52 protein-coding genes and 4 tRNA genes (2 of these 56 only partly in view) are annotated in these 56,561 nt (G+C 66.1%); 29 read left to right on the top strand and 27 right to left on the bottom strand.

All coding sequences use genetic code 11. From position 1 onward, the window contains the following. The 6 genes from I4484_RS10320 to I4484_RS10345 form a co-directional block, all read right to left on the bottom strand. Positions 1-193 carry the 5' portion of a histidinol-phosphate transaminase gene (locus tag I4484_RS10320; RefSeq protein WP_197450848.1) on the bottom strand. Its footprint begins 923 nt before the window's first position, so 193 of the gene's 1,116 nt are visible here — the first part of the coding sequence; its start codon is at positions 191-193; the stop codon falls past the left edge of the window. A 109-nt stretch (positions 194-302) separates the two neighbouring features. Next, on the bottom strand, positions 303-1,694 hold the full coding sequence (locus I4484_RS10325; protein ID WP_197450849.1) for an FAD-binding oxidoreductase: 1,392 nt from the start codon (positions 1,692-1,694) through the stop codon (positions 303-305). Between the two features lie 66 nt (positions 1,695-1,760). Further along, complete coding sequence (locus I4484_RS10330) at positions 1,761-3,383, bottom strand: ABC transporter ATP-binding protein (protein WP_197450850.1); 1,623 nt, start codon at positions 3,381-3,383, stop codon at positions 1,761-1,763. 10 nt (positions 3,384-3,393) lie between these two features. Next, positions 3,394-4,230: an ABC transporter permease gene (locus tag I4484_RS10335; RefSeq protein WP_197450851.1), complete on the bottom strand. Its 837-nt coding sequence runs from the start codon at positions 4,228-4,230 to the stop codon at positions 3,394-3,396. Continuing rightward, on the bottom strand, positions 4,227-5,204 hold the full coding sequence (locus I4484_RS10340; protein WP_197450852.1) for an ABC transporter permease: 978 nt from the start codon (positions 5,202-5,204) through the stop codon (positions 4,227-4,229). The genes I4484_RS10335 and I4484_RS10340 overlap by 4 nt, the downstream gene beginning before the upstream one ends. Before the next feature lie 140 nt (positions 5,205-5,344). Further along, a complete protein-coding gene (locus I4484_RS10345; RefSeq protein ID WP_197450853.1) occupies positions 5,345-6,901 on the bottom strand; it encodes an ABC transporter substrate-binding protein in 1,557 nt (518 codons plus the stop codon). Positions 6,902-7,053: 152 nt separating this feature from the next. Between I4484_RS10345 and I4484_RS10350 the strand changes: the two genes are divergently transcribed. From I4484_RS10350 to I4484_RS10360, 3 genes are all read left to right on the top strand, one after another. Then, a complete protein-coding gene (locus I4484_RS10350) occupies positions 7,054-7,734 on the top strand; it encodes a GntR family transcriptional regulator (protein ID WP_197450854.1) in 681 nt (226 codons plus the stop codon). 92 nt (positions 7,735-7,826) lie between these two features. Further along, positions 7,827-8,282 (top strand): TerB family tellurite resistance protein, encoded by a 456-nt coding sequence (locus tag I4484_RS10355; protein WP_197450855.1) that lies wholly within the window; start codon positions 7,827-7,829, stop codon positions 8,280-8,282. A gap of 120 nt (positions 8,283-8,402) precedes the next feature. Beyond that, the gene (locus I4484_RS10360) at positions 8,403-9,647 is read left to right on the top strand and encodes an FAD-binding oxidoreductase (protein ID WP_197450856.1); all 1,245 of its coding nucleotides are present in this window, start codon (positions 8,403-8,405) and stop codon (positions 9,645-9,647) included. Positions 9,648-9,671: 24 nt separating this feature from the next. On the opposite strand, the gene I4484_RS10365 is transcribed toward I4484_RS10360, so the two are convergent. Further along, positions 9,672-10,100 carry a hypothetical protein gene (locus I4484_RS10365; RefSeq protein WP_197450857.1) on the bottom strand — a complete coding sequence of 143 codons (429 nt, stop codon included), beginning with the start codon at positions 10,098-10,100 and terminating at the stop codon, positions 9,672-9,674. A gap of 147 nt (positions 10,101-10,247) precedes the next feature. Between I4484_RS10365 and pyrC the strand changes: the two genes are divergently transcribed. Then, on the top strand, positions 10,248-11,288 hold the full coding sequence (pyrC, locus tag I4484_RS10370) for a dihydroorotase (RefSeq protein ID WP_197450858.1): 1,041 nt from the start codon (positions 10,248-10,250) through the stop codon (positions 11,286-11,288). 247 nt (positions 11,289-11,535) lie between these two features. After that, on the top strand, positions 11,536-12,369 hold the full coding sequence (locus tag I4484_RS10375; RefSeq protein ID WP_197450859.1) for a polysaccharide pyruvyl transferase family protein: 834 nt from the start codon (positions 11,536-11,538) through the stop codon (positions 12,367-12,369). Positions 12,370-12,414: 45 nt separating this feature from the next. Here I4484_RS10375 and mtnN read toward each other — a convergent pair whose 3' ends face one another. The 3 genes from mtnN to folD all read right to left on the bottom strand — a co-directional run bounded on the left by mtnN (position 12,415) and on the right by folD (position 14,629). Continuing rightward, the gene (gene mtnN, locus I4484_RS10380) at positions 12,415-13,146 is read right to left on the bottom strand and encodes a 5'-methylthioadenosine/S-adenosylhomocysteine nucleosidase (RefSeq protein WP_197450860.1); all 732 of its coding nucleotides are present in this window, start codon (positions 13,144-13,146) and stop codon (positions 12,415-12,417) included. A gap of 56 nt (positions 13,147-13,202) precedes the next feature. Then, positions 13,203-13,676, bottom strand: coding sequence for an S-ribosylhomocysteine lyase (locus I4484_RS10385; protein ID WP_197450861.1), 474 nt, complete (start codon positions 13,674-13,676; stop codon positions 13,203-13,205). Positions 13,677-13,750: 74 nt separating this feature from the next. Next, positions 13,751-14,629 carry a bifunctional methylenetetrahydrofolate dehydrogenase/methenyltetrahydrofolate cyclohydrolase FolD gene (gene folD, locus I4484_RS10390; RefSeq protein WP_197450862.1) on the bottom strand — a complete coding sequence of 293 codons (879 nt, stop codon included), beginning with the start codon at positions 14,627-14,629 and terminating at the stop codon, positions 13,751-13,753. Between the two features lie 209 nt (positions 14,630-14,838). On the opposite strand from folD, the gene I4484_RS10395 reads away from it, so the two are divergent. The 11 genes from I4484_RS10395 (at position 14,839) to I4484_RS10445 (ending at position 25,260) form a co-directional block, all read left to right on the top strand. Continuing rightward, positions 14,839-14,915: transfer RNA gene (locus I4484_RS10395), tRNA-Pro, on the top strand. 67 nt (positions 14,916-14,982) lie between these two features. After that, positions 14,983-15,059 (top strand) — tRNA-Arg (locus I4484_RS10400). Between the two features lie 89 nt (positions 15,060-15,148). Then, positions 15,149-15,223, top strand: a tRNA-His gene (locus I4484_RS10405). Positions 15,224-15,253: 30 nt separating this feature from the next. Continuing rightward, positions 15,254-15,328 (top strand) — tRNA-His (locus I4484_RS10410). Positions 15,329-15,602: 274 nt separating this feature from the next. Then, complete coding sequence (gene tig / locus I4484_RS10415; RefSeq protein ID WP_197450863.1) at positions 15,603-16,955, top strand: trigger factor; 1,353 nt, start codon at positions 15,603-15,605, stop codon at positions 16,953-16,955. Between the two features lie 93 nt (positions 16,956-17,048). Then, positions 17,049-17,669 carry an ATP-dependent Clp endopeptidase proteolytic subunit ClpP gene (gene clpP / locus I4484_RS10420; protein ID WP_197450864.1) on the top strand — a complete coding sequence of 207 codons (621 nt, stop codon included), beginning with the start codon at positions 17,049-17,051 and terminating at the stop codon, positions 17,667-17,669. A 77-nt stretch (positions 17,670-17,746) separates the two neighbouring features. After that, positions 17,747-19,024: an ATP-dependent Clp protease ATP-binding subunit ClpX gene (gene clpX / locus I4484_RS10425; protein ID WP_197450865.1), complete on the top strand. Its 1,278-nt coding sequence runs from the start codon at positions 17,747-17,749 to the stop codon at positions 19,022-19,024. A gap of 151 nt (positions 19,025-19,175) precedes the next feature. Further along, on the top strand, positions 19,176-21,578 hold the full coding sequence (gene lon, locus I4484_RS10430; protein ID WP_197450866.1) for an endopeptidase La: 2,403 nt from the start codon (positions 19,176-19,178) through the stop codon (positions 21,576-21,578). 177 nt (positions 21,579-21,755) lie between these two features. Then, complete coding sequence (locus I4484_RS10435; RefSeq protein WP_197447248.1) at positions 21,756-22,028, top strand: HU family DNA-binding protein; 273 nt, start codon at positions 21,756-21,758, stop codon at positions 22,026-22,028. Between the two features lie 213 nt (positions 22,029-22,241). Next, entirely contained in the window at positions 22,242-24,059 is a 1,818-nt protein-coding gene (locus I4484_RS10440; protein WP_197447249.1) for a SurA N-terminal domain-containing protein, read from the top strand. 145 nt (positions 24,060-24,204) lie between these two features. Then, positions 24,205-25,260 (top strand): GTP-binding protein, encoded by a 1,056-nt coding sequence (locus tag I4484_RS10445; RefSeq protein ID WP_197447250.1) that lies wholly within the window; start codon positions 24,205-24,207, stop codon positions 25,258-25,260. Positions 25,261-25,269: 9 nt separating this feature from the next. Here I4484_RS10445 and I4484_RS10450 read toward each other — a convergent pair whose 3' ends face one another. Both I4484_RS10450 and I4484_RS10455 read right to left on the bottom strand, forming a co-directional pair. Next, positions 25,270-26,031: a UDP-2,3-diacylglucosamine diphosphatase gene (locus I4484_RS10450; protein WP_197447251.1), complete on the bottom strand. Its 762-nt coding sequence runs from the start codon at positions 26,029-26,031 to the stop codon at positions 25,270-25,272. A gap of 78 nt (positions 26,032-26,109) precedes the next feature. Next, a complete protein-coding gene (locus I4484_RS10455; protein WP_197447252.1) occupies positions 26,110-26,619 on the bottom strand; it encodes a peptidylprolyl isomerase in 510 nt (169 codons plus the stop codon). A 154-nt stretch (positions 26,620-26,773) separates the two neighbouring features. Here I4484_RS10455 and I4484_RS10460 point away from each other — a divergent pair, with 154 nt between their 5' ends. Beyond that, the gene (locus I4484_RS10460; RefSeq protein WP_197447253.1) at positions 26,774-28,453 is read left to right on the top strand and encodes a glutamine--tRNA ligase/YqeY domain fusion protein; all 1,680 of its coding nucleotides are present in this window, start codon (positions 26,774-26,776) and stop codon (positions 28,451-28,453) included. Position 28,454: 1 nt separating this feature from the next. Then, positions 28,455-29,861 carry a cysteine--tRNA ligase gene (cysS, locus tag I4484_RS10465; RefSeq protein ID WP_197447254.1) on the top strand — a complete coding sequence of 469 codons (1,407 nt, stop codon included), beginning with the start codon at positions 28,455-28,457 and terminating at the stop codon, positions 29,859-29,861. A 53-nt stretch (positions 29,862-29,914) separates the two neighbouring features. On the opposite strand, the gene I4484_RS10470 is transcribed toward cysS, so the two are convergent. Then, a complete protein-coding gene (locus tag I4484_RS10470) occupies positions 29,915-30,901 on the bottom strand; it encodes a DUF1853 family protein (protein WP_197447255.1) in 987 nt (328 codons plus the stop codon). Between the two features lie 93 nt (positions 30,902-30,994). Here I4484_RS10470 and I4484_RS10475 point away from each other — a divergent pair, with 93 nt between their 5' ends. Genes I4484_RS10475 through I4484_RS10490 form a run of 4 tightly spaced genes read left to right on the top strand, consistent with a single transcriptional unit; the run spans position 30,995 to position 34,771 of the window. Further along, positions 30,995-31,906 (top strand): ABC transporter substrate-binding protein, encoded by a 912-nt coding sequence (locus I4484_RS10475; protein ID WP_197447256.1) that lies wholly within the window; start codon positions 30,995-30,997, stop codon positions 31,904-31,906. Positions 31,907-31,908: 2 nt separating this feature from the next. Beyond that, on the top strand, positions 31,909-33,075 hold the full coding sequence (locus I4484_RS10480; RefSeq protein WP_234283493.1) for an ABC transporter permease: 1,167 nt from the start codon (positions 31,909-31,911) through the stop codon (positions 33,073-33,075). Then, complete coding sequence (locus tag I4484_RS10485) at positions 33,072-34,013, top strand: ABC transporter ATP-binding protein (RefSeq protein ID WP_197447257.1); 942 nt, start codon at positions 33,072-33,074, stop codon at positions 34,011-34,013. The genes I4484_RS10480 and I4484_RS10485 overlap by 4 nt, the downstream gene beginning before the upstream one ends. Then, positions 34,010-34,771, top strand: coding sequence for an ABC transporter permease (locus I4484_RS10490; protein WP_197447258.1), 762 nt, complete (start codon positions 34,010-34,012; stop codon positions 34,769-34,771). Before I4484_RS10485 ends, I4484_RS10490 begins: the two co-directional genes overlap by 4 nt. A gap of 33 nt (positions 34,772-34,804) precedes the next feature. On the opposite strand, the gene I4484_RS10495 is transcribed toward I4484_RS10490, so the two are convergent. Next, a complete protein-coding gene (locus tag I4484_RS10495) occupies positions 34,805-36,658 on the bottom strand; it encodes a hypothetical protein (protein WP_197447259.1) in 1,854 nt (617 codons plus the stop codon). 482 nt (positions 36,659-37,140) lie between these two features. Here I4484_RS10495 and I4484_RS10500 point away from each other — a divergent pair, with 482 nt between their 5' ends. The 4 genes from I4484_RS10500 (at position 37,141) to I4484_RS10515 (ending at position 42,965) form a co-directional block, all read left to right on the top strand. After that, the gene (locus tag I4484_RS10500) at positions 37,141-38,367 is read left to right on the top strand and encodes a thiamine pyrophosphate-dependent dehydrogenase E1 component subunit alpha (RefSeq protein WP_197447260.1); all 1,227 of its coding nucleotides are present in this window, start codon (positions 37,141-37,143) and stop codon (positions 38,365-38,367) included. A gap of 1 nt (position 38,368) precedes the next feature. Beyond that, positions 38,369-39,346, top strand: a complete 978-nt coding sequence (locus I4484_RS10505) for an alpha-ketoacid dehydrogenase subunit beta (RefSeq protein ID WP_197447261.1) — start codon at positions 38,369-38,371, stop codon at positions 39,344-39,346. Positions 39,347-39,373: 27 nt separating this feature from the next. Further along, positions 39,374-41,062, top strand: a complete 1,689-nt coding sequence (locus tag I4484_RS10510) for a dihydrolipoyllysine-residue acetyltransferase (protein WP_197447262.1) — start codon at positions 39,374-39,376, stop codon at positions 41,060-41,062. Between the two features lie 61 nt (positions 41,063-41,123). Then, complete coding sequence (locus tag I4484_RS10515) at positions 41,124-42,965, top strand: protein kinase (RefSeq protein WP_197447263.1); 1,842 nt, start codon at positions 41,124-41,126, stop codon at positions 42,963-42,965. 4 nt (positions 42,966-42,969) lie between these two features. On the opposite strand, the gene I4484_RS10520 is transcribed toward I4484_RS10515, so the two are convergent. The 5 genes from I4484_RS10520 to I4484_RS10540 form a co-directional block, all read right to left on the bottom strand. Next, positions 42,970-44,274, bottom strand: a complete 1,305-nt coding sequence (locus I4484_RS10520) for a TRAP transporter large permease (protein WP_197447264.1) — start codon at positions 44,272-44,274, stop codon at positions 42,970-42,972. A 31-nt stretch (positions 44,275-44,305) separates the two neighbouring features. Then, positions 44,306-44,869, bottom strand: a complete 564-nt coding sequence (locus I4484_RS10525; RefSeq protein ID WP_197447265.1) for a TRAP transporter small permease — start codon at positions 44,867-44,869, stop codon at positions 44,306-44,308. A gap of 70 nt (positions 44,870-44,939) precedes the next feature. Continuing rightward, positions 44,940-45,923: a TRAP transporter substrate-binding protein gene (locus I4484_RS10530; RefSeq protein WP_197447266.1), complete on the bottom strand. Its 984-nt coding sequence runs from the start codon at positions 45,921-45,923 to the stop codon at positions 44,940-44,942. Between the two features lie 33 nt (positions 45,924-45,956). Continuing rightward, entirely contained in the window at positions 45,957-46,934 is a 978-nt protein-coding gene (locus I4484_RS10535) for a LysR family transcriptional regulator (protein WP_197447267.1), read from the bottom strand. Between the two features lie 11 nt (positions 46,935-46,945). Then, positions 46,946-47,383 carry a VOC family protein gene (locus I4484_RS10540; protein ID WP_197447268.1) on the bottom strand — a complete coding sequence of 146 codons (438 nt, stop codon included), beginning with the start codon at positions 47,381-47,383 and terminating at the stop codon, positions 46,946-46,948. A 206-nt stretch (positions 47,384-47,589) separates the two neighbouring features. Between I4484_RS10540 and I4484_RS10545 the strand changes: the two genes are divergently transcribed. From I4484_RS10545 to I4484_RS10555, 3 genes are read left to right on the top strand one after another with little or no spacing between them, the layout of a single operon-like run. Then, complete coding sequence (locus I4484_RS10545; RefSeq protein WP_197447269.1) at positions 47,590-48,342, top strand: 5-oxoprolinase subunit PxpA; 753 nt, start codon at positions 47,590-47,592, stop codon at positions 48,340-48,342. A gap of 2 nt (positions 48,343-48,344) precedes the next feature. After that, positions 48,345-49,049, top strand: a complete 705-nt coding sequence (gene pxpB / locus I4484_RS10550; RefSeq protein WP_197451000.1) for a 5-oxoprolinase subunit PxpB — start codon at positions 48,345-48,347, stop codon at positions 49,047-49,049. Further along, positions 49,046-49,984: a biotin-dependent carboxyltransferase family protein gene (locus I4484_RS10555; protein ID WP_197447270.1), complete on the top strand. Its 939-nt coding sequence runs from the start codon at positions 49,046-49,048 to the stop codon at positions 49,982-49,984. The genes pxpB and I4484_RS10555 overlap by 4 nt, the downstream gene beginning before the upstream one ends. Before the next feature lie 24 nt (positions 49,985-50,008). Here the strand turns inward: I4484_RS10555 and I4484_RS10560 are convergent, their stop codons facing one another. From I4484_RS10560 to I4484_RS10595, 8 genes are all read right to left on the bottom strand, one after another. Then, positions 50,009-50,230 (bottom strand): hypothetical protein, encoded by a 222-nt coding sequence (locus I4484_RS10560; protein WP_197447271.1) that lies wholly within the window; start codon positions 50,228-50,230, stop codon positions 50,009-50,011. Positions 50,231-50,377: 147 nt separating this feature from the next. Then, positions 50,378-51,067: a DNA-binding transcriptional regulator CsiR gene (gene csiR, locus I4484_RS10565; protein WP_197451001.1), complete on the bottom strand. Its 690-nt coding sequence runs from the start codon at positions 51,065-51,067 to the stop codon at positions 50,378-50,380. A 111-nt stretch (positions 51,068-51,178) separates the two neighbouring features. Then, positions 51,179-51,790, bottom strand: coding sequence for an ABC-type transport auxiliary lipoprotein family protein (locus tag I4484_RS10570; protein ID WP_197447272.1), 612 nt, complete (start codon positions 51,788-51,790; stop codon positions 51,179-51,181). Then, positions 51,787-52,725 carry an MlaD family protein gene (locus I4484_RS10575; RefSeq protein ID WP_197447273.1) on the bottom strand — a complete coding sequence of 313 codons (939 nt, stop codon included), beginning with the start codon at positions 52,723-52,725 and terminating at the stop codon, positions 51,787-51,789. The genes I4484_RS10570 and I4484_RS10575 overlap by 4 nt, the downstream gene beginning before the upstream one ends. Further along, on the bottom strand, positions 52,725-53,531 hold the full coding sequence (locus I4484_RS10580; protein WP_234283492.1) for an ABC transporter ATP-binding protein: 807 nt from the start codon (positions 53,529-53,531) through the stop codon (positions 52,725-52,727). Before I4484_RS10580 ends, I4484_RS10575 begins: the two co-directional genes overlap by 1 nt. Then, on the bottom strand, positions 53,528-54,649 hold the full coding sequence (locus I4484_RS10585) for an ABC transporter permease (protein ID WP_197447274.1): 1,122 nt from the start codon (positions 54,647-54,649) through the stop codon (positions 53,528-53,530). Before I4484_RS10585 ends, I4484_RS10580 begins: the two co-directional genes overlap by 4 nt. Before the next feature lie 228 nt (positions 54,650-54,877). Then, positions 54,878-55,693, bottom strand: coding sequence for an IclR family transcriptional regulator (locus tag I4484_RS10590; RefSeq protein WP_197447275.1), 816 nt, complete (start codon positions 55,691-55,693; stop codon positions 54,878-54,880). Between the two features lie 93 nt (positions 55,694-55,786). Then, positions 55,787-56,561, bottom strand: partial view of a 3-oxoadipyl-CoA thiolase gene (locus tag I4484_RS10595; RefSeq protein WP_197447276.1) — the 3' portion only. 434 nt of this gene lie beyond the right edge of the window; the window shows 775 of its 1,209 coding nt (coding positions 435-1,209); the start codon falls outside the window, past its right edge; the stop codon is at positions 55,787-55,789.

The raw sequence follows: 56,561 nt of genomic DNA on the forward strand, positions 1-56,561 counted from the left end.
CGCCGTAGCAGTAGACGTGCTCCACCATGGCGTCGCCGAAGCGTTCCCGCAGCGCCCGGTGGGGCATGTCGAGCCCCTCGTTGGAGCCCAGACGATGAGGGATCTCCCGGCCGATACGCCGCTCCAGCACCTTGATGCCGGGAAAGGGGTTGCTGGGACCGGGGCCGGTCAAGTGGTCGGGAAAACGGGGCATGGAAGACTCCAGTACTCGAGAAGCAGTGTAAGGGATCGTCGCAGGAGGCGGTCGCTGGCTCAAGTCGACGCCCGGCAGGGCGTCAGCGGCCTGGGCCGAACCGCACGATTCACTCCTCGGCAGCCAGGACCTTGTCGCGGTTGAGCAGCTTCAGCGGATCCAGCGCACGCTTGAGGGTATGCATCAGGGCGATCTCCTCGGGCGTGCGCGACAGCGCCAGGTAGTCGCGCTTCTCCAGGCCGATGCCATGCTCGGCGGAAACCGAGCCGCCCAGTTCGGCCAGGGGGGCATAGACGATCTGCTCCACGGCACGGCGGGTTGCCGGTTCGCCATCGCCGACGCTGACCGTGACGTGCAGGTTGCCATCGCCCAGGTGACCGAAGACCACGATGCGCCCCTGCGGCCAGCGCTGCTGCACGGCGCGCTCGAGCTCCGCGGCATAGCCTGGCATGTCGGGGATGGGCAGGCTGACGTCGAAGGTGAACAGGGGGGCCAGATGCTGGATCAGCCCCTCGATGTCCTCCCGTATATTCCAGATGCCCTGGCGCTGGGCATCGGACTGAGCCAGCACGGCATCCTCGATCAGGCCGGCCTCGAGAGCCGACTCCAGGGCGGCGCTGAGCTGTGCCGTATTTGCCGAGTTGTCGCTGCCCAGCGACTCCACGATGGCGTAGTAGGGCCAGCGGGGCGGCAAGGGAGGCGTATTGCGGCCGCTCTCCTCGGTGAGCAGGGCATAGTGGTTGCGCCACATCACCTCGAAGGTGCCGAGGCTGCCGCCGAGTTCACGCCCCAGATGGGCCAGCAGCCCGGCTACCCCATCGAAGTCGGGACAGGCCACTAGGGCAGTGCGCTCGCTGGCCATCCTGGGGTGCAGGCGGAGCACGGCACGAGTGACGATACCCAGCGTGCCTTCGCTGCCGATGAACAGCTGCTTGAGATCGTAGCCGGCATTGTTCTTGAGCATGCGATTCATCGAGCTGACCACGGTGCCGTCGGCGAGTACCGCCTCGAGACCGAGGACCTGCTGGCGCATCATGCCGTAGCGAATCACCCTCACGCCGCCGGCGTTGGTGGCGATGTTACCGCCGATGGTACAGGAGCCCCGCGCGCCGAGATCGAGCGCGAACTGCAGGCCATGCTCGGCGGCGGCTTCCTGCACCCGCTGCAGCGGCGTGCCGGCCAGCACGGTCAGGGTGCCGCCGACCGGGTCGATCGACTCGATGGCGTTCATTCGCTCGAGCGAAATCACCAGCTCGTCGGGTGCCGCCTCGCCACCATGGACCAGGCCGGTGAGCCCGCCGTGGGTCACTACGGGTTGACGGGCGGCATGGCACAGGCGCATCACCGCGGCGAGCTCGGCAGTGGTGCCGGGGCGTATGATGGCGCCGGCGCGACAGCTCGCGCCGCTCATCCAGTCGACCTGGCGCTGGGTCACGTCGTTACCGGTGAGTACGTTGCCTGGACCGACGACGGCAGCGATATCCTTCAGCAGTGCTTGCATTCGGTATCCTTTGCTTTCCTTGTTCTTCGAGCTTGTTCTGCGAGCTTGGGCCTTCGAGCCTGGACTTCAGGCCATGGCCGCTTCGTGCGCACGACCGGGAATGGCGTCGAGAAGCTGCTTCGTATAGGCCTCTTGCGGGCTGAGGAAGACCTCCTGGGCGGTGCCCCGCTCGACGATGCGACCCTGCTGCATGACGATGATGGTGTCGCAGATCTGGGCCGCGACGCGCAGGTCGTGGGTAATGAACAGCAGCGAGAGCGACAGTTTCTGCTTGAGCTCTTCGAGCAGTTCGAGCACCTGGGCCTGGATCGAGACGTCGAGTGCCGACACCGCCTCGTCGGCGACGATCAGTTCCGGATTCAGCGCCAGGGCGCGGGCGATGCCGATGCGCTGGCGCTGGCCGCCGGAGAATTCGTGCGGAAAGCGATCCACGGCCACGGCGCCAAGCCCCACCAGCTCCAGCAGTTCCTCCGCCTGGCGCATGGCCTTGGCGCGTGGCTCGCCGTTGGCCATGGGGCCCTGGGCAATGGCATAGCCGACCCGGTGGCGCGGATTGAGCGAGGCGTAGGGGTCCTGGAAGATCATCTGCACGCGATGTCGCTCGCGGCGCAGCGCGTCGCCGCGGAGAGCGGAGAAATCGGTGCCGGCCAGCGCGAGCGTGCCGCTGTCGGGCCGCTCGAGGCGCACCACGCAGCGCCCGAGTGTCGACTTGCCCGAGCCGGATTCGCCGACGATACCTACCGTCTCGCCGGGGGCCAGGGTGAAGGAGACGTCGTCCAGTGCGCGTACCTCGCGCGCTGGCCTGAACAGGCCGCCACGGGAGCGGAAGGTCTTGTTCAGGTTGCACACCTCCAGCAGCGGCGCGGGGCGTTCGCCGCCTCTCGCTTCGGGGATCACGTTACTGGGGATCGCCTCGAGCAGGGCCCGGGTATATTCGTGGCGCGGGTTGTCGAGCACTTCGTCGGCCATGCCGAGTTCGACGATCCGGCCATAGCGCATGACGCACACACGGGTGGCGACTTCGGCCACCACGCCGAAGTCGTGGGTGATGAACATCACCGCCATGCCGCGCCGCTTCTGCAGGTTGCGGATCAGCTCGAGGATCTGCGCCTGAGTGGTGACGTCGAGTGCCGTGGTGGGCTCGTCGGCGATCAGCAGCTCCGGCTCCAGGGCCAGCGCCATGGCGATCATCACCCGCTGGCGCTGGCCGCCGGAGAGCTGGAAGGGATAGGCCCGAATGGCCCGCTCGGGCTGCGGAATACCGACCTCCTCCAGCAGCGCCAGGGCCTTCTCCTGGCGTTCGCGACCGTTGTACTTGCCGTGGGCCTCGAAGACTTCGGCAATCTGGGCGCCGACCCGCATCAGCGGATTGAGCGCGGTCATCGGCTCCTGAAAGATCATGCCGATGCGCAGGCCGCGCAGCTGGCGGTGCTGCTTCTCGCTCAGCGTGAGCAGGTCCTGGCCGTCGAACAGCACTTCACCGGCGGTGGGGCGTACGCCCTTGGGCAGCAGGCCCATCACGGCATTGGCCGCCATCGACTTGCCGGAGCCGGATTCGCCCACCACGCAAAGGATCTCGCCGCGCGCCACGTCGTAGCTGACGTCCTCCACCGCGTAATCGCGGTCGGCTCCCTGGGGCAGGGCCAGGGTCAAGCCGCGGATGCTCAGTACCGGGGTATTGTCGTTCATGCTCCCTCTCCTATGTGCGTTCGCGAGCGAGCTTGGGGTTCAGGGCATCGTCGAGCCCCTCGCCGACCAGGTTGAGCGCCAGTACCGTGAGCAGGATCGCCACCCCCGGAAAGAAGCTCAGCCACCAGGCCTGGCGGATCACCGTGCGTGCGGCGCCGATCATGTAGCCCCACGACATCACGTTGGGATCGCCCAGGCCCAGGAAGGAGAGCGCCGACTCCAGCAGGATCGCCGTCGCCACCATCAGCGAGGCGAGCACGATGATGGGCGACAGCGTATTGGGCAGGATCTGCTTGAGGATGATGGTGCCGTTGGTCTGGCCGACCAGTCGTGCTGCCTCCACGTACTCGCGATGGCGCAGCGACATGAATTCGGCGCGCACCAGACGAGCGACCGGCGGCCAGCTGACGATGGCGATCGCCAGCACGATGGAGGTCACGCTCGGCTGCATGATCGCCACCAGCACGATGGCCAGGGCGAAGTTGGGGATGGTCTGGAAGAACTCGGTGAAGCGCATCAGGGCGTCGTCGATCAGGCCGCCGTAGTAGCCGGCCACGGCGCCCAGCGGCACGCCGATGAGCAGCGCCACCGTGGTCGAGATCAGGCCGATCAACAGCGAGACCCAGGCGCCGTGCATCAATCCGGCGGTCACGTCGCGACCCATGGTATCGGTGCCCAGCGGAAAGCCCTCCATCTCGAGCGGCGGAAGGAAGGGGCGCTGCATCATGCGCCAGGGCGACTCGGGGTAGAGCAGCGGCGCGAGAATCGCCATCAGCACGATGGCAAGCAGAATGACGAGGCCGACCAGGGCGCCGCGGTTCTGGGCGAAGCGGGCGAAAAAGCTCATGACGCCTCCTTGATGCGCGGGTCCGCCAGGCGATAGACCAGGTCGGTGATGATGTTGAACACGATCACCAGCGCCGCGGAGAAGAAGAAGATCCCGAGCAGCAGGTTGTAGTCGCGCTGTTGCAGCGCCTCGAACATCAGCCGGCCGATGCCGGGCCAGGCAAAGACCGTCTCGGTGAGGATGGCACCACCCACCATCTGGCCCGCCTGCAGGCCGGCCAGGGTGATGATCGGCAGCAGGGCATTCCTGAGAATGTGGCGGCGCTGGATCACGCGGGGGCTGAGCCCCTTGGCGCGAGCGGTCTTGACGTAGTCCTGCTGGCTCGCCTCGAGCATCGAGGCGCGGGTCATGCGGGTATAGATGGCCATGAAGAACAGCGCCAGGGTGGTGGCGGGCAGGACGAGGTGCTTGGCGACATCGAGCACCAGGGCGAAGCCGGTATGCCCGGCACCCACCGTATACATGCCGTAGGCTGGCAGCCAGCCGAGATAGACCGAGAACAACACCACGGCCATCAACGCGACCCAGAACAGCGGGGTGGCGTAGAAGATCAGCGCCAGCGCCATGATCAGCGAACCCGAAGGCTTCTTGACCCGGGCCGCGGCCATGGAGCCGAGCACGATACCCAGTGCCAGCGACAGTACGAAGGCGGTGCCGGTCAGCAGCAGGGTGGCCGGCAGGCGTGCCAGGATCAGGTCGAGCACCGGCATGCCCTGGCGATAGGACCAGCCGAAGTCGAGCGTGGCGATGCCCGACAGATAGTGCCATAGCTGTACGTAGAGCGGCTGGTCGAGGCCGAAGCGCTCGCGTAGCTGGCGCAGGAACTCCTCGTCGGTGGCGCCGGCTTCGCCGGCCAGGATGGCGGCGGGATCTCCCGGCGCCAGCTGGATCAGGACGAAATTGAAGATGACGATCAGGAACAGTACGACGACGGCCTTGAGCAGCCGCATCGCGATCAAGCGGGCATAGAGCATGCAGCAAGCCTCTGGTACGTGGGTACGCAACCGCCTGGGCGAGCGAATCGCCGCGTTGCGCGGGGCTCGATCTCGCTCGGCGGCTGGTTGCCGTTCAAGACGGGGCGGCCCGCGGGGCCACTCCCGTCACTTGCATGCGATCAGCGATCGAGCCAGGCGTTCCGGAAGCCATCGTTCACTCCGACGCCGGAGGTGACCAGATCCTTGACGTCGCAGCGGTAGATGGTCGGGAAACCGAGCTCCAGCAGCCAGCCTACCGGCACGTCCTCATGGAGGATCTCCTGGGCCTCGCGATAAAGTGCCTCGCGCTCTTCCTCGGGATAGGCGGTGGCCGCCTGGTCGAACAGCTCGTCGATGCGCTCGTTCTCGTAGCCCTCGACGTTGTTCCACGGCGAGCCCTTCTCGATGTTGTCCGAACGGTAGGAACGGGTGATGCCCAGCGCCGGGTCACCGTACTGGTAGAGGTAGGTGAAGGCCATGTCGTAGTCCCAGTCGCCCAGGCGCTGGTTCCAGCCGCCCACGTCGGTGGACTGGGTGCGCACGTTGATGCCCACCTCACGCAGATTCTGCTGTACGGCCTCGGCCCAGCGTGTCCAGGTCTCGCCGTAGGGCAGCGGCAGCAGGCGTACCTCCTCGCCGTCGTAGCCCATCTCGTCGAGCAGTTCGCGGGCCCGGTCCGGGTCGTGGTCGTAGGGCTCCAGGCCGTCGTGGCGGAACTTGGCATTGGAACCGAAGGCGGAGAGCGGGACCTGGCCGAGCCCGTTCCACAGCACGTCACGGGCAAACTCACGATCCATGGCGTACATCACCGCCTGGCGGAAGCGCTTGTCGGCGGTGGGGCCTTCGCGGTTGTTCATCCACAGCATGGCGAAGGGGCTGAAATACTCATGCCCCTCCTCCGTGACGCAGGTGTTGTCCATTTCCGTGAGGCGCGGGATATCGAAATTCTCCACGGTACCGTTGGGCAGCACGTCGACGGTACCGTTCTCGTAGGCCACGGCGCGAGAGGCACCGTCGGGGATCACATGCCAGTTGACGCCGTCGAGGTAGGGCAGGCCCTCCTCGTAGTAGTCGTCGTTGCGCACCAGCTGGATCACGGTGCCGCGCTCCCAGTCGTCGAACTTGAACGGGCCGGTACCGATGGGATGGTTGTTGGCCTCGTTGTCGCGGAACTCGGTGCCTTCGTAAATATGCTTGGGCACCATGGTGAAGGTGCCGGCCTCGAACGAGAGCAGGAACGGGCCGAATGGCTCGGCCAGGGTGAAGACGACGGTGTGGTCGTCGGTGGCCTCGATGCTCTCGACGTGCTGCAGCACGGCGCGGGCGCTGGGATTGAGCTCGCGATGGAAGATATCGGCCGAGAACACCACGTCCTCGGCGGTGAAGGCCTCACCGTCGTGCCATCGCACGTCGTCCCGCAGATGGAAGGTGTAGACCAGGCCATCGTCGCTGACGTCCCACGACTCGGCGAGCTGTGGCCGCGGTTCCAGGTCGGTGGAGTAGCTCAGCAGGCCCTCGTAGATGTTGCCGGCGACCTTGCGGGTGGGGTCGTTCTGGACCATGCCCAGCACCAGGCCGGGCGGTTCGGGCTGGATGATGGTGTCGATGACTCCGCCGCGCTTGGGCTCGTCGGCGGTGGCAAGAGCGGAAGTGAAGGCCAGTGTGGCGACGGCCAAGGCCAAGGGCGTCTTTCGCATTATCGGATTCCTTGTTGTTGTCACGTCTGTTCTGACAGCCCTTTTGACCATAGCAGCGCCTTCCAAAACTGTCGACAGTCGCCAATCGACGGTCGACATGGACGTTGGCTGCGTCATACTCTAGCGAAGTCAACCCGCAAGAGCCCCAGTGAATGACAGCTTCCAATGCGTTCGGTAGCGGCATGGTCATCCAGCAGCGCAATCTGGTGGAGCAGGTCGCCGACTTCCTCACCCAGGCCATCATCAGCCAGCACTACGCCCCCGGCGAGCGCCTGTCGGAAGTGCAGCTGGCTCGCGACCTGGGCATCAGCCGTGCGCCGGTACGCGAGGCGGCCCGGCTGCTCGAGAGCCGTGGCCTGCTGGTGTCCCAGCCCCGGCGTGGTTTCTTCGTGCGCGCGCTGGATGCCAGCGAACTCAACGACGTGTTCGACCTGCGCCTGTGCCTGGAGCGCCATGCGCTGTCACGGCTGGTCGAGACCTATGACGCCGACAAGGAGCAGGCGCTGCGCCGTCAGGTCGAGTTGATGTGCGAGGTGGCACTCAACGACAGCGACAGCCGCAAGATCGAGGAGGATCTCGTCTTCCATCGGATGCTGATTGCTTTCACCGGCAATCGACGCCTGCTCAAGGCATTCGACGACATCACCCATGAACTGCGTCTTTGCATCGCGTTGATCGGCAAGACCCATGCCGATCCCGACAGCATCGCGCCCAGCCACTGGCTGCTGCTCGATGCGCTGGCCAGCGGCGACGCCGAGCGCTGTCGCGAGGCGATCGACTACCACATCGGCGTGGCGCAGCACTACGTGGTGAAGGGGATCGGCGAAGCCTGAGCGCCGCGGCACGCCTTGTCTGCGGCGCCATGTCGCCATGGAACGCCCGCGGTCCGGGCGGGTCAGATGCGTTAAACGGCCAAGGGGTGACCATGCTTGCAACCATTCAGCGCTTTTTTCAGCAGGCCCTGACGGAACCCGCGGGCGAGGGAAGCAGTGGCCCGACGCTCGAGCGCGCCACCGCCGCCCTGTTGTGCGAGGTGGTGCGCGCCGACTATCACACCGACGAAGCGGAACTCTCGTCGCTGCGCCGGATGCTCAAGCGGCATTTCGGCCTCGGCGATGGCGAAGTCGAGGAGCTGATGGAGCTGGCGCGCGAGGAGATCGAGACCTCGGTCGATCACTACCAGTTCGTCAGCCTCATCAAGCAGCATTACGGCTATGCGCAGCGCTGCGAGCTGGTGCGCATGATGTGGTCGCTGGCCTATGCCGATGGCGAGTCCCATCATCTGGAGGAGCATCGTATCCGGCGCCTGGCCGAGCTGCTGCACGTCAGCCACTCCGATTTCATCCGTGCCAAGCTGCAGGCGCAGGCCGACGCCGAGTAGATCGCCTTGATCCGTGGCATGAAATGCGGGATCAAGGCGGCCGCGGGCGTATCGCGCTGCTAGACTGGGCGCTCGTTCCGGCACTTGCGCCGGAGGCGACTGGCCAACTGGAGGAGTGGCATGTCTCGTCAAACCGTCGTTCTGGGTGCCGGCATGGTCGGCGTCTCCATCGCCTGGCACCTGGCCCGTCGCGGCCGTTCGGTGCTACTGGTGGATCGTCGTCCGCCAGGGCGGGAGACCTCATACGGCAACGGCGGTCTGATCCAGCGTGAGGCGGTGCGCCCGTATACGTTTCCGCGCGAGGTCGGCAAGCTGCTCAGCGCACTGCCCAATCGCCGGGTGGACATTCGCTACCGGGTGAGCGGCATGCTGACCTATGCCGGGCCGCTGTTCGACTATTGGCGCTACTCGTCGCCACGCCATTATGAGCGCATCGCCGACGAGTACGCTTCGCTGATCGCGCTCTCCACCGAGGAGCACGCCCCCATGATCGAGGCGGCGGGGGCGGCCGACCTGATCGGCAAGGAGGGGTGGTTGGAAGTGCACCGCAGCCAGGCCGAGCTCGAGCGCCGCCGGCGTGAGGCAGAAGATGCCGCCAGGCGTTTCGGGGTGACCCACGTTTTTCTCGATGCCGAGGGGCTGGCCGGCCGCGAGCCTGGGCTGAGTGCCGATCTGGCCGGGGCGATTCACTGGACCAACTCGTGGAGCGTGGCCGACCCCGGTGCTCTGGTGACGGCCTATGCCGCCAGTTTCCAGCAGCAGGGAGGCGAGTTCCTGCAGGCGACCCTCGAGCGCGTCAGCCCGGCCGGCCAGGGCTGGCATGTCGAGACGGATAGCGGCAGCCACGAGGCCGACGAGGTGGTAGTGGCGCTGGGTCCCTGGGCCGGTGAGTGGCTCAGGAGGCTGGGCTACCGGCTGCCGATCTTCGTCAAGCGCGGCTACCACATGCACTATGGCGCCGCGGAGGGGCGGCGGCTGCGTCACTGGATCGCCGATGCCGACATCGGCTACATCCTGGCGCCGATGCGGGCGGGCATCCGCCTGACGACCGGGGCCGAGCTGGCCCGCATCGATGCGCCTCCCTCCCGGGGCCAGTTGGATGCCGCGGAGCGCAAGGCGCGCGAGCTTTATCCCGCTTTGGGTGGGCGCCTGGAAGCGGAGCCCTGGAAGGGGGCCCGTCCCTGCCTGCCGGACATGAAGCCGGTGATCGGGCCGGCGCCACGCCACAAGGGGTTGTGGTTCGCCTTCGGTCACGGTCATCAGGGCTTCACCATGGGGCCGGTGACGGGACGATTGATGGCGGAAATGATGGAGGGGGAACCTGCTACCGTGGACATGTCGCCGTTTCGGGCGGATCGCTTCTGACTGTTACTGTGCCGGCAGGCGTCATCACGCGCGGCGCCGGCGTCGACGTCGGCGCCACTGGTGATGTGCGAACTTGATCACCAGCGTCATCACGTAGACCACCCAGCCGGCGCTGGCGAGCACGTTGAACAGCAGCATCTTCTGCTGGCCGCTCATCGGGGCGAACAGGGTCTCGATGAGCACCCCGAACAGCAGGGCGAGCGCCATCGGGAGGGCGAGGATGTGCATCCACATCTCGGTGCGCCGCTTGCGCACATGGTAGCGGCTCAGGTGGATGCGAAAGGGGCGATGCATGAAGCTGACCAGAATCATTGCGCCGAGGGCGAGCATGGCAGCCAGGGTGGGTTCTACGCTGTCCAACCGGGCCGAGATGCTGATCGACCAGAAGAAGACGATCCACATCAGTCCGGCCAGAATGGCGACGATATCGGCGTAGTGGCGAACCCGGGGCATTGGCAGCGTCTCTCACGGCAAAATCGGCGTCGATGATACGGTAAATCGGCGTTCGTTGCTGCCATCGGGGCAACTTTCTCGACGCTCGGTCGGCTCTCCCCGGTATAATCGGAGTCTCGACATTCATGCTGACCGACAGGAAATGCCGTGACCGCTATTACCCTGACTCGTCCCGACGACTGGCATCTTCATCTGCGTGACGGAGAGGTGCTCCAGGCCGTGGTGCCCGCGACTGCCCGGCAGATGGGCCGCGCGATCATCATGCCGAACCTCAAGCCGCCGGTCACCACCACCGAGCAGGCCTTGCGCTACCGCGAGCGGATCCTGGCGGCACGGCCCGAAGGGTCGGCCTTCGAGCCGTTGATGACGCTCTACCTCACTGACAATACCCCGGCCGAGGAGATCGAGCGTGCCGTCGCCAGTGGCCGGGTCCATGCGGTGAAGCTCTATCCGGCCGGGGCGACCACCAATTCCGATTCGGGGGTCACCGACCTGGCCCACTGCGACGCCGCGATCGCCGCCATGGCAAGGCTGGGGCTGCCGCTGCTGGTCCACGGCGAAGTCACCGATGCCGAGATCGACATCTTCGATCGCGAAGCCGTCTTCATCGAGCGCGTGATGAAGCCGCTGCTCGAGCGTCATCCCTCCCTCAAGGTGGTGTTCGAACACATCACGACCGGCGATGCGGCCGAGTTCGTCGCGCGGGCTCCGGCCAACGTGGCGGCGACGATTACCGCCCATCACCTTTTGTTCAACCGCAACCACATGCTGGTCGGCGGCATCCGCCCGCACTACTACTGCTTGCCGATCCTCAAGCGGGAGCGGCATCGCGAGGCGCTGCTGGCGGCCGCCACCTCGGGCAGCGGCAAGTTCTTCCTCGGCACCGACAGCGCTCCCCATGCCCAGGGCGACAAGGAGTCGGCCTGCGGTTGCGCCGGCGCCTATACCGCCCCGGCGGCGATCGAACTCTATGCCACGGCGTTCGAGCAAGCCGGGGCGCTGGACCGTCTCGAGGGCTTTGCCAGCCACTTCGGGCCGGACTTCTACGGCCTGCCGCGCAACACCGACGCCATTACCCTGGTACGCGAGGAGTGGACGTTGCCGGCATCGCTGCCCTATGCCGACGGCCAGCGCATCGTGCCGCTGAAGGCAGGGGAGACGCTGACCTGGAGGCTGCGCGACTCGTGACGCTGGCTCCCCTCCGGTGTGGCTGCCCCATCCGTTGAAATTTCCGGTCAAGCATTGCCGGGTGAGCTATGGTTAATGAGCGCAGGATGCGCTCGATCTTCGTATACCAAGGTTGCCATTGAGGTGCCTGGCGGTTCCGCTGCCGGGTATCGGTGGTCAGTCTTGCGCAGAGAACCGACACAGGATGAAAAAATGGACTCCCAGGCGGGCGCGTAGGGTCTCTCGGAGCTTTGTCGAACTGGCGCTCTTGCTGACCGTCGCCAAGGGAAAGATCCCGGTCGTGTATTTCGACAAGTTGCTCAATGTCGGGGACGCGATCACGCCTTTTCTGGTCCGGCAGCTCACCGGCAAGGATGTTTACCGAGTCCACTCGAACTCGGTCGTTCACCTGCTGGGAGTCGGGAGCATCATCCACCAGGCTAGAAGTCGCAGCCTGGTGTGGGGCAGTGGGCTCATCGATCCGGAGTGGCTGCCAAGGCGCGACGCCCTGAAGCATGCCAGGTTCGTGGCCCTGAGAGGCCGGCTCACCCAGCAGCTGCTGGCCGCCAAGGGTGCGGACGTGTCAGCGTCGGTGCTCGGGGATCCGGCGCTCATCGTACCTCTGCTCTACCAGCCTTCTCGCAGCGGTCGAAAATTCCGCATCGGATTGGTGCCCCACTACGTGGATCAGGACAGTCCGGTGGTCCGCTACATGGCGAAACTCCCCGGCGTCCGACTGATCGACGTGAGGCAGCAGCCCGAGCCGTTCATCGATGCGCTCAACCAATGCGATTCGATCATCTCGTCGTCGTTGCACGGGCTCATCCTTGCGGATTGCTACCGAATCCCCAACCTTTGGGTGCGATTCTCCGATGGCATCACCGGGGGGCAGTTCAAGTTCCAAGACTACTACAGCACCACGGACGCACCGCACACCCGCGTCATGCCGGTCGCGGATCGGGCAGCGGCCGATGCTTGCATGTCGGCCTTGCCAGAGCAGGCCGGTGTTGCCCAGTACCTGGGCGATCCGTTACAGCTGGCTGCCGCTTTTCCCTTCTCCGAATTCGGATGGCGACATGGCGATGCGTGGGGCCAATCGTGAAGGCTGTCGTCTGACATGCCCCCTTGACCGACCCATTGCCAGGGTTCAGCCAATGGCGGGCTCGGGTTCCACCTGCGGAGCGAGTCGCGCGATCATTGCCTCGACCATGCGCGCCGAATGGACGGCGGCCTTTTCCAGGAACTGTTCGAACGATAGATGGTTGTCACTGCCGCCGGCGATGTCGGAGAGCGAGCGGACGACCACGAAGGGACAGCCGTAGAGGTGGCAGGTCTGGGCGATGGCCGCGGCCTCCATTTCGGCCGCGAGCATGGTCGGGAAGCGCGAGCGGGTCTTGCTGACCAGTTCCGGACAGGCCATGAAGACATCACCGGTGGCGATCAACCCCTCGACTACCCTGACTTCGCCCAGCGCCTCGACGCACTCGCGGGCAAGCTTGACCAGGCGCTCATCGGGCCGATAGGCGGCGGGCATCTGTGGCACCTGGCCGTGCTCGTAGCCGAACACCACGGCGTCCACGTCGTGATGGCGCACCTCGCTGGAAACCACCACATCGCCGATCTCGAGCCCTTCACCGAAGCCGCCCGCCGAGCCGGTATTGATGATGGCCTCGGGCCGGTAGACGTCGAGCAGCAGGGTGGTGCCGATGGCGGCGTTCACCTTGCCGATGCCCGATTGCAGGATCACCACGTCGACCCCGTGCAGCCTGCCGTGGTGGAAGGTGCAGCCGACGTGGGTGCGGGTGCGGCGCTCTTCCAACAGCGAGGCGAGATGCTCCACCTCCTGGGCCATGGCGCCGATGATGCCGATGCGTTTCATCGTGTCTTGCATTCTCCGGTGAGCGGCGCAGGGCGCCGTCGGGCTGTGGCCCGGGCTCAGGCCTCGTCGGCGAAGACCTGGGTCCACTCTTGGCGCTTGGCCAGGAAGCCGCGGGCGATCTGCTTGGCGCCCTCCAGGCTGTGGCTGGCCGCCCAGCCGCACTGGACTTCGTTGCAGGCCGGGACCTCGCTGGCTACCAGCACGTCCTCCAGCGTCTTCTGCAGCAGGTTCAGCACGTCGTCGTAGTCGTCGTGGTTGATCAGAGCGACATAGAAGCCGGTCTGGCAGCCCATCGGGCTGATATCAACGATGCGGTCCGAATGGTTGCGCGACAGTTCGGCCATCAGGTGCTCGAGGGAGTGCAGCGCCGGCATCTCCATGTGCTCGCGATTGGGTTGGCAGATGCGCATGTCGTACTTGTGGATACGGTCGCCATTGAGCCCGGTCTTGATATCGGCCAGGCGCACGTAGGGGGCTTGCACCTTGGTGTGATCAAGGTTGAAGCTTTCGACGTTCATCTTGTCGCTCATGGGCGGCCTCGCGGCAGGTAGGAAACAGGGAGCGCGCATTCTAGCCGAGCGGCGCGCCCGTGTCAGGCCGTGTTTCAGAGTGTCGGGAGTTCCTGCTCCATGGCGTCATGCCGCTCGGCGGCATAGAGCGTGTTCTCCAGTAGCGAGGCGACGGTCATCGGCCCCACGCCGCCCGGCACCGGCGTGATCCAGGCGGCTCGCTCCGCGGCCGGGCCGAACTCGACGTCGCCGACCAGGCGGCCATCCTCCTCGCGGTTGATCCCCACGTCGATGACGATCGCGCCTTCGCGTACCCACTCGCCCTTGACCAGTCCCGGCTTGCCCACCGCCACCACCAGCAGTTCGGCGCGGCGCACGTGCGACTCCAGGTCCCGGGTGAAGCGATGGCAGACGGTGGTGGTGCAGCCTGCCAGCATCAGCTCCAGCGCCATGGGACGGCCGACGATGTTGGAGGCGCCGACCACGGTGGCATCCAGGCCTCGCACCTTCAGGCCCTGGGCCTGGAGCAGCGTCATGACACCCTTGGGCGTGCAGGGGCGCAGTACCGGCAGGCGCTGGGCCAGGCGACCCAGGTTGTAGGGGTGGAAGCCGTCCACATCCTTGTGCGGCAGGATGCGCTCGAGGAGGGGGCGAGAATCGAGGTGGGCCGGCAAGGGCAGCTGCAGCAGGATCCCGTCGATGCGGGGGTCGGCATTGAGCTCGTCGATCAGGCGCTCGAGCGCCTGCTGGCTGGTATCGCTGGGCAGCGTATGCCGGAAGGAGAGGATGCCCGCCTGCTCGCAGGCGCGGTGTTTATTGCTGACGTAGACGTGGGAAGCCGGGTCCTCGCCCACCAGGACGACGGCGAGGCCAGGGATGCGCTTGCCCTCGGTGCGACGCGTCTCGACCTGGCGTGCAACCTGTTCGCGGACCTGCGCGGCAATGGCCTTGCCATCGATGAGTTGGGCGGTCATCGGTTCTCCCCCGTGATGTGTGCTGTTGAGCGGCGCTGGCGAGGCCGTCTGCGGAATGCGAAGGGTGCCGATTTTCGCATGCCGTGCCCGCGAGGCAAAGCGCAAAAGCCTCGTTGCGTCAGGAAGCTATTGACCACGGTTGATTCTCGCGTAGAATACGCAGCGCTCGGCGAGGCCCGTCTGGGCCTCGTGGGCCGTGCGAAGGCCGGCGGGGTGTAGCGCAGTCTGGTAGCGCGCCTGCTTTGGGAGCAGGATGTCGGGGGTTCGAATCCCTCCACCCCGACCACAACCTTCTGTTTATGCTAAAGAAATGGCGAAGCGGGGTTGCGGTCGGAGGCCATGGAACGTAGAATGCGCCCATAGCTCAACCGGATAGAGCAACGGCCTTCTAAGCCGTAGGTTGCAGGTTCGAGTCCTGCTGGGCGTGCCAGTTTGGCGTGGTCCTGGCGGATGAGTCGAGCATCGGTTTGGGCGTGGCGTTTTGCAAGAGCGCGGCTTTTTGCCGCTCGTGTCGATATGGTGGATGTAGCTCAGTGGTAGAGCCCCGGATTGTGGCTCCGGTGGTCGTGGGTTCGATCCCCATCATCCACCCCAATCGACGCCTCGTGGTTCATTTCTGCAATGGTGGATGTAGCTCAGTGGTAGAGCCCCGGATTGTGGCTCCGGTGGTCGTGGGTTCGATCCCCATCATCCACCCCATTGCACCCTCGGTATCTCCTAGTCCTTTCTTTACCTTTTCTTTTTTCCTGTTGCCGGGCGAGCCAGCTCGTTCGGGTAGTGGTGCCGTCGTCACGGCCTTGGCTCGAAATGGCGGGTGGCGGCGCGTCACGTTAGCCGTGCAGAGCCCTTGTAAAATGCCAGATCGCCCCCATCCTGAGGGCGTAACGCTTGCCAGCGTAGGGCGGGATTCTTAGAATCTCTCTTTTACATTCCGCACTTTTCAAGAACGCCCCCAGTCGGTAGAGGACCATTCATGCAAGTTTCCGTCGAAACGACCTCCCAGATCGAGCGCCGTGTCACGTTCCAGGTGCCGGCCGCTGAGGTCGACGAGGCCGTCGAAGCCCGCCTCAAGGACACGGCGAAGAACATTCGCCTCAACGGTTTCCGCAAGGGTCGGGTACCCATGTCCGTGGTGCGCCAGCGTTACGGCCGCGGCGTGCGTGACGAGGTCGTGGGCGAGCTGATGCGTGAGCGTTATGTGCGTGCCATCACCGAGCAGAACCTCAATCCGGCCGGCTTCCCGAGCATCGAGCCCAAGGTCGACCAGGCCGGCAAGGACCTGGAGTTCGTGGCCTCTCTCGAGGTTTACCCCGAGATCGAGCTCGCTTCGGTCGAGGGTACCGAGGTCGAGCGCCCCGTGGTGCAAGTGAGCGACGCCGATCTCGAAGAGATGATCGAGACCCTGCGCAAGCAGAACGCGTCCTGGGAAGAGGTCGACCGCGCCGCCGAAGAGGGCGATCAGGTCAAGATCGACTTCCAGGGCTTCCTCGGCGACGAACCCTTCGAAGGCGGCAGTGCCGAGGGACATGAGCTGGTGCTGGGCTCCGGCAACTTCATTCCTGGCTTCGAGGACCAGCTCGCCGGTGCCAAGGCGGGTGAGGAGAAGGTGATCAAGGTCACTTTCCCCGAGGACTACCAGGCCGAGCATCTGGCCGGCCAGGAAGCCACCTTCAAGGTCAAGGTGCACGCGGTGAAGGGGCGTGCCCTGCCGGACGTCGACGAGGCGTTCATCAAGCGCTTCGGCGTCGAGGACGGCGATCTCGAGAAATTCCGCGCCGAAGTGAAGAAGAACATGACGCGCGAGGCCAAGCAGGCCGTCGACAACCGCGTCAAGCAGCAGGTCCTCGAGGCGCTGAAGAAGGCCAACGACATCCCGGTGCCGCAGGCGCTGGTGCAGCAGGAGACCGACGCGCTCAAGCGCCAGGCGGCGCAGCAGTTCGGCCTGGGCGAGGATTTCGACGTGTCCCAGCTGCCCAATGAGCTGTTCACCGAGCAGGCCAAGGGTCGCGTTCAGGTCGGCCTGCTGCTGGCCGAGGTGATCAAGGCCCACGAGCTCGACGCCAGCGACGACGAGATCCGCGCCAAGGTCGAGGAGCTTGCCGAGCAGTACCAGGAGCCGCAGCAGGTCATTGACTACTATATGGGCAACGATCAGCTCAAGACTCAGGTCAAGTCGGCTATCCTCGAAGAGAAGGCCGTCGACAAGCTGCTGGAGCAGGCCACCGTCAAGGACGTGGAGATGAGCTACCAGCAGGCGCTGGCCGCCGCTCAGCAGGGCGAGCAGGACGAAGAGGCCGAGGAAGGCGAGCAGGCAGCCAACGGCTGATTCGGCGGCGTGAGCCAACACCTGCCGGTCGCAGAGGTGGCGATCGGCAGGTGGGAAACGCTTCCATTCATCGGATGCAAGGACATCACACTGATGAGCAACGAGTTCGAGACCCGGAACGCCGGCGGCCTGGTGCCGATGGTGGTAGAGCAGAGCGCGCGCGGCGAGCGGGCCTATGACATCTACTCCCGGCTGCTGAAGGAGCGGGTAATCTTTCTGGTGGGGCCGGTGGAAGACCACATGGCCAACCTGATCGTGGCGCAGCTGCTCTTCCTTGAATCCGAGAATCCGGACAAGGACATTCACCTCTACATCAATTCTCCGGGCGGTGCCGTTACCGCCGGGATGTCGATCTACGACACCATGCAGTTCGTCAAGCCCGACGTCTCCACCGTCTGCATTGGCCAAGCGGCCAGCATGGGGGCGCTGTTGCTGGCTGGCGGTGCTGCGGGCAAGCGCTACTCGCTGCCCCACTCGCGCATGATGATCCACCAGCCGCTGGGGGGTTACCAGGGGCAGGCATCGGACATCGAGATCCATACGCGCGAGATCCTGGGTATCCGGGACAAGCTCAACCGTATCCTCGCCCACCATACCGGGCAGGATATCGAGACCATCGCTCGAGACACCGACCGCGACAATTTCATGAGCGGTTCCCAGGCGGTGGAGTACGGCCTGATCGATGCCGTACTGGATAAGCGGCCCACATCCTGATAGCGTGAAATCAGGCACGCTTCAACTACGTGATTAGCGGCGGCCGACCAGGCCGCCGAAGTGACAGAGGTACGCGAATGGCCGACGGCAAAGGCAAGGACGAAGGCGGCAAGCTGCTCTACTGCTCGTTCTGCGGGAAGAACCAGAATGAAGTGCGCAAGCTGATTGCAGGCCCGTCCGTTTATATCTGCGACGAGTGTGTCGACCTGTGCAACGACATCATTCGCGAGGAAGTTCTCGATGCCGATGCCGAGAGCGATGAGGAGCGTCTGCCCGTTCCCCGCGAGATTCGTCGCACCCTGGACGAATACGTGATTGGCCAGGACCGCGCCAAGACGGTGCTGTCCGTGGCGGTCTACAACCACTACAAGCGTCTTCGCGCCGGGATCAAGGGCGATGACGTGGAGCTCGGCAAGTCCAATATCCTGCTCATCGGTCCTACCGGCAGCGGCAAGACCCTGCTGGCCGAGACCATGGCGCGCCTGCTCAACGTGCCGTTCACCATCGCCGATGCCACCACCCTGACAGAAGCGGGCTACGTCGGCGAGGACGTCGAGAACATCATCCAGAAGCTGCTGCAGAAGTGCGACTACGATGTGGAGAAGGCCCAGCGCGGCATCGTCTACATCGACGAGATCGACAAGATCTCGCGCAAGTCGGACAACCCTTCGATCACCCGCGACGTGTCGGGCGAGGGCGTGCAGCAGGCCCTGCTCAAGCTGATCGAAGGCACCACGGCTTCCGTGCCGCCGCAGGGCGGGCGGAAGCACCCGCAGCAGGAGTTCCTGCAGGTCGATACCGGCAACATCCTGTTCATCGTCGGCGGCGCCTTCGCCGGGCTGGACAAGGTGATCCGCGATCGTGCCGAGAAGGGGGGCATCGGCTTCAGCGCAGTGGTGAAGAGCAAGGACGAGACCAAGGGCGTGGGTGACCTGCTCGCCGACGTCGAACCCGAGGATCTGGTCAAGTTCGGCCTGATTCCTGAGTTCGTCGGCCGCCTGCCGGTCATCGCCACGCTGACCGAGCTCAACGAGGATGCGCTGATCCAGATCCTCACCGAGCCCAAGAATTCTCTGGTCAAGCAGTACGCCCGCCTGTTCGACATGGAGGGGGTCGAGCTGGAGTTTCGGGAGGACGCCCTGCGGGCCGTGGCGGCCAAGGCCATGGCGCGCAAGACCGGTGCCCGTGGGCTGCGCTCCATTCTCGAATCGGTGCTGCTCGACACCATGTACGAAATTCCTTCCATGGAGGGGGTCTCCAAGGTGGTCATCGATGCCTCGGTCATCGCCGGCGAAAGCGAGCCGCTGCTGATCTATTCGCAGCAGGAGCAGCGAGTCGACGGTACTGACGGCTGAGGCCCGGCGGCCTCTGCTGCCATGCCCAGACGGAAGGGGGTCGCTCGGGCGGCCCCTTTTCACGTTCGCCGACGCATCTTCCCTTGCAATGGCAGCGGCGTGCCCCCATCCCCCCCTGTATACACCGATTTCTGTTTGAGGAACGTCTGCGATGCAGCAGAACGCCGTTCAGACCTTGAGTCTGCCCCTACTCCCTCTGCGCGACGTGGTCGTCTATCCGCAGATGGTGATCCCGCTGTTCGTCGGCCGCGAGAAGTCGATCCAGGCGCTCGACGCCGCGATGGCCGCCGACAAGCGCGTGCTGCTTGTCGCCCAGCGCGAGGCCGGCCAGGACGACCCCGGCACCGACGACCTCTTCACCATTGGCACCGTTGCCGAGATCATGCAGCTGCTCAAGCTGCCCGACGGCACCGTCAAGGTGTTGATCGAAGGGGTCTCGCGCGCCGACCTGCGTGAAGTCCACCATACTGACGGCCACAGCGTGGCCGAGGCAGTGCTGCGCGACAGCGAGCCGCTGAACGAGCGCGAGCAGGAGGCGCTGGTGCGGGTCCTGCTCAATCAGTTCGAGCAGTACGTCAAGCTCTCCAAGAAGGTTCCCAACGAGGTTCTCAACTCGCTGTCGGGCATCGAAGACCCCAGCCGTCTGGTCGATACCATTTGCGCTCACCTCTCGCTCAAGATCCAGGACAAGCAGCAGCTGCTCGAGATGGATCGCGTGCGTGAGCGCATCGAACACCTGATGGCGCTGATCGAGTCGGAGATCGACCTGCTGCAGGTGGAGAAGCGCATCCGCTCCCGGGTCAAGGACCAGATGGAGAAGTCGCAGCGCGAGTACTACCTCAACGAGCAGATGAAGGCCATCCAGAAGGAGATGGGCGAGCTCGAGAACGTGCCCAACGAAGCCGAGAAGTACGAGAAGGCGATCGAAGAGTCGGGCATGCCGAAGGAGGCGCGCGACAAGGCGGTGCAGGAACTGGGCAAGCTCAAGATGATGTCGCCGAGTTCCGCCGAGGCCACGGTGGTACGCTCCTACCTCGATTGGCTGGTGTCGGTGCCGTGGAAGAAGCGCACCCGGGTACGGCACGACCTGGTGCATGCCCACAGGGTGCTGGACGAGGACCACTATGGCCTCGAGGAAGTGAAAGAGCGCATTCTCGAGTACCTCGCCGTGCAGAAGCGGGTCAAGAAGCTCAAGGGGCCGGTGCTGTGCCTGGTGGGGCCCCCGGGGGTGGGCAAGACTTCGCTCGGTCAGTCGATCGCCCGTGCCACCAACCGCAAGTACGTACGCCTGGCGCTGGGCGGCGTGCGTGACGAATCGGAGATCCGGGGGCACCGCCGCACCTATATCGGCTCGCTGCCTGGCAAGCTGATCCAGCGCATGAGCAAGGCCGAGGTCAAGAACCCGCTGTTCCTGCTCGACGAGGTCGACAAGATCGGCATGGACCATCGTGGCGACCCCGCCTCGGCGCTGCTGGAGGTGCTCGACCCGGAGCAGAACGACAAGTTCAACGACCACTACCTCGAGCTGGACTACGACCTCTCCGAGGTGATGTTCATCTGTACCGCCAACTCGATGAACATCCCGGGGCCGTTGCTGGACCGCATGGAGGTCATCCGCCTGCCCGGCTACACCGAGGACGAGAAGCTGGCCATCGCCCGCCGCTACCTGGTGCCCAAGCAGCTCAAGGCCAACGGCTTCAAGGATGACGAACTCTCCTTCTCCGACGAGTCGCTGCTCGAGCTGATCCGCTACTACACCCGCGAGGCGGGGGTTCGCGAGCTCGAAAGGCAGATCGCCAAGGTGTGCCGCAAGGTCCTGCGCGAGCGGCTCGAGTACGAGGGCAAGGGCGCTCAGGCGCCGGCGCTGCTCTCGGCGGCGGACATCGAGAGCTACGCCGGCGTGCGTCGCTACAGCTACGGCCTGGCGGACAAGGAGGACCAGGTGGGGCGCGTCACGGGCCTGGCCTGGACCTCCGTGGGTGGCGAGCTGCTCAACATCGAGTCGGTGGTCACGCCGGGCAAGGGGCGTATCAACAAGACGGGGTCGCTGGGCGACGTGATGAAGGAATCCGTCAGTGCGGCGCATACCGTCGTGCGCGCCCGCGCCGCGACGCTGGGCATCGACCCCGAGCGCTTCGAGAAGGAGGACCTGCACATCCACGTGCCCGAGGGCGCCACGCCCAAGGATGGCCCCAGCGCGGGTATCGCCATGGTCACCGCCATGGTGTCGGCCTATACCGGGCGGCCCATCCGCTGCGACCTGGCCATGACCGGAGAAGTGAACCTGCGTGGCGAGGTGATGCCGATCGGTGGGCTAAAGGAGAAATTGCTGGCGGCCCGGCGCGGTGGTATAAAGACCGTGCTCATTCCGGAAGAGAACCGCCGGGACCTCAAGGAGGTACCGGATAATATCAAGGACGCGCTGGATGTCCGGCCCGTTCGTTGGATCGACGAAGTGCTGGAGTCGGCCCTGGCTGAAAGGGCCGCCAATGGTGGGGAAGAATCACGAACGGAAGATTCGGCTTCTTCTTCCAGCATGATCAGTACACATTAACGATAAATACTGCGTCATACTTGGGAGAAGAATCCTTGTATGACGCGGTTTGGCGCCGCAGTTGCTTGACACCTCTTTTGCAGCATTGCTATAAACTGGCAGCCATGCTGTGATCGAGTTGCCAGGCGAAAGGCACGCCGATTAGAGCCATTTTCCGAAACAGTCAAGGGGTGAAGTGTGAACAAATCCGAGCTGATCGAAGCCATCGCCGCGTCTGCCGATATTCCCAAGGCCGCTGCGTCTCGCGCACTGGATGCCATGGTCGACACCGTCTCCGAAAGCCTCAAGAAAGGTGACACCGTGTCTCTCGTCGGATTTGGTACTTTCTCGGTGAAGGAGCGTGCCGCCCGCACCGGCCGCAACCCGCAGACAGGCCAGCCGATCCAGATCAGTGCAGCCAAGGTACCGACGTTCAAGGCTGGCAAGGCGCTCAAGGACTCCGTGAACTGAGTCAAGGGGTCATTTGCGCCGAAGGCCCGAGCGCGAGCGAAGCAACTCGGCAGCAAACGATCAGGCGCATCGCTTCGGCGGTGCGCCTTCTTTTTTTCGCCTTGGTGGCGCCGCCATCGTCGAGGAGGGCCGGGCCGGCGTGATGGCCCGCGACGGCCCGGCCCCGTATAATACGGCGCCACAGCCAGCCAATAACCAGCAATCGAGGCCTGCATGCTGCAAAGTATTCGTGACCGCTCCAGAAGCTGGGGCGCCAAGATCATCGTGGCTGCCGTGGTAGTCACCATGGCACTGTTCGGTATCGAGTCCCTGGTCGGGCTGTTCGGCGGTGGGGGCGATGAAGTCGCCAAGGTCAATGGCCAGACCATCACCCGCCAGGAGCTGGAAATGGAAGTGCAGCGTGCGATCCGCTCCGGCCAGGTTCCGCCGGAGCAGGAGCGGGCCCTGCGTGGCCAGGTGCTCGACGAGATGATCGGTGAGCGGCTGCTGCTGACGTTTGCCGAAGACGGGGGGCTCTATCTTTCCGACGAGCAGCTCGACCAGGTGATCGTGACCCTGCCCGAGTTTCAGGATCAGCGCGGCCGCTTCGATACCGAGCTGTTCCGCAATCGCCTGGCGAGTGCCGGCTTCACGCCGAACTCGTTCCGCGCGGCGCTGCGTGTCGACCTCAAGCGTCAGCAGCTGCAGCAGGGCCTCGCGGTCAGCGACTTCGTTCTCGACAGTGAGCGCGAGGCGCTGGCATCGCTGCAGCGGCAGGTTCGCAGCTTCCGCTACTACGTGCTGGGAGCCGAGGAGCTCGACGAGCCCGTGAAGGTCAGCGACGCGGATCTCGAGGCCTATTACCAAGAGAACCGCGAGCGCTATCAGCGCCCCGAGCAGGTTCGCCTCGAGTACGTCATCGTCGACCGTCAGCAGATGGCCGAACAGGTCGATGTCGACGAGGAGGCGATTCGCCAGGCTTGGGAGGAGCGTGGTCGCGACGCCGATCGTCGCGTGTCGCATATCATGGTGACGTTCGATGGCGAGCGCAGCCGCGACGAGGCAGTAGCACGCCTCGAGGAGGTGCGCGAGCGTCTTGCCGATGGCGAGTCATTCGAAGATCTCGCGCTTCAGTACTCCGACGATCCTTCGACGGCCGAGCAGGGGGGTGACCTGGGCATGATCAGCCGCGGCTTCTTCGGCGATGCGTTCGATGAAGCGGCCTTCGCGCTTTCGCCGGGCCAGGTGTCCGGCATCGTGGAGACCGACAACGGCCTGCATCTGGTCAAAGTCACCGAGCTGGACCAGGCCCCACTCGAGGAGGTGCGCGACGACCTGGCGCGCGGGCTGGCGCTCGAGCAGGTGAACGACGAATACAATCGCCGGGTCCAGGCCCTCATCGACGAGAGCTTTGCGGCCGACGACCTTGCCAGCGTAGCCGATAGCCTGTCGCTCGAGCTGCACGAGAGCGACTGGGTGTCGCGTGACGGGGGCGATGGCGTGCTTTCCGAGCCGGGCGTCATGAGCGAGGCCTTCAGCGAAGACGTGCTGGTGGAAGGCTTCAATAGTGAGGTGATAGAGCTCGACGAGGATCGCCGCATGGTGCTGCGTGTGGCCGGGCATCGCGAGGCGACGGTATTGCCGCTCGATGAAGTGCGGGAGCGTGTGGCGGCCGCCGTGGAGCAACGCAAGCAGCGCGAGGCGCTGCTCGATGTGGCCAGGCAACGGGTCGAGCGCCTGCGCGACGGTGAAGAGCTCGACCTCGACTGGCAGCAGGTCGAGCAGGCGACCCGGCAGCAGGACAATGTGCCGCGGTCCGTCCTGCAGACTGCCTTCCGGCTCCCTCATCCGCAGGGGGACGAGGCCGTCTATGGCCATACCAGCGACAGTGAGCGGGTCACGCTGATCGCGCTGGACAGCGTAGGGGCCGGAGAGACCGACGAGCAGACCGAGGCGTTCGTCGCACGCATGGCACAGCAGCTGCGTGCCCAGGCGGCCATCCAGGGGCTGCGCAATCACTTGCGTGAGACCGCCGAGATCGAGCGTTACTGACCCGTTGGGTAAGGAAAAAGGGAGGGCATTAGCCCTCCCTTTTTTCGATGCCGCCTTTATACCGTTATCTTGTGATACGCACCATTGTGCCCCTGCGATGTCGAATATGTTACTCTGTAACGATTTCGAGTCAGCAGGTTCTCCCATGAGTGCACCCCCTCTCGCAGCGATTCCCGTCCATTTGTTCACCGGCTTCCTTGGTAGCGGCAAGACCACCCTGATCCGCCGCTTGATCGAACAGAAGCCGGAGGAGGAGCGCTGGGCGATTCTGATCAACGAGTTTGGCCAGGTCGGCATCGACCAGGCCATGTTCGAGGCGCGTGACGACGTCATCGTCAAGGGGCTTCCCGGTGGCTGCCTGTGCTGCCAGCTGGCCTTCGTGCTGCAGGCGACCCTGATCAACCTGCTGCATCGACACCGTCCCGATCGCGTCGTCATCGAACCGTCCGGGCTCGGGCATCCGGCCGGGCTGCTCGACGTGCTGCGCGGCGAAAGCTTTGCCGACGTGCTCGACCTGCGCGATATCGTGGTACTGCTTGATCCGGCGCGGCTCGACGACCCGCGTGCACGTGAGCACGAGACCTTCAATGACCAGTTGGCCCTGGCCGATGCGGTGGCCTTGACCATGGGCGATCGGGCGACACCCGAGCAGCAGGAGGCCGCCCGGCGGCACGTCGAGACGTTGTGGCCGCCGAAGAAGTGGGTGGCCCAGGCCGACCATGGCGAGCTGCCGCTGGCGCTGCTGCTGGCAAGCGGGCGGCACCGGAAGGAGGCGGCGCGCCGGGGAAGCGGTGGCCATGACGCGCTTCGCGACGCGGCGCGCCAGGTGGTGTTTCTGGATGGCTTCGCCGAGGCCAAGCCACAGCCAGGAGAGCCGCGCCAGGAGCGAGGCACGGCGCTTGGCTACGACACCTTGAGCTGGCGCTGGTCTCCGCAGGATGTCTTCGATCTCGACCGCTTGACCCGAGTGCTGGACCGGCTGCCCTCCAGGATGAGGGTGAAAGGGGTGCTGCATACCGACGCGGGTTGGAAACTCTACAACCGGGGGGAGGGGGCGGCAAGCCTGGCTACCTGCGCCTGGCGCCAGGACTCGCGTCTGGAACTGATCGCCGAGACGGGGCTCATGCCGCCGGCCGAGGAGACCCTCGCGGCCCTGCAGGCGTGCCGCCTGCAGGGCCGGGGGAGCGATGAGCAGCGCTGAGAGCGTTGGTTAGAGTGTGACCTGACGCAGCACCGGGTCGCCGTCAGGTCCGATCTCGACTTCCCAGCCGTGGTCGGGCTGCCAGTCGCCGAGCACGATGCGCCGGGCGGGCTGCTCGTCGATCTCGAGTGCATGGACCGCGGGGCGGTGCGTGTGGCCGTGGATCAGCGTGGTGACGCCATGGTCGCGCATGGTGCGTACCACCTCCGCCGGGGTGACATCCATGATGTCCTCGGCCTTGTTGGAATTCGCTTCGCCCGATTGCTGGCGCAACTGGGCGGCCAGTTGGATGCGGTCGGCCAGCGGCATGGCGAGGATCTGTTCCTGCCAGGCCGGACTGCGCGCCTGGCGGCGAAAGGCCATGTAGGCTTCGTCGCGGGTGCACAGGCTGTCGCCGTGCATGAGCAGGACCGGTTCGTCGGCGAAGCGCAGCACGGCCGGATCGGTGACCAGCTTGGCGCCGGCTGCGCTGGCGAAGCGGTGGCCAAGCAGAAAGTCGCGATTGCCGTGCATCAGGTAGATGGCAGTGCCTTCATCGGCGAGCCTGCGTAGCGCGCCGGCCACGCGGATGGCCAGTGCGGCGTTGCCAGTGGGATCCTGGTCGACATGATCGAGCAGATCGTCGCCGATCCAGGCCTCGAAGAAGTCACCCAGGATGTAGAGCGCATCCGCGCCGCTGGCCCGTCGCGCGAGCCAGTCGAGAAAGCCTTCGGTGACCTCGGGGGCGTCGGGGTGAAGGTGCAGGTCGGAGATCAGCAGGGTGGTGGACATGACCGTGTCTCGCTGGCTCGGGCGAACGGAAGGGAAACGAAAGGCACGCCCTGCGGTGGGCGTGCCGGAAGAGGGCGATCAGCTGTCGCTGGCCTCGTCCTTGACGTAGGCGCGCTTGATGATCACGTCCTCGGCGGGGACGTCGGCATGCATGCCGCGGCGCGTGGTGTCCACGGCGGTGATGCGTCCCACCACGTCCATGCCTTCGACGACTTCGCCGAATACGCAGTAGCCCCACCCCTGGATCGACTTGCCGCTATGGTTGAGGAAGTCGTTGTCGGCCACGTTGATGAAGAACTGCGCGGTGGCGGAGTGCGGATCCTGGGTGCGGGCCATGGCCAGGGTGCCGGTCAGGTTCTTCAGGCCGTTGTCGGCCTCGTTCTCGATTGGGTCATGGGTGGGCTTCTGGTTGAAGTCCTGGTCGAAGCCGCCGCCCTGGATCATGAATCCGGGAATCACGCGGTGGAAGAGGGTACCGTCGTAGTGCCCTTCGCGAACGTACTGTTCGAAGTTGGCCGCGGTCTTGGGCGCCTGGTCGTGATTCAGGGCGACGGTGATGTCGCCGAAGCTGGTCTCGAGAATGATCATCGAAGTTTTCCTGTCAGAGGGAGCGCGCCTTGGCGCCGTGCATGGGCGTGGCGTTATAATAGCGGTTTTGCATCGATGCGCGAAGCGCACCGGGCCCATCGATACCGAGGCCCCTTCCCGATTCGCGACCCAACCAGAGGTTTGCCGCAACGACATGAGCAGCGAAAACGCCAGTGCGCCGAATTTCATCCGCAACCAGATCCGCGACGAGATCCAGGCCGGCCGTGCCGACAAGGTCGTGACCCGTTTCCCGCCGGAACCCAACGGTTTCCTGCACGTGGGACACGCCAAGTCGATCTGTCTGAATTTCGGGCTGGCCGAGCAGTTCGGCGGAGACTGTCACCTGCGCTTCGACGACACCAACCCGGCCAAGGAGGAGCAGGCCTACATCGATGCCATCAAGGCGGACGTCAGCTGGCTCGGCTTCGAGTGGGCCGGTTCGGTACGCTATGCGTCCGACTATTTCGATCAGCTCTATGCCTGGGCGCAGCACCTGGTTCGCGAGGGCAAGGCCTACGTTGACGATCTCTCCCCCGACGAAATGCGTGAGTACCGCGGCACCCTGACCGAACCGGGGCGCCCCAGCCCGTGGCGCGAGCGCAGCGTGGAGGAGAATCTCGACCTGCTCGAGCGCATGCGCGCCGGCGAGTTCAACGAAGGGGAGCGGGTGCTGAGGGCCAAGATCGACATGGCCTCGCCCAACATCAACCTGCGCGACCCGATCCTCTACCGTATTCGCCATGCCCATCACCACCAGACCGGCGACAAGTGGAAGATCTACCCCTCCTACGATTTCGCCCACGGCCAGTCCGATGCCATCGAGGGGGTGACCCACTCCATCTGCACCCTGGAGTTCGAGGACCACCGTCCGCTCTATGAGTGGTTCCTCGACAACCTGCCGGTGCCGGCCAAGCCGCGTCAGATCGAGTTCGCCCGGCTCAACATGAATTACACCCTGACCTCCAAGCGCAAGCTCAAGCTGCTGGTGGACGAGGGTATCGTCGACGGCTGGGACGACCCGCGCATGCCGACCATCTCGGGCATGCGTCGGCGCGGCTACACCCCGGCCTCGATCCGCAAGTTCTGCGAGATGATCGGCGTGACCCGCGCCGACGGCGGGCTGGTCGACATCGCCATGCTCTACCACGCCATCCGTTCGGACCTCGAGGACAACGCGCCGCGCGCCATGTGCGTGCTCAACCCGCTCAAGGTGGTGCTGACCAACGTGGCCGAGGACCACGAGGAAGTCTACGAGGTGCCGGGACATCCCGCCCGGGAGGACATGAGCCTGCGCCGGGTGCCGTTCACCCGCGAACTCTACATCGACCGCGACGACTTCATGGAGGAGCCACCCAAGAAGTTCTTCCGCCTGGCGCCGGGGCAGGAGGTGCGCCTGCGCAACTCCTACGTGATCCGTTGCGACGAGGTGGTCAAGGACGCCGCTGGCGGGATCGAGGAGCTGCGCTGCTCGGTGGATTTCGACACCCTGGGCAAGAACCCGGAAGGGCGCAAGGTCAAGGGTGTGATCCACTGGGTCAGCGCGACCCATGCGGTGCCCATGGAGGTACGCCTCTACGACAACCTGTTCCTGGTCGAGCAGCCCGACAAGGACAAGGACGCCGATTTCCTCGAGCATCTCAACCCCGAGTCGCTCAAGGTCTGTCAGGCCATGGGCGAGCCCAGCCTGGCCGAGGCGTCACCCGAGTCGCGCTTCCAGTTCGAGCGCGTGGGCTACTTCTGTGCCGACCGCCACGCCTGTCGCGACGGCAAACTGGTGTTCAACCGTACCGTTGGGCTGAAGGACAGCTGGGCGAAGATACAGAAGAAGGGCTGACATGCAGATCTACAACACGCTGACGCGGCGCAAGGAGACGTTCAGTCCGATCGAGCCGGGCAAGGTGCGCATGTACGTCTGCGGCATGACCGTCTATGACTACTGCCACCTGGGCCATGCGCGGGTGATGGTGGCCTTCGATGTGGTCACCCGCTACCTGCGCTGGCGTGGCTACGATGTCACCTACGTGCGCAACATCACCGACATCGACGACAAGATTCTCAAGCGCGCAGACGAGAACGGCGAGAGCATCACGGCGTTGACCGAGCGCATGATCGCTGCCATGCACGAGGACGAGACGCGCCTCGGCGTGCTGCGTCCGGATCACGAGCCGCGTGCCACCGGGCACGTGCCCGAGATCATCGCCATGGTCGAGACCCTGATCACCAAGGGCTATGCCTACCCGGCCGACAACGGCGATGTCTACTACCGGGTGCGCAAGTTCGAGGGCTACGGCAAGCTCAACAACCGCAAGCCGGACGAGATGCGCGCCGGCGCCCGGGTCGAGGTCGACGAACACAAGGAGGATCCGCTCGACTTCGTGCTGTGGAAGGCGGCCAAGCCGGGTGAGGCGAGCTGGCCTTCGCCCTGGGGCGAGGGGCGCCCCGGTTGGCACATCGAGTGTTCGGCGATGTCGACCTGCTGCCTGGGTGAGACGTTCGACATCCACGGCGGCGGGCCGGACCTGACCTTCCCGCATCACGAGAACGAGATCGCCCAGTCCGAGGCGGCCACCGGCAAGCCCTACGTCAACACCTGGATGCACGCCGGGGCGGTACGGGTGAACCAGGAGAAGATGTCCAAATCGCTGGGCAATTTCTTCACCATCCGCGAGGTGCTCGAGGTTCACGATCCGGAGGTGGTGCGCTACCTGCTGGTGGCCAGCCACTACCGCAGCCCGATCAACTACGCCCCCGAGTCGCTGGCCGAGGCGCGCAAGTCGCTGGAGCGTTTCTACACCGCTCTCGACGGTATCGCGCTCCAGGATGTCGGGGGCGCGAGGGGCGAGGTCGATAGCCGCTTCGACGAGCGCTTCAGCGCCGCCATGGACGACGACTTCAACACGGCCGAGGCCCTCTCGGTGCTGTTCGAGCTGGCCCGAGAACTGAATCGCGCCAAGGCGGAAGCGCCCGGCGAGGCTGCCCCCCTGGCCGCCGAGCTGCGTCGCCTGGGCGGGGTGCTGGGGCTGTTCGGCCAGGAGCCAGCCCGTTTCCTCAAGGGCGGCCAGGCGGCACTGCCGTTGAGCGAAGAGGAGATCGAGGCGCGCATCGCCCAACGGGCCGAGGCCAAGCAGGCCAGGGACTTCGCTGCCGCCGATGCCATCCGCGATGAGCTGGCGGCACTCGGCATCGTGCTCAAGGATTCCCGGGAGGGGACGAGCTGGGTCTTCGAGTCGCCGAAACCCTAACGGAGCTTCAAGGTCTCTGCGCCCGGCTTCGGCCGGGCGCAGTCGTGTCCGGGTCAGGCAGGCGGCCGAGGGGGCAGCGGTATCTGCAGCGGCCAGCTGTCGTCCACGATGAACAGGCGTTGATGACGGCGCCCGCGAGCGAGGGGGCCGAGCAGCGCTATCTGCACCGGTGCGGCAGGGCGGGAGAAGTGCTGCGCCAGGCGTGCTTCGACGTCGCGCAGTGGCACGAACGCCTCGTCCCGCGGCAGCGCCAGCCAGTGGGGCTTGACCAGCCAGGCCGAGCGCGTGTCGCGGGCCAGGCCGTCGCGCAGGCGCGGCCAGTCGCCCCAGCGGAGCCAATGGCCGCGCAGGTGGGCGGTTGCCGCCTCGAGTGGCGCCGGCATGGGCGCCTGCCAGGGGTAGAAGAGCACGCCCGGTATCGCCAGCTGGCGCCGGATGACGACCTCTCGGGAAGGGCCGAGGTCGCGCGGGTGGGTGTGCTGGCGAATCGTCGTGCGCGTTTCGACTCGCTCCGTCAGGCGCAGCTGATGGCGGTCGAGATGCTCACGCTTGGTGGCCAGGCTGTCGGCGCCGCCGGGGCCGATCCAGCGCGCCTGGCCATTGTCCGGCCCCGGTCCTGCGGGCAAGCCGAGGTAGAACTTGATGGCCACCTCGAGATGCACCGGCGTCGGGTCGTCGAGTCGCCGATAGAGCAGGTCGAGTTCACCCAGGGTGCGCTTGCCCTCATGTATCCTCAGGTTGCTGGCGAGCAGGCGAGTGCCCGGTGCGGCGTCGAGCAGGTACTGCCACAGCCGCTCGTGGTAGTGACCCATGCGACCGTCGACCGTATTGCCCACCCGGCGCTCCAATGCCTGGGGGTTGGCTTCGCATTCATCGAGCCAGTCGCCCAGGCGATCATCGCCCGCCAGGCCCAGGTCCGCACGGCTGGGGCGCCCCGGCCAGGGGGTGCGGATCAGGTCGGGCGCCAGCACGATCCACGCCAGGTCGCGCACCAGCGGGTGATGACATCGGGCGAGCAGGGCGGCATCGTCCTCGGACATGGTGGGCCTGTGGTTCCGCGTTGAGATCGGGGTCTGACAGTCAAACTGTACACGCCTTATACTCTACTGACATTCACAACGGATGGTGGTGACATGAAACGCTCCTTGTCCGGTCTGGCGGCGCTAGCCGCCTCTTCCCTGCTGCTCGCTGCCGGCGTGCAGGCCAACGAACCGGTGACGGTCGCTTCCAAGATCGATACGGAAGGCTCGGTACTGGGCCAGTTGATCATTCAGCGCCTGCAGCAGGGCGGTATCGAGACCGAGGACAGGCTGCAGCTCGGCGCCACCAATATCGTGCGCCAGGCCTTGATGAGCGGCGAGATCGACCTCTATCCCGAGTACACCGGCAATGGCGCCTTCTTCTTCGACATGGCCGACAGCGACGTCTGGCACGATGCGGCACGGGCCTTTGAAACGGTGCGCGAGCGGGATGCCGAGAATGGGCTGGTATGGCTGACGCCGGCGCAGGCCAACAACACCTGGGCGATGAGCGTGCGCGGCGACTTGGCCCGCGAGCATGGCCTCGAAACCCTAGAGGATCTCGCCGAATATCTGGATGAAGGCGGGGAGTTCAAGTTCGCCGCCAGCGCGGAGTTCGTCGAGTCGGAGCAGGCGCTGCCGGCGTTCCAGGAGGCCTATGGCTTCGAACTGAGCGCCGATCAGCTGCTGGTGCTTTCCGGCGGCAACACCGCAGCCACCATGCGCGCTGCCGCCCAGCAGACCAGCGGCGTGAACGGCGCCATGACCTACGGCACCGACGGCGGGCTCAATGCCCTCGACCTGGTGGTGCTGGAGGATACGCTGGGCGTGCAGCCGGTCTACCAGCCGGCCCCGGTGGTGCGCCAGGAAGTGCTCGATGCCCATCCGCAGATTGCCGAACTGCTCGAACCGCTGTTCCGGTCGCTGGATCTCGAGACGCTGCAGGATCTCAATGGCCGGGTGGCGGTGGAGGGCCTCGACCCGCGCCAGGTCGCCGAGGAGTATCTGGCCGGGCTGCAGGACTGAGCGTGGCTGAGGGCAGACCATCCCCCAACTGGGTCCTGCTGAGCCTGATGCTGTGCGCCGCGGCGGCGTGGCTCACCCTCGATGCGGTGAGCCTGGCAGCCAACCGGATCGTGCCCGGCACGCCGCATTCGGCGCTGGACGTCATGAACGGCTGGCCGGCGCTACTGCTGGCCGTGCCGATGCTCGCCGTCGCGGTCCTCGCCTGGCGGCCGCACGACAAGGGGCTGCGGCTGTCGCTGGCCACCGTGGTGGCACTGCTGACGCTGCTGCCGCTGTGGCTCTCGGCGGCAACGGCCGTGCTGGTCACGCCCGACATGCCCCAGGCGCGTGTCGCCATCGGTGCCTCCCTCTGGCTGCTGCTGTTTCTGCTGCTGCTGGCGCTGATCGAGCTGCGCACGCGGCTCGGGCTGTCGCGGGCGACGGCTTGGCTGCTCCAGATACCGGTGATCGCGGGCTGGTGGGTGGCGCTGGCACTATGGCTCGAGCCGCTGGCGCTGCTGCGCGAGTACCAGGCCCGCAGTGACCAGTTTATCGGCGCCCTGGGCACGCATCTGATGCTGGTGGGCGCGGCGGTCGCCGCCAGCCTGATACTGGCCGTGCTGCTGGTCCTGGCCATGCGCCGACATGCCGGGGTACGCCGGGTGGGGTTCGGCGTGCTCAACTTCCTGCAGACCATACCCAGCCTGGCGCTGTTCGGTCTGCTGCTGGCACCGCTGGCCTGGCTCGGCGCGCGTTTCGACTGGCTCGCGGCGCTCGGCGTCGGCGGCATCGGCTGGGCGCCGGCGTTCCTGGCCCTGCTCGGCTACAGCCTGCTGCCGATGGTGCGCAACATTCACGTGGCGCTGGAGGAGGTGGACCCCGCGGTGATCGAGTCGGCACACGGCATGGGCATGAGCCGGCGGCAGGTGTTCCTGCAGGTGCGCCTGCCGCTGGCGCTGCCGGTGGTACTCGAGGGTCTGCGTATCACCACCGTGCAGGCGATCGGGCTCACGGCGGTGGCGGCACTGATCGGCGCGGGGGGGCTCGGGACCTTCATCTTCCAGGGGCTGGGGCAGGCGGCCATGGACATGGTGCTGCTCGGCGCCTTGCCGATCATCGCCCTGGCGCTGCTGGCCGATGCGCTGTTCGGTTCCCTGAGTGAATGCCTGCGACCGGGAGGGGCCGCATGATCGAACTGTTCGACGTGACCAAGCGCTTCGGCGACGAGACCGCCGTGGATGGCATCACGCTGCGAATCGAGAAGGGCGAGCTGTGTGTCCTGGTCGGCACCTCGGGCTGCGGCAAATCGACCACGCTGCGCATGATCAATCGCCTGATCGAGCACGATGGCGGTGAGATCCACCTGGATGGCCAGCCGGTGCGCAGTTTCGACGAGGTGACCCTGCGCCGGCGCATCGGCTACGTCATCCAGAGCACCGGTCTGTTTCCCCACTGGACGGTGGCGCGCAACATCGGCCTGGTGCCGCGCCTGCTCAAGTGGCCCAGGGCGCGAGTGCGCGAGCGAGTCGAGGAGCTGATGCGGCTGCTGGGACTGCCGGTGGCCGAGTTTGCCGACAAGTACCCGCGCCAGCTCTCCGGCGGCCAGGCGCAGCGCGTCGGCGTGGCCCGGGCGCTGGCGGCGGATCCCGATATCCTGCTGATGGACGAGCCGTTCGGCGCGCTGGACCCGATCACCCGCGAGACCTTGCAGCAGGAGCTGCGCGAGCTTCAGGCGCGGCTACACAAGACCATCGTCTTCGTCACCCATGACATGGACGAGGCGTTGTCGCTGGCCGACCGTCTGGTGGTCATGCATCAGGGCCGGATCGTGCAGCAGGGCGGGCCGATCGAGCTGCTGCACGATCCGGCCAATGCCTTCGTCGAGTCGCTGCTGGGCGGCATGGATCGCGGCCTCAAGGAGGCGGCACTGATCAAGGTCGGCGAACGCATGCTGCCGCTGGGGCCCCGGCTGCTGGCCAGCGAGCGGATTGCCTACGGGGCGTCGCTGAGCCAGGCGCTGTCGGTCATGTTGTGGCATCAGGTGGATCGCCTGACGGTGGTCGACGAGGAGGACATTCCCATCGGCGAGCTGTCGCTGCGTCGTCTGCTCGGGGCCAGGGCGTCATGAAGTCGACGGCCCACGACGCCCGCCGCATCACGCCGCTGGCCAGGTCGCGCCGCTGGCTGACGCCGCTCGCCTGGCTCGCGCTGCTGCTGCTGCTGTCGGCCGGGATGGGGCAGCTCGAGTGGCTGTTTCGCCTGATCGAGCCCGACGTGCGCGCCGTGGTCTATCGCCGATCGGGCTTCTTCGCGCTGCTGGGTCAGCACATCCTGGTGGTGGGTGTCGCCTCGTTGCTGGCGGTGGTGCTGGGGGTGGGGGCCGCGATCGCCGTCACGCGACCCGCCGGCCGTGACTTCCTGCCGCTGGTATCGCAGCTGGCCTCCATCGGCCAGACCTTCCCCCCGGTGGCCGTGCTGGCGCTGGCCGTGCCGGTGCTCGGTTTCGGCACCCTGCCGATCATCGTCGCGCTGCTGCTGTACGGCCTGCTGCCGATCGTGCGCAACACCCTGGCCGGCATCGGCGGCATCCCTGCCGAGGTGCACGAGGCGGCGCGCGGCATGGGCATGACCGCGGGGCAGGTGCTGCGCCAGGTCGAGCTGCCGCTGGCGGCGCCGGTCATTCTTGCCGGTATCCGCACCTCGGTGACCATCAACATCGCCACCGCGGCACTGGGCGCCACGGTGGGAGCGAGCAACCTAGGCGATCCCATCATCACCGGAATCGTCAACGGCAATACGGCCTACATCGTACAGGGTGCCGTGCTGATCGGGCTGCTGGCGCTGGCGGTGGACAGCGGCTTCGAACGCCTGCTGCGTCGCGGCTAGCGCCGCGCGCGGCAGGCGCCTTCCCAATGCGCCTCAGGCCAGTTCGCCATGCTCGGTCAGCGTCGTCTCACCCACGCCCAGCAGCGCCAGGGCGCGATCATCGATGACGGCGTCGACCTCGGCAGCGCTCTGCACGTCGCCGCCATCGGCCCAGCCGTCACCCACCTCGCCGATGCGAAAGGCATCCGCTCCCGCCTCGATGCCGGGGGCGGTATCGGTATCCAGCACGTAGAAGAGGTCGCCCTCGTCGTCCTCGAACAGCAGGCCATCCAGGGTCTCGTCCTCGGCATTGGTCACGCTGGCGTCGAAGTCGAAGCGGCCGTCGAAGCGACCCTCCTCGTCGACCGACCAGTGGCTGTCGCCGGTTTCGCGTGCGAAGTAGGCGCTGTTGTAGGCTTCCGGCTCGATGTGGGAGGGGCGGAAGGGATCCAGCGCCACCTCGCCGTTCGCCTCGATGGTGGCTTCGCCGTTGCTACTCTCGGGGTGCAACATGTCGCCGGTCAGCGCCAGGAACGCCTCGGTCTGCACTAGGCTGTCACCGCTAGCCCGGACAAGACCTTCATCGAGCGCCAGCTCTCCGTCTGCCGCCACGTCGGTGAAGTGGACGCTGGCACTGGGGGCCTGGATATGGAAAGCGGCCATGTCGTCCAGCTCCCCAGCGCCAGCGTAGTTCAGGAGGTCGGTGCCTTCGCCCCCGGTGTAGGAAAGGTCGCGCCCGCTGACAGCGAGAGTGTTCTGGCCCTCCTGCGAGCCGATGATCTCGGCCGTGCCTCGTGTCGGGCCGTCAAAGGCGCCGATGCTGGCGTTCAAGGTGTCCTCGCCGGGCGGAATGGGTAAGACGTCGCCGCTGAGTTCTGCCGCGTCGATGCGAACCGATTCGGCCTGTGTGCTGGCCTCGTCCGCATAGAAGACGACCCGGCCGCCGCCGCTTAGTTTGGCTTCTTCCAGATGGTCGAGCTCGAAACCCGAGAGCAGGAACTCGCCATCAGTGTCAGCATCCACGCGCCGCAGGGCCTCAGACTCGCCGATGGAGGTGAGGTGGAAGCGGGCATCGCCCTGGATCGTCAGTCGATCCAGGCTCTCGGCATCGATGTCCATCGCATGGTAAGTACCGCCATGGGCGTCGTCGCCCTCGTAGCGGCTCACCATGTCCATGTCGAAGGTGGCTTCGGTCAGGCTGGCGCCGTGCAGCGTGGCATCGTTCAACCAGCCGGTCGCATCCACCTCCAGCGTCTGCGCCGCATCGGCATGGAGGCTGCCGCTGAAACCGGTCTCATCGGCCACTTGCAGACTCAACGTCTCGCTGTTGAGAAGGTGATAGGTGCCGCTGGGCGAATCGTAGTCGGGGTTCGGATCCTCCGACAGGAAGGTGTCGATCGTCGCCGGGCCGCTGCCGTCGAAGCGGAAGACGCCGTGGTACTCCTCGTTCCGTTCGTCGGCGCTCAGGCTCAGTGCCAGGGCCGCGTCGCCCATGTCGTCGTACGACGCGTCCTCCTCGGTATCGCCCAGGGTGACGGTTTCCACGGGGCGTTCTTCGTCGCCGTCCTCCTCGCCTGCGGGTGGCGGGGCACTGGGGGCGATCGCCTCGTTGAAGCGTCGCACCAGCTGGCCCGCGGGGCCCTCGCGTAGTGCCGCCAGGGCGGCTTCAAGCTCCTGCGTGAGGGGCTGTTCATGCAAGTCGTCGAACAGGGCGGTCGCCTGCTGCATTCGGGTCAGGCCGGCATAGTCGTCCTGCTGCCGTGTCAGGAGGGCATCGAGCTCCGAGCGAAGTTCAGGGATGAGCGTGGGATCGGGGCGAAACAAGGCGGCATGCGCTGCGGCCTGCTCTGCCGGGGTGCGATGGGCCTCGAGGGCGTTTGACGAGGCGGCGTCGAGGTGGCGAGTCATGCGAATACTCCCTGTCGACTGTCCACGGGCAGGCTCCGCTGCCCGGGGTGGACCAGTGTGTTGTCACGTGCGGGAGCGCGTGAGGATGGGGTGCTCGTTTCGGCACGCCCCTCCCTTTCTAGTAGGGATGGCAAGGCGCAGCAAGGGAAAGGCACGAGGTTTTTCACGCTGGTCTGCGGACGGCGACAGCCTGGCGGTCATGGGGCGGATCGCGGCGCGGCGGCTGCGGCGTCGCCACTTCACGGCGTTGAGGTCATGACTGGACGATAATGTTGTGTACTTGGCGTGAGGTAGTCGAATGCCTATACCATTGTACTATGAAGCAGTAAAAAGGGATGCGGCAGGATTCATCTTACGTTAACGTCAACCTATCCAGCGTTGGCGGCCTGCTGGAGTGACCCTCTGGCAGACGGCTACATTAGAGACAACACTGCCCTCACGAGGGGCGGTATTCCTCCTGCCATTACCCAAGGATCAGGAAGATGACAACAACACACGACGTTTACGCGCCGAGCTTCATGACCGGCGACGAGTTCCACATTCCTACCTTCCGCCTGTTGCAGCAGGACGGCACGCTGTTCGAGGGCGCCGAGGCGCCCGAGCTCGACGAGGACAAAGCGCTCAAGATCTACCGCGCCATGCTCATCACACGGGTACTGGATGAGCGGATGATGGCGGCGCAGCGCCAGGGGCGGCTGTCGTTCTACATGCAGTGCACCGGCGAGGAGGCAGCGGTGATCGGCGCCACCGCAGCGCTCGACGATGCCGACATGATCATGGCCCAGTACCGCGAGCAGGGGGCCCTGGTCTATCGTGGCTTCAGCTACGACGAGTTCATGAACCAGCTGTTCGGCAACGAGCTCGACTACGGCAAGGGCCGGCAGATGCCGATCCACTACGGCTCGCGCAAGCTGCACTACATGACCATTTCGTCGCCGCTGGCGACCCAGATTCCCCAGGCCACCGGCTACGCCTACGGCCAAAAACTGGCCGGCGAGGGCCACTGCACCATCACCTTCTTCGGCGAGGGGGCGGCCTCCGAAGGGGATTTCCATGCCGCGCTCAACATGGCTTCGGTGCACAAGGTGCCGGTGATCTTCTTCTGCCGCAACAACGGCTATGCCATCTCGACCCCCTCCAGCGAGCAGTTCGCCGCCGACGGCATCGCCCCACGCGCCTTCGGCTACCGCATGCACGTGATCCGCGTCGACGGTAACGATGTGCTGGCGGTCTACCGCGCCACCCAGGAAGCGCGCAAGCTCGCCGTGGAGATGAACCAGCCGGTGCTGATCGAGGCCATGACCTACCGCCTGGCCGCGCATTCGTCGTCCGACGATCCCTCCGGCTACCGCTCACGCAAGGAAGAGGAGGCGTGGCGCGAGAAGGACCCGATCCTGCGCATGCAGCGCTGGCTCATCGAGCGCGGCTGGTGGAGCGAAGAACGCGAGAAGGAGCTGCAGGACAGCCTGCGCCGTGAGGTCCTCGAAACCATGAAGCGTGCCGAGAAGCGCCCGCCGCCGCCGCTGGAGAGCCTGGTCACGGATGTCTACGCCGACGTCACGCCGGCGCTGCAGCGTCAGCTCGACGCGCTCAAGACCCATATCCGCAAGCACCCCGACGCCTATCCGAAGGGGGCAAGATCGCTCGACCCCGACGTCAAGGCGCCGGGCGGTGAACACAAGGCCGGCGACGAGCAGGGGGGAGCCTGACATGCCCAGGATGAACATGCTGCAGGCGATCAACAACGCGCTGGACATCGCCATGGCCGAGGACGACAAGGTGCTCTGCTTCGGCGAGGACGTGGGGGTATTCGGCGGGGTCTTCCGCGCCACCAGCCATCTGCAGGAGAAGTACGGCCGCGATCGCTGCTTCAACACGCCGCTGGTGGAACAGGGGATCATCGGCTTCGCCAACGGCCTGGCGGCCCAGGGTTCGGTGCCGGTGGCCGAGATCCAGTTCGCCGACTACATCTTTCCGGCCTTCGACCAGATCGTCAACGAAACGGCCAAGTTTCGCTATCGTTCGGGCGACCTGTTCAACGTCGGCGGCCTGACCATTCGCACCCCCTACGGCGGCGGCATCTCCGGCGGCCACTATCATTCCCAGTCGCCTGAAGCCTACTTCGCCCACACGCCCGGGCTGAAGGTGGTGGTGCCACGCAACCCGTACCAGGCCAAGGGGCTGCTGCTGTCGGCGATTCGCGATCCCGACCCGGTACTGTTCTTCGAGCCCAAGCGGCTCTACCGTGCCGCGGTGGGCGAGGTGCCCGAGGAGGATTATCAGCTGCCCATCGGCGAGGCGGAGGTGACCAAGGAGGGCAGCGACGTCACCGTATTGGGCTGGGGTGCGCAGATGGAAGTGATCGAGCGCGCCGTGGAGCTGGCCGAGAAGGAGGGTGTCTCCTGCGAGGTGATCGACCTGCGCAGCATCCTGCCCTGGGACGAGGACACCGTGGTCGAATCGGTGCTCAAGACCGGCCGGTTGGTGATCACCCACGAGGCGCCGCGTACCGGCGGGTTCGCCGGTGAGATCGCCGCCACCATCCAGGAGCGCTGCTTCCTGTACCTGGAATCGCCCATCGAACGCGTGACCGGGCTGGACACGCCTTTCCCGCTGACGCTGGAGAAGGAGTATCTGCCCGACCATCTCAAGATCTTCGAAGCGATCAAGGCATCCGTGGCGTTCTGACGCCCGATATCAGGACAGGAGAGAACGATGAGCGATTTCATGCTGCCCGATATCGGCGAAGGTATCGTGGAGTGCGAAGTAGTCGAATGGCGCGTGAGCGAGGGCGACGAGATTGCCGAGGACCAGCCGGTGGTCGAGGTCATGACCGACAAGGCGCTGGTCGAGATCACCGCCCCGGAGGCGGGGCGCGTCACCAAGCTGTACGTGGCGAAGGGCGAGATCGCCAAGGTCCACGCCCCGCTGTTCGCCTACGAGGCGCATGGCGAAGGGGGCGAGAGCAGTGGGGGGGTCGAGCCGCCGGGTCCCGCCGCGCGCGACGAGGATGAAGTGGCGAGCCCGGCGGCGGAAGCGCCGCCGCCCGCGGCGTCATCGTCGCCTGCCGCCACCACTACGTCGGCGGGTGCCAAGCCCAAGGATTTCATTCTGCCCGATATCGGCGAGGGCATCGTCGAATGCGAAGTGGTGGAGTGGCGCGTGGCCGAGGGCGAGGCGATCGAGGAGGACCAGCCGCTGGTCGACGTGATGACCGACAAGGCGCTGGTCGAGATCACAGCGCCCGAGGCGGGCACGGTGAGCAAGCTCTACGTGCCCAAGGGCGAGGTCGCCAAGGTGCACGCGCCGCTGTTCGCCTATGTGCCGGCCCATGCCGGGGAGAGCGAAGAGCTCGTGAGCGCCGCAGCGTCTCGTACCGAACCCGACGTGCCGCAAACGCCTGGGCGCAGGGAGAGCGTGGAACCTGCGGCCAGCGGCGGCCGCGGCCCCTACGGCCGCATTCCGGCCAGCCCCGCGGTGCGGCGCCTGGTGCGCGAGCACGGCCTGTCGCTCGAGGCGATAGCCGGTTCGGGCAAGGATGGTCGCGTGCTCAAGCAGGACGTGCTGCGCTACCTCGAGGACGAACAGCCGGAACACGGCCAGGTCGAGCGGGGTGAAGCGAGACCCGCACGGGGCGTCACCCCGCCCGCTCGCCGCGAGGCATCTCAGCAGGGAACGGCGCCGCGGGAGCCGCAAGGCGAAGTGCGGGTCGAGCCGATTCGCGGCGTGCGTGCGGTGATGGCGCGGCGCATGGTCGAGTCGGCCAGCACCATCCCGCACTTCCAGTACGGCGAGGAGGTTGACGTCACCGAGCTGCTGGCGCTGCGCGAGCGACTCAAGCCGGTGGCCGAGACACAGCAGGTGCGCCTGACGCTGATGCCGTTCTTCATGAAGGCGCTGGCGCTGGCGGTGCGCGAGGAGCCGATCCTCAATGCCCGGCTCAACGCCGAAGTGACCGAGATCCACTACCTGCCGTCGGTCAACGTCGGCATGGCGGTGGACAGTCAGTCCGGCCTGATCGTGCCCAACGTCAAGCAGGTGGAGCAGCGCAGCGTGCTCGAGGTGGCGCGCGAGATCCAGCGCCTCACCGCCGATGCGCGCGAAGGGCGGGTGGCCCAGGAGGACCTGAAGGGCGGCACCATCAGCATCTCCAACATCGGCGCCTTCGGCGGCACCTATGCGGCGCCGATCATCAACGCGCCGGAGCTGGCCATCGTCGCCATCGGCAAGAGCCAGTGGCTACCGCGCTTCGACGACCGCGGCGAGGTGGTGAGGCGGGCGATCATGACGGTGGCCTGGGCGGGGGACCACCGGGTGATCGATGGCGGCACCATCGCGCGCTTCTGCAACGCCTGGAAGGGCTACCTAGAGAGCCCCGAGACCATGCTCCTGCATCTCGGTTAGTCCGGCAGAGCCGTCCGGGCGAGCGTGCCCGCGGCGGCTCCCTTTCGATGGGCAATTCCACATGTCCCAGGCGCCGCTGCAGCAGTTCTACATTCCCGAAGAGCAGTCGATCTACCTGCTCAGCCACGACGATGCGCGCAAGCTGAAGGAGTGGGTGGCGCTGTGCCAGGCCCAGCTAGGGCAACTGGGCTACCGCGACATCGAACTGATTGGCAAGGGCGCCTACGGCTTCGTCTTCGCCGGGACCACCGCCCACGATGAGGAGTACGTGTTCAAGTTCACCCGGGTCAACCTGCCCCAGCAGCTGCAGGATCGCCTCGAGGAGGAGGCGTTCATGCTGGAGCAGGTCGATCACCCCCGGGTGCCGAGGCTGATCGCCTTCCAGCGCGTGCGCAACCAGTCGATCCTGGTGATGCAGCGGGCGCCGGGTATCAACCTGGAGGAGGTCTCGCTGCGCGAAGGGCGCCTGTCGCCGCGCCTCGTGGTGCGTATCGCCGACCAGCTCGCCGACATCCTGCGCAGCCTGCGCCGCGAGTCGGGGCCGGCGGGGCGCCCCGTCGTGCATGGCGACATCAAGCCCTCGAACCTGGTCTTCGACGCGCGCCGCGAGGCGGTGGCGCTGATCGACTGGGGCTCGTCGGTGTTCGCCCAGCTCGACGCCGGCCAGCAGTTCGTGACGGCCAACGTCATGGAGCTGATGTCGGATAACCTGCAGCAGACCAATGCGCGCCTGGGCGATGTCTACTTCATCGGCGAGGAGCAGTTGAACGGGGCGCTCTCTTCGCCGCGCTTCGACGAGCAGGGCACCGCGGGCACGCTCTACGCGCTGGCCTCGGCCCAGTCGTGCCGCTTCGGCCACCGCGCCATCCCGGCCACCTCGCTGGGCTTGCCCATGGAATTTGCGCGCATGCTCGACGGTATGCTGGACCCCGACCCGCGGGTGCGGCTGCGCGCCGGCGATCACTTCATTCGCGAGATGCCGCGCCTGGCGCGGGTGGTGATGATCGACCTGCCGGAAGCGCCTGAGACGCCGCTGGTGCCAACCTGGGTCAGGCCTTCGACGCGGGAGATCGATACCGTGGTCTACAGCTCGCGCAAGGCGTTCCTGCGCGAGGAGGGCGGTCGCGAGACGCTCAACGACGTCAACGACGTCCAGCTCGACCGTTACTACAAGAACTTCATGCAGGGCATGGGCGAGACCGAGAAGGCCTTCCTGGCGGCGGTGAGCCGGCTGGGCAAGTATCCGGTGGTGGGTGGTCTCGCCGTGCGCTGGGAAGCCGACGGCGTCTACATCGATACCTCGCTCAACCTACACGACTCGACGCTCAAGCCGGCGTTCGTCGCGGCGGTCAACAACATGGTCAACCTGGCCCGGGCCATCTATCGCCAGGGCATCTTCAAGAGCTGCCTGTTCAATGCCCGCGACACCCTGCACCTGGACCGCGAGAGCCCGGCGCACCCGTTCGTGATCGAGCCCGGCATGCGGCTGCGCTACGAAGTCAGCGCGGTGCCGGAACTCGAGGACCGCAGCCGGCTGCACAGCTACTTCGAGGACGGCCCCGATCCCGAGGAGTTCCTGGTCCTGCCGGAAACGATCATCACCTCGCTGGAGGCGCTCAACGAGATCCATCACACCGGCATGATCATCTTCGAGGCATTGCCCCAGCACCTCAAGATACACAGCTACTACCGTCTGCTCGATCCTTCCCGCGAGGCCGAGTTCCGCGACCGGCTCGACGACATTCTCGATGCCGTCGGGCTGATCGAGGGGCTGGGGGTGTCGGGCTTCATGAAGATGCCCTACAAGGACACGCGCTTCTTTGCCCATGTCGAGCGCCAGCCGGAGCGCTACTATCCGCGCAACCCGCGTGAGGAGGCGCGGGACGGCGACGCCAAGGCCTAGCGTGCTAGCGGGTCATGCTCTGCGGCAGGTAGAGCGCGACCTCGGGGAACAGGTGCATCAGCGCGATCGCCAGCAGCATCAGCAGGAAGAAGGGCAGCGTGGCCTTGGTAATGGTCACGATGTCCTTGCCCGTCAGGCCCTGGATGACGAACAGGTTGAAGCCCACCGGCGGGGTGATCTGCGACATTTCGACCACGATCACCAGGTAGATGCCGAACCAGATCAGGTCGAAGCCGGCGGCACTGACCAGCGGCATGATGATGGCGGTCACCAGCAGGATCAGCGAGATACCGTCGAGAAAGCAGCCCATCACCAGCAACAGCAGGGTCAGTGCCACCAGCAGCATGGTCGGCGACAGGCCCATCTCGCCGATGGCCCGAGCCAGCTGCATGGGCACCTGGGTGAACCCCATGGCGGAGGTCAGGAACGAGGCGCCGGCGATAATGAAGGCGATCATGCAGGCCGTGCGGATGGCAGCGAACAGCGATTCGCGGAACACGGCAAGGCCGAAGCTGCCGTTCCAGCGGGCGATCACCATCGACAGTACCACGCCGACCGCAGCGGCTTCGGTGGGCGAGGCCAGCCCGCCGTAGATCGACACGATGATGCCGCCGATCAGCAGCAGGATCGGCACGAGTTCCAGCGTCTGGCGCAGCTTCCTGGCCAGCGGCAGGCCGGACTCGTCCTGGCCGGTGAGACCGCGGCGATTGCCCCGGAGCAGCGACCAGGCAACGAGGTACGTCATGAACAGGGCCAGGATCATCAGCCCCGGGCCGATACCGGCCATGAACAGCCGCGAGATCGACTGCTCGGTGACCACGCCGTAGACGATCAGCACGATCGAGGGCGGGATCAGCAGGCCCAGCGTGGAAGCGCTGGCCAGGGTGCCGATGGCCATGTTGGCGTCATAGCCGCGACGCTCCAGCTCGGGCAGGGTCATCTTGCCCACCGTGGCGCAGGTAGCGGCCGAGGAGCCGCACACGGCGGCGAACATGCCGCTGCCAAGGATGTTGGTATGCAGCAGCCGCCCGGGCATGCGGTTCAGCCAGGGCGAAAGGCCGCGGAACATGTTGTCGGCAAGCCCCGAGCGGAACAGGATCTCGCCCATCCAGATGAACATCGGCAGGGCGGTCAGGTCCCAGCCATAGCTGGCGCCCCAGAAGTCGGAGGCGAGAATCGGACCCGGGTCGAAGGAACTGAAGAAGGCCAGCACGATCCAGGCGGTACCGATCAGGGCGAAGGCGATCCACACCCCGCTGCCGAGCAGGATGGCCAGGGTGGCGATGGTAGCCAGGCTGAGTATCAGCACGAGGGGTGTCTCCGTGTGGTTGAGGCGAGGTTCATGGCGTTTCGGTGTCGTCGGTGGCGGTCGCCTCACGGAAGCGGTGCGGTTCACGGATGGCTATGCGCAGCGTGATGGCCAGGGCCTCGGCCAGCGCCAGGCAGAGCAGGCCGACGCCGGTGGCCAGCACCGTCTGGGGAATCCACAGCGGGATCGACAGGAAACCCGAGGAGACGTCATGGAACGCGCGGCTCTCGCGAGCGAGTTCCACCAGGCCGTAGCCCAGCAGAAGGCTGATGGCGAGCGCCACCAGCAGGCAGAACACCTCGAACCAGGCGCGCGCCGCGGACGGCAACCGGCCGATCAGCAACGTGACCCGGATGTGCGCATGGTGGACGAAGGTATAGGCGAGGCCGAGGAAGGTGGCCCCCACCAGCAGGTAGGCGGCGATCTCCGACAGGCCGGTGATGCCCAGGCCGAGACGGCGCATGCCCACCAGCACCAGCAGGGCGTCGACCAGGCGGAAGGTGACCTGGAGGGCGACCAGGGCGCAGATCGCCACCATGCAGGCGGCCGCGCCCCAGGCGCCCAGGCGGTACAGCGCGTTGAACTTGAATCTCATGGCAGAGGCCTCGGGCAAGCAGAGAGAAGCGTGGCGGACACCCGCCACGCCGGGGGATGAAGGCGTTCGCTCAGTTGCCGCGCTGCTGCTGGTACTCTTCGAGTACCTGCTGGGCCTGCTCGTCGGCACGCTCCTGCCAGGCGGAGAACAGCTGGTCGCCGGCGGCCTGGAGGGCGGCGGCCACGTCGTCGTTCGGCGTCGAGACGGTGATGCCGTTCTCCTGCAGCGCCTCGAGGCTCGCCTGGTTGTCGTCGCGGCTCATCTGCCAGCCGCGCTCCTCGGCCCGGGCCGCCGCCTCCAGCAGCCCCTCCTGGGTCGCTTCGTCGAGGCGATCGAAGGCGCGCTGGCTGATGAAGACGATATTCTTGGGCAGCCACAGGTTGGCATCGGTGTAATGCGAGACGTAATCCCACGCCGTCATCGCATTGCCGGTGGAGCTGGAGGTGATCATGGCGTCCACGCGGCCGGTGCTGAAGGCGGTGGGGATGTCCGACTCCTCGGTCTCGGTGGGGCTGCCGCCGAGATAGTCGACGAAGCGCTGGGTATTGATGTTCGGCGCACGCACGCGCAGGCCTTCGAAGCGCTCCGGGTCGTCGAGCTCGAAATCGGTGTAGATGCCCTGGGCCGGCCAGGCGACGGCGTAGAGCGGCATCAGCCCCTGGTTGGCGAACAGTTCGGTGATGACAGGCTTGGTCGCCTGCCACAGCGCGAAGGCTTCCTCGTAGCTGCCGGCCACGCCCGGCAGGGTGTCGACCTCGAAGATCGGATCCTCGTTGGAAAGGGTCGAGAGAAAGACCTCGCCGGCCTCGATGGTGCCGCGGCGTACCGACGACTTGATCTCGCCATGGGCGACCAGCGAGCCGCCGCTGTGAACGTTGATGGTCAGCTCGCCGCCGGTGGCTTCTGCCACGTCCTCGGCGAACTGTTTCACGTTCTTGGTGTGAAAGCTGGCATCGCCATAGGGCGTGGCCATGGTCCATTCGGCGGCGCCGGCGGCGGCGGAAATACCGCAGGCGGTCGCGAGCAGCACGGAGCGGGACAGAAGCTTGTTCATGGTTTTCTCTCTTGTTGGATCACCAGGTTGTTGTCATGTTGCCAGTGGGTGTGTGGTGGGACGTTTCGGCCGCACCCAACGGCCGGAAAAATCGCTATGTGCCATGTCGTCGACGCGCGACTGCGCATAGCGCTGGGCGCACTGCTGTGCCAACAGCCCGACGCTGCGACAGAAGCGCGGGTGGTTGGCGCTGCGCCAGATCACGTCGTAGTGCATGTCCGGCAGCGGCAGGGGCAGCTCGATGCGGTACAGCTTGCCGCTGCGCCACTCGTCGAGCACGGTGGCAACAGGCAGGGCGCCGATCCCCAGCCCCTCCATGGTCATGCGCGCGATGGTCATCAAGGTGCTCACGCTATGGATGCGCGGCGATGCCACTCCCTGCATGGCCAGGTAAGCCAGCAGCTCCTCGTACGGTCGGGCCTTCCTGCCGAAGGAGATGAAGGGCAGGCAGGTGAGCCAGTCGTCGCTGCAGCCGGCCAGCAGCTCGACATGGTCCGGCGAGACGAACATGCCCATCTCGTAGGGGCTCAGTGAAACCTGCTCGATGCGCTCGGGATCGAGATAGCCGTTCATGGCCAGCAGGATGTCGAGTTCGTTCCTGGCCAGCCGCTGGTTGAGCGCCGGCGAATAATCGACGCTGAGCTCGATGGTGAGTTGCGGATAGCGCTGCGTCAGGCCGCGCATGAACTCGGTGAGCCAGCTGTGCGCGATGGTCTCGATGGCGCCGAGGCGCAGCGGGGCGGAGAAGGTTTCCTTGTCGTCGAACAGCCTCAGGGCCTCGTCCCGTTGTCGCAGCAGACCCTCGGCATGCACGAAGAATTCACGGCCGCGCATGGTGGGCTGAATGGGCCTGGCCGAGCGCTCCAGCAGCGTTTCGCCGACGGTCGTCTCGAGCCGCAGGATCCGCTCGGAGACCGAGGGCTGGGTCAGGTGCAGGCGATCCGCGGCCTTACGGAAGGATCCCAGTCTGACTGCCCAGACGAACGCTTCCAACTCTTTGAAATCGAGCATGCCGGTACCGCTCAGGCTTTCTTGAACAGCTGTTCTTCGCGATTCTTGAACGCCTTGAACTCCAGGGCATTGCCGGAAGGATCGTAGAAGAACATGGTGGCCTGTTCGCCGGGCTCGCCCTTGAAGCGGATATAGGGTTCGATCTCGAACGCCACGCCGTGCTCGCGCAGCTTCTGTGCCAGTGCTTCCCAGGCTTCCATTTCCAGCACGACGCCGAAATGCGGCACCGGTACGCCGTGGCCATCGACTGGGTTCTTGTGGCTGGATACCGGGCTGTCCTTGAGCGCTGGGTTGAGATGGCAGACGAACTGATGGCCGTAGAGATCGAAATCGACCCAGCTCTGCGACGAACGGCCCTCGGGGCAGCCGAGGAAATCGCCGTAGAAGCGCCGCGCCTCGTCGATATCACGCACTTGGACGGCTAAATGGAAGGGATCTTTTACCGCCATGAGGGGACTCCTCTTGTTGAAGTTATAGGGTCTCGCTTTTTCATTGATAATCCGCAAGAGAGGTATCGTCAACCATTTTCCTTCTGAATAACAATATGATAGGTGATGCCGATATTGAGTATCGTAAAAAACGATTGGCGATGAAAACTCCCCATCAATATAGTGAAATTCACTACAACAATCGCCATCGACGTTCAGGAGGCATCATGTTCGTTCCGCTGCTCAATTGCGATATGGGTGAGAGCTTCGGCAATTATTCACTGGGGCTGGACAGCGACGTGATGCCCCATGTCGATTGCGCCAACATCGCCTGCGGCTTTCATGCATCGGACCCTCATGTGATGCGCCGCACGGTGCGGCTCGCGGTGGAGCATGGCGTCAGGATCGGGGCTCACCCGGCCTATCCCGACCTGATGGGTTTCGGACGCCGCTCCATGGCCTGTTCCCCCGAGGAGGTCGAGGACTTGGTGCTGTATCAGATCGGCGCGCTGTCGGGCATCTGCCAGGCGGAGGGCACGGGTATCAGCTACGTCAAGCCGCATGGCGCGCTGTACAACGACATGGCACGCGACGCCGATCTGCTGCGTGCGGTGATGCGAGCGGTGCGCAGCTTCGACCCCAACCTGCCGCTGATGCTGATGGCCACGGCCGATCCGGAGCCGAGCCGGCGCCTCGCGGCAGAGCTGGACGTGGCGATCTGGTTCGAGACCTTCGCCGACCGGGCCTATGACGCCAACGGACACCTGGTCTCCCGCCGCCTGCCGGGAGCGGTGCATCACGACCAGGCGACCATCGTGGCCCAGGCCGTCAGCCTGGCCCGCGGCGAGCCGCTCGAGGCCAGCGACGGCACCCTGCTCAAGCTGCCCTGTGACACGCTCTGCGTGCACGGCGACAACCCCGAGTCGGTGGCGGCGGTACGGGCGATCCGCGAGGCCTTCCGGGAGCTTGCATCGGCATGACGCTGCAGACGCGCATCGAACTGACGGCCATGGACGTGCTCATGGTGCGCCTGTTCGACACTATCGACGAGGCGAACATGGCGTGGCTCTTGGCCGCCGACCGGGCGTTGCGCGATGCCTTCGGCGATACCCTGATCGACCTGGTGCCTTCCTACACCACGCTGATGCTGCACTACGATTGCCTGCGCCTGACCCATGACGAGGCACTGGCGCGAATCGAGGCCGTGCTTTCTCGCCTGGAACCGGCTGACGCCGGGCTGGGGCGGCGCCACGAGATTGCGGTCTGGTACGACCCGAGTGTCGGGCCCGAGCTGGCGCGGGTGGCCGAGCACGGCGGGCTGTCGATCGAGGAGGTGGTACAGCGCCACTGTGGCCGTGACTATCACGTCTTCGCTCTTGGCTTCGCCCCAGGCTACGGCTTCATGGGAATGGTCGAGGAGGCCCTGGCCACGCCGCGGCTGAAGACCCCGCGCCGACGGGTGGCGGCCGGCAGCGTGGGCATCGCCGATCGACAGACCGCGATCTATCCGCTGCTGTCGCCGGGCGGCTGGAACATCGTGGGGCGCACCGCCGTGCCCCTGTTCGAGCATGCGCGGCGCGGCGATCCGCTGCTGCTCCCGGGGGATCGGGTGCGTTTCACGGCGGTTTCCCGCGCTGAATTCGAACGCCAAGGTGGCGATGCCACACCGCTGGAGGCCGCCCCGTGAGTGATGAAAGTCGTGCGCTGCTGCGCGTCGAGAAGGCGGGCCCCCTGGCGCTCGTGGTGGATGGCGGCCGCTTCGGCGTACGCCACCTGGGCGTAACCCAGGGGGGGGCCGCCGACTGGGTCTCGTTTCGCTGGGCCAATTGGCTGCTTGGCAACGCGTTGGAGGCCGCGGCGCTGGAGATCGTGCTCGGCGGCGGCCTGATGCTGGAGGTAGAACAGGATGCCACCCTGGCATTGGCGGGCGCCGACCTCGATGCGCGACTCGACGACCGGCCGCTTGCCCCCGGCACGGCCTTTCCGGTCTCGGCCGGTCAGCGGCTGAGCTTCTACCAGCCCCGCGATGGCCTACGTGCCTACCTGGCCGTGCCAGGCGGACTGGCGACGCCGGTCGTGCTGGGGAGTCGCAGCGCCACGCCGCGGGAGCAACTGGGCGGGCATCGCGGTGACGGCAGTGCGCTGTCTGGCGGCGACCGGCTGGCATGGAATCCGCAGCAGGCCAGGGTGCGTCGCCTGCCGTTCGACCCGGCCCAGGGGATCACGCTGCGTGGCAATCGGCTGGCGCTGGTGCCCGGTGCGCAGGTCGGCCATTTCACCGGTGCGAGCCTTTACCATGCGTTCAACGCGACCTGGCGCATCGATACTCGTGCCGACCGCATGGGCGTTCGATTGCTGGGACCTGAGCTGCACTGCCGGCTGGGGAGCATGATTTCCGAGGGCATTCCGCTGGGAGCGGTACAGGTACCGCCGGACGGTCAACCCATCGTGCTGCTCAACGATCGCCAGACCATAGGCGGCTATCCACGCCTGGGGGCGCTGACGCCGCTGGCGTCGGCACGCCTGGCGCAGTGCCTTCCGGGAAAGGAGGTCGGCTTGGTGGCAACCTCCCGTGAATGGGCGTTGGTTTCCTACCGCCGTTGCCTGGAGGCGTTCCGCTGAGCCGTTGGCGTTGAACCGGGACGCTCAGGCGCCCAGCCCGCTCTCGCGCAGCAACTGGTCGAGCGCCGGGCGCTGGTTCGGCAGCGGGGCGCTGACGGCCTCTTCCAGCAGGTACTGGGCCTCGAGGTCGTGCATACCCACGGCAAGGCAGCTCTCGATCAGCTCCCCCTTGCTCTTGCCGGTACGCTGGGCGAGTCGCTCGAGGCGAGACTCGACGTCGCGGGAAAACCGTAGCAGATGTGGCATCACTCCCCCCTTGGCCCTGCGTCACCGGGCCGGCTCATTGGTTTACTTTCAACATAAGCCGATGCGCTCGGCGTGTCATCACTCATTCTGGCGACACGGCATGACAACTTGGTGACGCCAGGGGGGGGCGTCATGGCGGCGCGGCCCTCAGGCCAGGCCGCGGCGTGTCATCACCTCGGTGATGATGGGCACCGGCGTCATCAGGTGCTCGCGCATCATGTCGGCAGCGCACTCGGCGCGGCGCTCGAGGATCACCTCGACCAGCGCCGCATGCTCCTGGCGCTTGCGCTCCAGCGCTTCCTCGGAGAATACCGTCTCGCGCAGCCACAGGTGGCGGTAGCGCTCGACCTGGTCGAACAGGCTGTCGCGCACCTGCAGCAGGTGGAGGGAGCGGCAGCCGCTCACGATCGCCGTATGAAAGGCCTTGTGCCGTGCATCCCACACGTCGAGCAGCTCGTCGGGGGAGTTCACTTCCATGACCTTGGAGAGGGTGTGCGCCTTGGCTAGAATCTCGGCCTCCCAGGCATCGTCGCCGCGCTCGATGGCAAGCTTGAGCATCAGCCCCTCGAGTTGGGCTCTTGCATCGTAAATATCGTTGAGTTCGGCCAGCGACATGGGGGCGACTCGATAACCGCGCTGGCTGATGGCGACGACCAGGCGTTCGGCGACGAGCTGCGACAGGGCCTCGCGCAGCGGGCCGATGCCCAGGCCGTAGCGCTCCTTGAGCCGGCTCATCAGCAGTTTCTCCCCCGGCTGGAAAACGCCGCGTATGATGTCGTGCTTGAGCCAGCTGTAGGCGCTGATACCGAGATTCTGGCGTGGCGTATCCATCGTCATCATCGCTTTTTCCTTGCTTTTGCCGAGCATAATAACCAATCGCGAGCGTTGCGGGTAACTGCTCGATATTTTGCTCGAGTATCTATATTTGCCTCGGGGCTGCGGTACGAATCAGCGACGCTCCATTTGCTCTACGGTCCAGTCGACCATTTCGCGCGCCAGCCTGTCCGCCACCCTGCCGAAGGCCTCCACCACGCTGGGGATGGCTTCGCTCTCCGCTCGCTGCCGCTGCTCGAAGCGTCGGCTGGCTACAAGCCGCTGCGAGCGGGTGTCGACCAGCCTGGCATCGAGGCGCAGCGTGGCCTCGGGCAGGCCGTCGCGATATTCGGCGTGGAAGACCCGCAGGTCGCTGAGCAGCGCCAGGTCGGCCGACACCGCGCTGTCGTCGGGCACCAGGTGGACGATGCGGCCATCGTCCTGAAAGGCGTCGAGCAGGTGATTGCGGATCAGCTGCGGCATGTCGTCGGCCCAGCGCGCGCCCTCGTAGGCGCGTGGCTGGTGCGGCTGGGGGACGACGAGGATTCGCGATCCATCGAGCAGGCCGCTGGTGTGCGGCGTCTCCAGGCGCAGGGTCGCGCGTGTAGCCTCCCCCGGGGCCGGCTCGAGGCGGTGCGATGGCAGTTCATACAGGGCGATCCGGGTCTGCTCCGGCACCAGGTTGCAGCCGGCCAGCAACAGGCCGATCGCCACCAGCGCTGATTGGCTCAGCCGGCGGGGCGTCATGGGCTGAACTCCTCGACGCGATCGCGCCCCAGCAGGAAGGCGCGAGGGTTCTCCTCCAGACGACGGACCAGACGGTTGAGCGAGGAGAGGGTGTTGCGCAGCTCGAGCGTGGCCGGCCCCAGCCCCTGAACCCCACGCAGGCCGCTTTCCAGTGCGCCCTGGTTGTCGCTCAGCAGGGACTCCAGGCTCTGGGCCGTACGGGCCAGGCTACCGGTGATCTGGCGAGCATTGCCCAGCACTTCCTCAGCCTGCCCCTGCACCAGGCCTCCGGTGCGGCCGGCCAGGGCGCGAATGTCGGCGAGTGCCCGGGCGGCCTCCTCGGAGACCTCCAGCATGCGCTCGGCCAGTCGGCCCGGGGCGTCGCCGACGGCGGCGAACTGCGCCGTGGTGCGCTCCAGGTTGGCCAGCGTCCGCTCGATGCTGGCCACGTTCTCCTCGGACAGCACCTCCTCCAGCCGCGTCAGCACGCGATTGACGTTGCCCAGCAGCTCCTCGCTGTCGCTGAGCATGGCGCTGAGTGGGGATTGGTCGGCGGTGATGCGCGGCGGCGTGTCGCCGCGGGTGACCAGCAGCGGACTCTCCGGCGCCCCACCCTGCAACTGGATGGACATGCTGCCGGTAATATTGGCCAGGGCGAGCCGCGCGCGCGTGTCCTGGCGGACCGGCACCTGACTCTCCACGCGAATGAGCGCCAGTACGTTGCGGGGATCGGCAGGGTCAAGGCGAAGGCTGACCACGTCGCCGACCCGCACGCCGCTGTACTCCACGGCGTTGCCCTCCGAGAGGCCGCTGACGCCGTGGTGGAAGAGCACCTCGTATTGGGTATAGGCCTGGTCGCGCGTGCTCTGGTCGAGCCACAGCGCAAACAGGGCCCCGCCGACGGCCGACAGCACGACGAACAGGCCGATCACGACATGGTGCGCGCGGGTCTCCATCAGCGTTCCTCCCCGTTGGATGACGAATGGTGTCGTGCCGCCTGGCTGGCGGCTCGGCCCCTTGGGCCGTGGAAATAGTCGCGTATCCAGGGGTCGTCGGTGTCCTCCACCACTGGCAGCGAGTCGGCGACCAGGATGCGCTTGTTGGCGATGACGGCCACTCGGTCGCAGCTCGAGTACAGCGTATCGAGATCGTGCGTGACCAGAAAGACGCTGAAGCCCAAGGCATCGCGCAGCGTCAGGAGCAGGCGGTCGAAGGCGGCGGCACCGATCGGGTCGAGGCCGGCGGTAGGCTCGTCGAGAAACAGCACTTCGGGGTCGAGGGCCAGGGCGCGGGCGAGTGCGGCGCGCTTGATCATGCCGCCGGAGAGCTCCGCCGGGTTGAGGCGTGCGGCGTCTGGCGGTAGCCCGGCCAATGCCAGCTTGACCCGGGCGAGGCGCTCGGCGTCGGCGCGCGACAGGCCGGCATGTTCGATCAGCGGCAGGGCAACGTTTTCCTGTAGATTGAGCGAGGAGAACAGGGCGCCGCGCTGGAACAGCACGCCGAAGCGGCGCTCTACCCGAGCCCGCCGGGCGGCAGGCAGACGCTGCAGTTCCTCGCCAAAGACGCGGATGGCGCCGACGTCAGGCCGCTTGAGGCCGACGATACTGCGCAGCAGTACCGACTTGCCGGTGCCGGAGCCGCCCACCACGCCGAGGATCTCGCCGCGGCGAATGTCCAGATCCAGGCCATCGTGCACCACATGCTGCCCGAAGCGGTTGACCAGCCCACGGATCTCGACGATAGCCTCGCTCCTCTGCCTCACCAGCCCATCTCCATGAAGAACAGGGCGGCCAGCGCATCGAGCAGGATCACCATGAAGATCGACTGCACCACGCTGGAGGTGGTGTGTTCACCCACCGACTGGGCGCTGGCCTTGGCCTTGAAGCCTTCCAGGCAGCCGATCACGGCGACGAGGAAGGCGAACAGCGGGGCCTTGACCATGCCGACCAGGAAGTGCCGTAGCGGGATGTCGCGCTGCAGGATGGCGAGGAACTGCGTGGGAGAAATGTCGAGCGCCAGGGCGCATACCAGGGCGCCGCCCAGCATGCCGCTGAGCATGCCGACCAGGGCCAGGATCGGCAGGCTGATCGTCATCGCCAGCACTCGTGGCAATACCAGAAGCTCGATGGGATCGAGCCCCTGGGCGCGCAGCGCGTCGATCTCCTCGTTGGCCTTCATCGAGCCGATCTGGGCGGTGAAGGCGCTGGCCGTGCGGCCCGCCAGCAGGATGGCCGCGAGCAGCACGCCGAATTCGCGCAGGAAGGAGTAGGTCACCAGATTGACCGTGTAGATGGTGGCACCGAAGTCGCGCAGCACCGTGGCGCCAAGGAACGCCACCACCGCACCGACGAGAAAGGTAAGCAGGGCGACGATGGGAATGGCGTTGAGGCCGGTCTGCTGGACATGGGCCACCAGCGAGGTGATTCGCCAGCGCCAGGGGGTGACCAGCGTGGCCAACAGCGTGCTGAGCGTCAGGCCGATGAAGGCGATGAGCTGCAACTGTTGGCGGGCGAGGTGCTCGACGATTTGCCCCAGTGCGGCCAAGGCTGCCAACAGGCCCCTGTCAGGCCCGGGCGGCGCGAACAAGGGAGTGCGGGAGGCGTCGGCCACCGCTCTCAGCAGCGCCTGGCGCTCGGCCGCCAGGTTCGGTGCCCACTGGGCGACGTCGCGTACGGTATCGGGGCCCAGCAGGTCGACCAGCAGGGCGGCACCGGAGGTGTCGAGCTCGCCGAGGCGCTCCAGGTCGACCGACTCGGCCTCGTGGACCCTGGCCACGGCGTCACGCAGCCTGGCATAGTGCGGCAGCGTCCAGTCGCCGACGGCTCTCAGACGATGGGCATCCTGCTCCAGCCTGCCGGGACGGGAAACGGGGTCGGGCATGGCGAATGGTCCATCTCTCCCTGAAAATGGTGGAAACACTGCATAAATGCCTGCGCGAGCGCATCGCTGCGTTGCGCGGTGCTCGGAATCCTCACATATACCCCATATGCTCCGGTTCCTGCGCTCCGTGCGCCTTGCGCTACATCTCGCTCGCCAATTTATTCAGTGCTTCCATAGGCTCGCCATCACTATATCGTCATACACCGTTAGGCGACAGCGAGCGGCGGCCTACCTGGCATTGCCGTGCTGCAATTCACCGAGGATGCGCCTGGCCACTTCCTTGAGTCGCGGCCCCAGGTTGTCGACCATGATCGAATGACTCAGGCGATGGGCGGCTCCGCCGCAGTTGATCGCCATCACTTCGGCACCGTCCTCGAGGATCAGCGGCGTGGCGACGGCGCTGATCTGCGACTGCCAGTCGCCTTCCGAAAGGCAGAAGCCGTAGCGGGCATACTCCTCCTGGCTGCGTCTGATGCCCTTTTCCAGCGTGGGCCAATCGCTGCCGTGCTCCCTGGCGAGTTCCGCCAGGATCGCCTCGCGGCGCGCTTCCGGCAGGCCGCAGAGCCAGGCGCGGCCGATCGCCGTGGTCGCCATCGGCAGCCGCGAGCCCACGTCGAGTCGCACGATCAGCGGGCCACTGCCGTGGCAGCTCTCGATGTAGACCATGTCGGTCTTGTCGGCCGCTCCCAGGCTGACGTTGCAGTCCGTGGCCTCGGCGAACTGCTGCATGAAGGGGCGGGCGATCTCGCGAATTCCCTGGCTGGCCAGGAAGCGGTAGCCCAGCGCCAGGATGCCGGGCCCCAGGCGGTACTTCTCCAGCCGGGTGTTGTGGCGCAGGTAGCCGAGCTGGGTCAGGGTGTAGGTCAGGCGTGAGACCGTCGGTCGCGGTATGCCGGTACGGCTGGAGAGCTCGGCGTTGCCCAGGTACTCCTCGCCGGTGCCGAAGGCGCGCAGCAGCTCCAGGCCGCGGGCGAGGGCGGTGACGAAGTTGCGATCCTTGGCCGGTGCGGTCTGGTCGTCATCGAGCGGTGCAGGCTTGTTCATGGCGGGTTCCCTGTCACGAGATCGTTGCGGCGGAGTATCGCATATCGCCCCGGGCCGGGTCCGTTGGCGACGCCGGCCCGGGCAACGCTGCCGTCAGGCGTCCAGGCGCTCGAGGATGCAGGCGATGCCCTGGCCGACCCCGATGCACATGGTGACCAGGGCGTAGCGGCCGCCCTTGGCCTCCAGCTGTCGCAGTGCCGTCAGCGCCAGCCGCGCGCCGGAGGCACCCAGCGGATGGCCGATGGCGATGGCGCCGCCGTTGGCGTTGAGTCGCTCGTCCTCGGCGGCGATGCCCAACTGCTTGATACAGCCCAGCACCTGCACGGCGAACGCCTCGTTGATCTCGATCACGTCCATCTGCTCGAGGGAGAGGCCGGCCCGCGCCAGCGCCTTATGGCTGGCCGGCACCGGCCCCAGGCCCATCACCCTGGGAGGCACTCCGGCCACGGCGCTGGCGACGATACGCGCCCGCGGGGCGACGCCGGCGCGCTCCCCGGCGGCCAGGCTGCCGACGATCAGCGCCGCGGCGCCGTCGTTGAGGCCCGAAGCGTTGCCCGCGGTGACCACGCCGCCTTCGAACAGCGGCCCCAGCCGCGCCAGCTTGTCGGCGTCGGTACCCGGGCGAGGGTGCTCGTCGCGGTCCACCGTCAGCGGCGGCTGCTTGCGCCCTTGGGGCACCTCGACGGCGAGCAGCTCGGCGTCGTAGAAACCACCGGCCTGGGCCTTGGCGTAGCGTGCCTGTGAGCGGGCGGCGAAGGCGTCGCTCGCCTCGCGGCCGATGTCGAGGTCGTGGGCCACGTTGTCGGCGGTCTCCGGCATGCTGTGGCTGCCGTACTCGCGGGCGATCCAGGGATTGGGGAAACGCGAG

This window comes from Halomonas sp. SS10-MC5 (genome assembly GCF_015992245.1).
Classification (GTDB): domain Bacteria; phylum Pseudomonadota; class Gammaproteobacteria; order Pseudomonadales; family Halomonadaceae; genus Halomonas; species Halomonas sulfidoxydans.

Bases quoted from the DNA above. Each gene is read 5' to 3' on its own strand.
- I4484_RS10325 (WP_197450849.1), bottom strand. From the start codon at position 1,694: ATGCAAGCACTGCTGAAGGATATCGCTGCCGTCGTCGGTCCAGGCAAC.
- I4484_RS10330 (WP_197450850.1), bottom strand. From the start codon at position 3,383: ATGAACGACAATACCCCGGTACTGAGCATCCGCGGCTTGACCCTGGCC.
- I4484_RS10335 (WP_197450851.1), bottom strand. From the start codon at position 4,230: ATGAGCTTTTTCGCCCGCTTCGCCCAGAACCGCGGCGCCCTGGTCGGC.
- I4484_RS10340 (WP_197450852.1), bottom strand. From the start codon at position 5,204: ATGCTCTATGCCCGCTTGATCGCGATGCGGCTGCTCAAGGCCGTCGTC.
- I4484_RS10345 (WP_197450853.1), bottom strand. From the start codon at position 6,901: ATGCGAAAGACGCCCTTGGCCTTGGCCGTCGCCACACTGGCCTTCACT.
- I4484_RS10350 (WP_197450854.1), top strand. From the start codon at position 7,054: ATGACAGCTTCCAATGCGTTCGGTAGCGGCATGGTCATCCAGCAGCGC.
- I4484_RS10355 (WP_197450855.1), top strand. From the start codon at position 7,827: ATGCTTGCAACCATTCAGCGCTTTTTTCAGCAGGCCCTGACGGAACCC.
- I4484_RS10360 (WP_197450856.1), top strand. From the start codon at position 8,403: ATGTCTCGTCAAACCGTCGTTCTGGGTGCCGGCATGGTCGGCGTCTCC.
- I4484_RS10365 (WP_197450857.1), bottom strand. From the start codon at position 10,100: ATGCCCCGGGTTCGCCACTACGCCGATATCGTCGCCATTCTGGCCGGA.
- mtnN (WP_197450860.1), bottom strand. From the start codon at position 13,146: ATGAAACGCATCGGCATCATCGGCGCCATGGCCCAGGAGGTGGAGCAT.
- I4484_RS10385 (WP_197450861.1), bottom strand. From the start codon at position 13,676: ATGAGCGACAAGATGAACGTCGAAAGCTTCAACCTTGATCACACCAAG.
- folD (WP_197450862.1), bottom strand. From the start codon at position 14,629: ATGACCGCCCAACTCATCGATGGCAAGGCCATTGCCGCGCAGGTCCGC.
- tig (WP_197450863.1), top strand. From the start codon at position 15,603: ATGCAAGTTTCCGTCGAAACGACCTCCCAGATCGAGCGCCGTGTCACG.
- clpP (WP_197450864.1), top strand. From the start codon at position 17,049: ATGAGCAACGAGTTCGAGACCCGGAACGCCGGCGGCCTGGTGCCGATG.
- clpX (WP_197450865.1), top strand. From the start codon at position 17,747: ATGGCCGACGGCAAAGGCAAGGACGAAGGCGGCAAGCTGCTCTACTGC.
- lon (WP_197450866.1), top strand. From the start codon at position 19,176: ATGCAGCAGAACGCCGTTCAGACCTTGAGTCTGCCCCTACTCCCTCTG.
- I4484_RS10440 (WP_197447249.1), top strand. From the start codon at position 22,242: ATGCTGCAAAGTATTCGTGACCGCTCCAGAAGCTGGGGCGCCAAGATC.
- I4484_RS10445 (WP_197447250.1), top strand. From the start codon at position 24,205: ATGAGTGCACCCCCTCTCGCAGCGATTCCCGTCCATTTGTTCACCGGC.
- I4484_RS10450 (WP_197447251.1), bottom strand. From the start codon at position 26,031: ATGTCCACCACCCTGCTGATCTCCGACCTGCACCTTCACCCCGACGCC.
- I4484_RS10455 (WP_197447252.1), bottom strand. From the start codon at position 26,619: ATGATCATTCTCGAGACCAGCTTCGGCGACATCACCGTCGCCCTGAAT.
- I4484_RS10460 (WP_197447253.1), top strand. From the start codon at position 26,774: ATGAGCAGCGAAAACGCCAGTGCGCCGAATTTCATCCGCAACCAGATC.
- cysS (WP_197447254.1), top strand. From the start codon at position 28,455: ATGCAGATCTACAACACGCTGACGCGGCGCAAGGAGACGTTCAGTCCG.
- I4484_RS10470 (WP_197447255.1), bottom strand. From the start codon at position 30,901: ATGTCCGAGGACGATGCCGCCCTGCTCGCCCGATGTCATCACCCGCTG.
- I4484_RS10475 (WP_197447256.1), top strand. From the start codon at position 30,995: ATGAAACGCTCCTTGTCCGGTCTGGCGGCGCTAGCCGCCTCTTCCCTG.
- I4484_RS10485 (WP_197447257.1), top strand. From the start codon at position 33,072: ATGATCGAACTGTTCGACGTGACCAAGCGCTTCGGCGACGAGACCGCC.
- I4484_RS10490 (WP_197447258.1), top strand. From the start codon at position 34,010: ATGAAGTCGACGGCCCACGACGCCCGCCGCATCACGCCGCTGGCCAGG.
- I4484_RS10495 (WP_197447259.1), bottom strand. From the start codon at position 36,658: ATGACTCGCCACCTCGACGCCGCCTCGTCAAACGCCCTCGAGGCCCAT.
- I4484_RS10500 (WP_197447260.1), top strand. From the start codon at position 37,141: ATGACAACAACACACGACGTTTACGCGCCGAGCTTCATGACCGGCGAC.
- I4484_RS10505 (WP_197447261.1), top strand. From the start codon at position 38,369: ATGCCCAGGATGAACATGCTGCAGGCGATCAACAACGCGCTGGACATC.
- I4484_RS10510 (WP_197447262.1), top strand. From the start codon at position 39,374: ATGAGCGATTTCATGCTGCCCGATATCGGCGAAGGTATCGTGGAGTGC.
- I4484_RS10515 (WP_197447263.1), top strand. From the start codon at position 41,124: ATGTCCCAGGCGCCGCTGCAGCAGTTCTACATTCCCGAAGAGCAGTCG.
- I4484_RS10525 (WP_197447265.1), bottom strand. From the start codon at position 44,869: ATGAGATTCAAGTTCAACGCGCTGTACCGCCTGGGCGCCTGGGGCGCG.
- I4484_RS10530 (WP_197447266.1), bottom strand. From the start codon at position 45,923: ATGAACAAGCTTCTGTCCCGCTCCGTGCTGCTCGCGACCGCCTGCGGT.
- I4484_RS10535 (WP_197447267.1), bottom strand. From the start codon at position 46,934: ATGCTCGATTTCAAAGAGTTGGAAGCGTTCGTCTGGGCAGTCAGACTG.
- I4484_RS10540 (WP_197447268.1), bottom strand. From the start codon at position 47,383: ATGGCGGTAAAAGATCCCTTCCATTTAGCCGTCCAAGTGCGTGATATC.
- I4484_RS10545 (WP_197447269.1), top strand. From the start codon at position 47,590: ATGTTCGTTCCGCTGCTCAATTGCGATATGGGTGAGAGCTTCGGCAAT.
- I4484_RS10560 (WP_197447271.1), bottom strand. From the start codon at position 50,230: ATGCCACATCTGCTACGGTTTTCCCGCGACGTCGAGTCTCGCCTCGAG.
- csiR (WP_197451001.1), bottom strand. From the start codon at position 51,067: ATGACGATGGATACGCCACGCCAGAATCTCGGTATCAGCGCCTACAGC.
- I4484_RS10570 (WP_197447272.1), bottom strand. From the start codon at position 51,790: ATGACGCCCCGCCGGCTGAGCCAATCAGCGCTGGTGGCGATCGGCCTG.
- I4484_RS10575 (WP_197447273.1), bottom strand. From the start codon at position 52,725: ATGGAGACCCGCGCGCACCATGTCGTGATCGGCCTGTTCGTCGTGCTG.
- I4484_RS10585 (WP_197447274.1), bottom strand. From the start codon at position 54,649: ATGCCCGACCCCGTTTCCCGTCCCGGCAGGCTGGAGCAGGATGCCCAT.
- I4484_RS10590 (WP_197447275.1), bottom strand. From the start codon at position 55,693: ATGAACAAGCCTGCACCGCTCGATGACGACCAGACCGCACCGGCCAAG.